60 protein-coding genes, 1 tRNA gene and 2 pseudogenes (1 of these 63 running past the window's edge) are annotated in these 57,671 nt (G+C 42.1%); 14 read left to right on the forward strand and 49 right to left on the reverse strand.

The genetic code is table 11. The features are described from left to right. Positions 1 to 149: 149 nt before the first annotated feature. From G9G57_RS25975 to G9G57_RS19125, 5 genes and pseudogenes are all read right to left on the reverse strand, one after another. The gene (locus G9G57_RS25975) at positions 150 to 308 is read right to left on the reverse strand and encodes a hypothetical protein (protein WP_238799320.1); all 159 of its coding nucleotides are present in this window, start codon (positions 306 to 308) and stop codon (positions 150 to 152) included. 219 nt (positions 309 to 527) lie between these two features. Beyond that, a complete protein-coding gene (locus G9G57_RS19110) occupies positions 528 to 797 on the reverse strand; it encodes a transposase (RefSeq protein WP_164965411.1) in 270 nt (89 codons plus the stop codon). Between the two features lie 88 nt (positions 798 to 885). After that, a pseudogene (locus G9G57_RS26445) lies at positions 886 to 960 on the reverse strand (hypothetical protein); the annotation flags it as partial. A gap of 467 nt (positions 961 to 1,427) precedes the next feature. Continuing rightward, positions 1,428 to 5,837: an RHS repeat-associated core domain-containing protein gene (locus G9G57_RS19120; protein WP_238799321.1), complete on the reverse strand. Its 4,410-nt coding sequence runs from the start codon at positions 5,835 to 5,837 to the stop codon at positions 1,428 to 1,430. A gap of 173 nt (positions 5,838 to 6,010) precedes the next feature. After that, the gene (locus G9G57_RS19125) at positions 6,011 to 8,950 is read right to left on the reverse strand and encodes a hypothetical protein (RefSeq protein WP_164965412.1); all 2,940 of its coding nucleotides are present in this window, start codon (positions 8,948 to 8,950) and stop codon (positions 6,011 to 6,013) included. Positions 8,951 to 9,247: 297 nt separating this feature from the next. On the opposite strand from G9G57_RS19125, the gene G9G57_RS19130 reads away from it, so the two are divergent. Further along, complete coding sequence (locus tag G9G57_RS19130; protein WP_013370447.1) at positions 9,248 to 9,832, forward strand: helix-turn-helix domain-containing protein; 585 nt, start codon at positions 9,248 to 9,250, stop codon at positions 9,830 to 9,832. Positions 9,833 to 10,031: 199 nt separating this feature from the next. Here the strand turns inward: G9G57_RS19130 and G9G57_RS19135 are convergent, their stop codons facing one another. From G9G57_RS19135 to G9G57_RS19145, 3 genes are all read right to left on the reverse strand, one after another. Continuing rightward, complete coding sequence (locus G9G57_RS19135) at positions 10,032 to 10,280, reverse strand: hypothetical protein (RefSeq protein WP_238799322.1); 249 nt, start codon at positions 10,278 to 10,280, stop codon at positions 10,032 to 10,034. Between the two features lie 260 nt (positions 10,281 to 10,540). Further along, entirely contained in the window at positions 10,541 to 11,626 is a 1,086-nt protein-coding gene (locus G9G57_RS19140) for a GntR family transcriptional regulator (protein WP_123797069.1), read from the reverse strand. Between the two features lie 190 nt (positions 11,627 to 11,816). Then, positions 11,817 to 12,968: a sn-glycerol-1-phosphate dehydrogenase gene (locus tag G9G57_RS19145; protein ID WP_164965413.1), complete on the reverse strand. Its 1,152-nt coding sequence runs from the start codon at positions 12,966 to 12,968 to the stop codon at positions 11,817 to 11,819. A gap of 168 nt (positions 12,969 to 13,136) precedes the next feature. On the opposite strand from G9G57_RS19145, the gene G9G57_RS19150 reads away from it, so the two are divergent. Next, positions 13,137 to 13,340 carry a hypothetical protein gene (locus tag G9G57_RS19150; RefSeq protein WP_016819686.1) on the forward strand — a complete coding sequence of 68 codons (204 nt, stop codon included), beginning with the start codon at positions 13,137 to 13,139 and terminating at the stop codon, positions 13,338 to 13,340. Between the two features lie 108 nt (positions 13,341 to 13,448). Here the strand turns inward: G9G57_RS19150 and fabV are convergent, their stop codons facing one another. Together fabV and G9G57_RS19160 are read right to left on the reverse strand one after the other, a co-directional pair. Then, on the reverse strand, positions 13,449 to 14,627 hold the full coding sequence (gene fabV, locus G9G57_RS19155; RefSeq protein ID WP_164965414.1) for an enoyl-ACP reductase FabV: 1,179 nt from the start codon (positions 14,625 to 14,627) through the stop codon (positions 13,449 to 13,451). Positions 14,628 to 14,842: 215 nt separating this feature from the next. Further along, positions 14,843 to 15,199, reverse strand: coding sequence for a winged helix-turn-helix transcriptional regulator (locus tag G9G57_RS19160; protein ID WP_017425873.1), 357 nt, complete (start codon positions 15,197 to 15,199; stop codon positions 14,843 to 14,845). Between the two features lie 197 nt (positions 15,200 to 15,396). On the opposite strand from G9G57_RS19160, the gene G9G57_RS19165 reads away from it, so the two are divergent. Then, positions 15,397 to 15,927, forward strand: a complete 531-nt coding sequence (locus G9G57_RS19165; RefSeq protein WP_164965462.1) for an NAD(P)H-dependent oxidoreductase — start codon at positions 15,397 to 15,399, stop codon at positions 15,925 to 15,927. Positions 15,928 to 16,019: 92 nt separating this feature from the next. On the opposite strand, the gene G9G57_RS19170 is transcribed toward G9G57_RS19165, so the two are convergent. Beyond that, a tRNA-Leu gene (locus G9G57_RS19170) sits at positions 16,020 to 16,104 on the reverse strand. 379 nt (positions 16,105 to 16,483) lie between these two features. Between G9G57_RS19170 and G9G57_RS19175 the strand changes: the two genes are divergently transcribed. Continuing rightward, complete coding sequence (locus G9G57_RS19175) at positions 16,484 to 16,918, forward strand: N-acetyltransferase (protein ID WP_123797062.1); 435 nt, start codon at positions 16,484 to 16,486, stop codon at positions 16,916 to 16,918. A 101-nt stretch (positions 16,919 to 17,019) separates the two neighbouring features. Here G9G57_RS19175 and G9G57_RS19180 read toward each other — a convergent pair whose 3' ends face one another. Then, positions 17,020 to 17,529: a GNAT family N-acetyltransferase gene (locus G9G57_RS19180; protein ID WP_164965415.1), complete on the reverse strand. Its 510-nt coding sequence runs from the start codon at positions 17,527 to 17,529 to the stop codon at positions 17,020 to 17,022. A gap of 72 nt (positions 17,530 to 17,601) precedes the next feature. Next, positions 17,602 to 18,117 (reverse strand): hypothetical protein, encoded by a 516-nt coding sequence (locus tag G9G57_RS19185; RefSeq protein WP_164965416.1) that lies wholly within the window; start codon positions 18,115 to 18,117, stop codon positions 17,602 to 17,604. 300 nt (positions 18,118 to 18,417) lie between these two features. On the opposite strand from G9G57_RS19185, the gene G9G57_RS19190 reads away from it, so the two are divergent. Next, a complete protein-coding gene (locus tag G9G57_RS19190) occupies positions 18,418 to 18,921 on the forward strand; it encodes a hypothetical protein (RefSeq protein ID WP_107734342.1) in 504 nt (167 codons plus the stop codon). Between the two features lie 161 nt (positions 18,922 to 19,082). Then, on the forward strand, positions 19,083 to 19,580 hold the full coding sequence (locus tag G9G57_RS19195) for a hypothetical protein (protein WP_044785472.1): 498 nt from the start codon (positions 19,083 to 19,085) through the stop codon (positions 19,578 to 19,580). Between the two features lie 153 nt (positions 19,581 to 19,733). Here the strand turns inward: G9G57_RS19195 and nspC are convergent, their stop codons facing one another. The 7 genes from nspC to G9G57_RS19230 form a co-directional block, all read right to left on the reverse strand. Then, complete coding sequence (gene nspC / locus G9G57_RS19200) at positions 19,734 to 20,873, reverse strand: carboxynorspermidine decarboxylase (protein WP_016819677.1); 1,140 nt, start codon at positions 20,871 to 20,873, stop codon at positions 19,734 to 19,736. 8 nt (positions 20,874 to 20,881) lie between these two features. Further along, positions 20,882 to 22,081: a saccharopine dehydrogenase family protein gene (locus G9G57_RS19205; RefSeq protein ID WP_013370430.1), complete on the reverse strand. Its 1,200-nt coding sequence runs from the start codon at positions 22,079 to 22,081 to the stop codon at positions 20,882 to 20,884. Between the two features lie 316 nt (positions 22,082 to 22,397). Continuing rightward, positions 22,398 to 22,658: a bacteriocin immunity protein gene (locus tag G9G57_RS19210; protein ID WP_164965417.1), complete on the reverse strand. Its 261-nt coding sequence runs from the start codon at positions 22,656 to 22,658 to the stop codon at positions 22,398 to 22,400. Positions 22,659 to 22,813: 155 nt separating this feature from the next. After that, positions 22,814 to 24,694: a molecular chaperone HtpG gene (htpG, locus tag G9G57_RS19215; RefSeq protein ID WP_164965418.1), complete on the reverse strand. Its 1,881-nt coding sequence runs from the start codon at positions 24,692 to 24,694 to the stop codon at positions 22,814 to 22,816. A gap of 181 nt (positions 24,695 to 24,875) precedes the next feature. Beyond that, positions 24,876 to 25,499 carry an SMI1/KNR4 family protein gene (locus G9G57_RS19220; RefSeq protein WP_164965419.1) on the reverse strand — a complete coding sequence of 208 codons (624 nt, stop codon included), beginning with the start codon at positions 25,497 to 25,499 and terminating at the stop codon, positions 24,876 to 24,878. 155 nt (positions 25,500 to 25,654) lie between these two features. Then, a complete protein-coding gene (locus tag G9G57_RS19225; protein ID WP_164965420.1) occupies positions 25,655 to 26,968 on the reverse strand; it encodes a PQQ-binding-like beta-propeller repeat protein in 1,314 nt (437 codons plus the stop codon). A 55-nt stretch (positions 26,969 to 27,023) separates the two neighbouring features. After that, entirely contained in the window at positions 27,024 to 27,497 is a 474-nt protein-coding gene (locus G9G57_RS19230; protein ID WP_044785467.1) for a DUF7716 domain-containing protein, read from the reverse strand. A gap of 132 nt (positions 27,498 to 27,629) precedes the next feature. Between G9G57_RS19230 and G9G57_RS19235 the strand changes: the two genes are divergently transcribed. Then, positions 27,630 to 28,763, forward strand: a complete 1,134-nt coding sequence (locus G9G57_RS19235; RefSeq protein ID WP_164965421.1) for a phosphodiester glycosidase family protein — start codon at positions 27,630 to 27,632, stop codon at positions 28,761 to 28,763. 127 nt (positions 28,764 to 28,890) lie between these two features. Here G9G57_RS19235 and G9G57_RS19240 read toward each other — a convergent pair whose 3' ends face one another. The 9 genes from G9G57_RS19240 to G9G57_RS19280 form a co-directional block, all read right to left on the reverse strand. After that, on the reverse strand, positions 28,891 to 29,340 hold the full coding sequence (locus tag G9G57_RS19240) for a DUF6386 family protein (RefSeq protein ID WP_164965422.1): 450 nt from the start codon (positions 29,338 to 29,340) through the stop codon (positions 28,891 to 28,893). Between the two features lie 223 nt (positions 29,341 to 29,563). Next, entirely contained in the window at positions 29,564 to 29,662 is a 99-nt protein-coding gene (locus tag G9G57_RS25980; RefSeq protein WP_014599622.1) for a hypothetical protein, read from the reverse strand. A gap of 99 nt (positions 29,663 to 29,761) precedes the next feature. Continuing rightward, positions 29,762 to 30,127 (reverse strand): hypothetical protein, encoded by a 366-nt coding sequence (locus tag G9G57_RS25985; protein ID WP_164965423.1) that lies wholly within the window; start codon positions 30,125 to 30,127, stop codon positions 29,762 to 29,764. A gap of 79 nt (positions 30,128 to 30,206) precedes the next feature. Beyond that, the gene (locus G9G57_RS19250) at positions 30,207 to 30,440 is read right to left on the reverse strand and encodes a hypothetical protein (protein WP_164965424.1); all 234 of its coding nucleotides are present in this window, start codon (positions 30,438 to 30,440) and stop codon (positions 30,207 to 30,209) included. A 316-nt stretch (positions 30,441 to 30,756) separates the two neighbouring features. After that, positions 30,757 to 31,035: a hypothetical protein gene (locus tag G9G57_RS19255; RefSeq protein WP_013370420.1), complete on the reverse strand. Its 279-nt coding sequence runs from the start codon at positions 31,033 to 31,035 to the stop codon at positions 30,757 to 30,759. A gap of 424 nt (positions 31,036 to 31,459) precedes the next feature. Beyond that, positions 31,460 to 31,738: a hypothetical protein gene (locus G9G57_RS19260; RefSeq protein ID WP_238799323.1), complete on the reverse strand. Its 279-nt coding sequence runs from the start codon at positions 31,736 to 31,738 to the stop codon at positions 31,460 to 31,462. Between the two features lie 354 nt (positions 31,739 to 32,092). After that, entirely contained in the window at positions 32,093 to 32,821 is a 729-nt protein-coding gene (locus G9G57_RS19265) for an ATP-grasp domain-containing protein (RefSeq protein ID WP_013370415.1), read from the reverse strand. 177 nt (positions 32,822 to 32,998) lie between these two features. After that, positions 32,999 to 33,154, reverse strand: a complete 156-nt coding sequence (locus G9G57_RS25990; RefSeq protein ID WP_013370414.1) for a hypothetical protein — start codon at positions 33,152 to 33,154, stop codon at positions 32,999 to 33,001. Positions 33,155 to 33,628: 474 nt separating this feature from the next. Then, entirely contained in the window at positions 33,629 to 34,501 is an 873-nt protein-coding gene (locus G9G57_RS19280; protein WP_164965425.1) for an AraC family transcriptional regulator, read from the reverse strand. A 570-nt stretch (positions 34,502 to 35,071) separates the two neighbouring features. On the opposite strand from G9G57_RS19280, the gene G9G57_RS26450 reads away from it, so the two are divergent. Beyond that, positions 35,072 to 35,242 carry a DUF3953 domain-containing protein gene (locus G9G57_RS26450; protein WP_414056454.1) on the forward strand — a complete coding sequence of 57 codons (171 nt, stop codon included), beginning with the start codon at positions 35,072 to 35,074 and terminating at the stop codon, positions 35,240 to 35,242. Here G9G57_RS26450 and G9G57_RS25995 read toward each other — a convergent pair. From G9G57_RS25995 to G9G57_RS19310, 4 genes are all read right to left on the reverse strand, one after another. Beyond that, positions 35,228 to 35,383 carry a hypothetical protein gene (locus G9G57_RS25995; RefSeq protein WP_164965409.1) on the reverse strand — a complete coding sequence of 52 codons (156 nt, stop codon included), beginning with the start codon at positions 35,381 to 35,383 and terminating at the stop codon, positions 35,228 to 35,230. The two genes, G9G57_RS26450 and G9G57_RS25995, sit on opposite strands and share 15 nt — an antisense overlap. Beyond that, on the reverse strand, positions 35,350 to 35,604 hold the full coding sequence (locus tag G9G57_RS26305; RefSeq protein WP_164965426.1) for a DNA methyltransferase: 255 nt from the start codon (positions 35,602 to 35,604) through the stop codon (positions 35,350 to 35,352). Before G9G57_RS26305 ends, G9G57_RS25995 begins: the two co-directional genes overlap by 34 nt. A 762-nt stretch (positions 35,605 to 36,366) precedes the next feature. Next, positions 36,367 to 36,639, reverse strand: coding sequence for a hypothetical protein (locus G9G57_RS19305; protein WP_014599614.1), 273 nt, complete (start codon positions 36,637 to 36,639; stop codon positions 36,367 to 36,369). 314 nt (positions 36,640 to 36,953) lie between these two features. Continuing rightward, entirely contained in the window at positions 36,954 to 37,997 is a 1,044-nt protein-coding gene (locus G9G57_RS19310; protein ID WP_164965427.1) for an ankyrin repeat domain-containing protein, read from the reverse strand. Positions 37,998 to 38,549: 552 nt separating this feature from the next. Here G9G57_RS19310 and G9G57_RS19315 point away from each other — a divergent pair. From G9G57_RS19315 to G9G57_RS19325, 3 genes and pseudogenes are all read left to right on the forward strand, one after another. After that, positions 38,550 to 38,956: pseudogene (locus G9G57_RS19315) on the forward strand (contractile injection system protein, VgrG/Pvc8 family); the annotation flags it as partial. Between the two features lie 62 nt (positions 38,957 to 39,018). Continuing rightward, entirely contained in the window at positions 39,019 to 39,567 is a 549-nt protein-coding gene (locus G9G57_RS19320; RefSeq protein WP_164965428.1) for a T6SS immunity protein Tdi1 domain-containing protein, read from the forward strand. Between the two features lie 317 nt (positions 39,568 to 39,884). Continuing rightward, positions 39,885 to 40,046: a hypothetical protein gene (locus G9G57_RS19325; protein WP_228392894.1), complete on the forward strand. Its 162-nt coding sequence runs from the start codon at positions 39,885 to 39,887 to the stop codon at positions 40,044 to 40,046. 136 nt (positions 40,047 to 40,182) lie between these two features. On the opposite strand, the gene G9G57_RS19330 is transcribed toward G9G57_RS19325, so the two are convergent. From G9G57_RS19330 to G9G57_RS19360, 7 genes are all read right to left on the reverse strand, one after another. Continuing rightward, positions 40,183 to 40,449 (reverse strand): phage portal protein, encoded by a 267-nt coding sequence (locus G9G57_RS19330; RefSeq protein ID WP_013370400.1) that lies wholly within the window; start codon positions 40,447 to 40,449, stop codon positions 40,183 to 40,185. Positions 40,450 to 40,777: 328 nt separating this feature from the next. Continuing rightward, positions 40,778 to 41,572 (reverse strand): hypothetical protein, encoded by a 795-nt coding sequence (locus G9G57_RS19335; protein WP_164965429.1) that lies wholly within the window; start codon positions 41,570 to 41,572, stop codon positions 40,778 to 40,780. Positions 41,573 to 41,655: 83 nt separating this feature from the next. Further along, on the reverse strand, positions 41,656 to 41,931 hold the full coding sequence (locus tag G9G57_RS19340; RefSeq protein WP_164965430.1) for a hypothetical protein: 276 nt from the start codon (positions 41,929 to 41,931) through the stop codon (positions 41,656 to 41,658). A gap of 203 nt (positions 41,932 to 42,134) precedes the next feature. After that, entirely contained in the window at positions 42,135 to 42,443 is a 309-nt protein-coding gene (locus tag G9G57_RS19345; protein ID WP_164965463.1) for a hypothetical protein, read from the reverse strand. Further along, on the reverse strand, positions 42,434 to 42,640 hold the full coding sequence (locus G9G57_RS19350; RefSeq protein WP_164965410.1) for a hypothetical protein: 207 nt from the start codon (positions 42,638 to 42,640) through the stop codon (positions 42,434 to 42,436). The genes G9G57_RS19345 and G9G57_RS19350 overlap by 10 nt, the downstream gene beginning before the upstream one ends. Positions 42,641 to 42,933: 293 nt before the next feature. Beyond that, complete coding sequence (locus G9G57_RS19355; RefSeq protein ID WP_164965431.1) at positions 42,934 to 43,197, reverse strand: hypothetical protein; 264 nt, start codon at positions 43,195 to 43,197, stop codon at positions 42,934 to 42,936. Between the two features lie 128 nt (positions 43,198 to 43,325). Further along, positions 43,326 to 44,432 carry an SDR family NAD(P)-dependent oxidoreductase gene (locus tag G9G57_RS19360; RefSeq protein WP_025677047.1) on the reverse strand — a complete coding sequence of 369 codons (1,107 nt, stop codon included), beginning with the start codon at positions 44,430 to 44,432 and terminating at the stop codon, positions 43,326 to 43,328. A 567-nt stretch (positions 44,433 to 44,999) separates the two neighbouring features. Between G9G57_RS19360 and G9G57_RS26455 the strand changes: the two genes are divergently transcribed. Then, positions 45,000 to 45,086, forward strand: coding sequence for an HNH endonuclease (locus G9G57_RS26455; RefSeq protein ID WP_164965464.1), 87 nt, complete (start codon positions 45,000 to 45,002; stop codon positions 45,084 to 45,086). A gap of 18 nt (positions 45,087 to 45,104) precedes the next feature. Continuing rightward, entirely contained in the window at positions 45,105 to 45,578 is a 474-nt protein-coding gene (locus tag G9G57_RS19370) for an SMI1/KNR4 family protein (protein WP_164965432.1), read from the forward strand. Between the two features lie 569 nt (positions 45,579 to 46,147). Here the strand turns inward: G9G57_RS19370 and G9G57_RS19375 are convergent. The 8 genes from G9G57_RS19375 to G9G57_RS19410 all read right to left on the reverse strand — a co-directional run bounded on the left by G9G57_RS19375 (position 46,148) and on the right by G9G57_RS19410 (position 55,117). After that, positions 46,148 to 47,310 (reverse strand): IS3 family transposase gene (locus tag G9G57_RS19375; protein ID WP_446724834.1). Its coding sequence is split into 2 segments (ribosomal slippage): positions 46,148 to 47,046 and positions 47,046 to 47,310, totalling 1,164 coding nucleotides; the frame shifts between segments, so codons are not numbered across the junction. Positions 47,311 to 47,447: 137 nt separating this feature from the next. Further along, entirely contained in the window at positions 47,448 to 48,587 is a 1,140-nt protein-coding gene (locus G9G57_RS19380; RefSeq protein ID WP_019686866.1) for a 5-methyltetrahydropteroyltriglutamate--homocysteine S-methyltransferase, read from the reverse strand. Between the two features lie 124 nt (positions 48,588 to 48,711). Beyond that, on the reverse strand, positions 48,712 to 49,614 hold the full coding sequence (locus G9G57_RS19385) for a LysR family transcriptional regulator (RefSeq protein WP_016819664.1): 903 nt from the start codon (positions 49,612 to 49,614) through the stop codon (positions 48,712 to 48,714). A 136-nt stretch (positions 49,615 to 49,750) separates the two neighbouring features. Continuing rightward, positions 49,751 to 51,160, reverse strand: a complete 1,410-nt coding sequence (locus G9G57_RS19390; RefSeq protein ID WP_019686865.1) for a glycoside hydrolase family 1 protein — start codon at positions 51,158 to 51,160, stop codon at positions 49,751 to 49,753. Positions 51,161 to 51,234: 74 nt separating this feature from the next. Beyond that, positions 51,235 to 53,115 (reverse strand): beta-glucoside-specific PTS transporter subunit IIABC, encoded by a 1,881-nt coding sequence (locus G9G57_RS19395; protein WP_164965433.1) that lies wholly within the window; start codon positions 53,113 to 53,115, stop codon positions 51,235 to 51,237. Positions 53,116 to 53,298: 183 nt separating this feature from the next. After that, entirely contained in the window at positions 53,299 to 54,156 is an 858-nt protein-coding gene (gene licT, locus G9G57_RS19400) for a BglG family transcription antiterminator LicT (protein ID WP_019686863.1), read from the reverse strand. Positions 54,157 to 54,398: 242 nt separating this feature from the next. After that, positions 54,399 to 54,734, reverse strand: coding sequence for a carboxymuconolactone decarboxylase family protein (locus G9G57_RS19405; RefSeq protein WP_016819660.1), 336 nt, complete (start codon positions 54,732 to 54,734; stop codon positions 54,399 to 54,401). Then, the gene (locus tag G9G57_RS19410) at positions 54,731 to 55,117 is read right to left on the reverse strand and encodes a tautomerase family protein (RefSeq protein ID WP_164965434.1); all 387 of its coding nucleotides are present in this window, start codon (positions 55,115 to 55,117) and stop codon (positions 54,731 to 54,733) included. The genes G9G57_RS19405 and G9G57_RS19410 overlap by 4 nt, the downstream gene beginning before the upstream one ends. Before the next feature lie 112 nt (positions 55,118 to 55,229). On the opposite strand from G9G57_RS19410, the gene G9G57_RS19415 reads away from it, so the two are divergent. After that, positions 55,230 to 56,120 carry a LysR family transcriptional regulator gene (locus tag G9G57_RS19415; RefSeq protein ID WP_164965435.1) on the forward strand — a complete coding sequence of 297 codons (891 nt, stop codon included), beginning with the start codon at positions 55,230 to 55,232 and terminating at the stop codon, positions 56,118 to 56,120. Between the two features lie 124 nt (positions 56,121 to 56,244). Here the strand turns inward: G9G57_RS19415 and G9G57_RS19420 are convergent, their stop codons facing one another. Beyond that, positions 56,245 to 57,671, reverse strand: partial view of a PTS fructose transporter subunit IIABC gene (locus tag G9G57_RS19420; protein ID WP_164965436.1) — the 3' portion only. Its footprint extends 502 nt past the window's final position; 1,427 of the gene's 1,929 nt are visible here — the last part of the coding sequence; the start codon falls outside the window, past its right edge; it ends in the stop codon at positions 56,245 to 56,247.

Genomic DNA, 57,671 nt, shown 5'->3' on the forward strand with positions numbered 1-57,671 from the left:
TTTCCTCGTCACTCCTTGTGTAGATTTGGATACTGCTTTTTTAAATATTCAATCTCCGCCCGTAGATACGCCATCTCTTCTTCCATACTGGAAAATTTCGTTTTGGGTCGTCCCTGCCTTGTGGTCGTTGGCTGGAAGTTCTCCCCCGCTCAATATTTCATCCCCCAGCTTTGCACTTGGGATTTATTACGAATGTCTATGTGTTTCGTCACTTCACGAATACTCATATGTTCTTCGTTCACCAACCGGACTGCCTCCTTCTTCACATCTAAGGAGTATTGCCGGAATGATTGTCCCTTTTTAGCCACGAAAAATCCCCTCCGTTCAACAAGATTAAATCCATCTTACCAGATGCCTTTTCTCTCTTGTCTACTAGAAGGGGATAATACCAACTAAGTGTCTTTCTTTATACGCCTCCGAATCTAGCGGACGCTTCACCCGCCGATTGCGTTTGCATGGGATCACAGGAGTAATGGCTCGGCTTTGCAAAAGCTCCAAAATGGCATTAGTATCGTAGGCGCGATCTGCTAACACTTCTCTCGGGCAAACGTCCAGTTGTCCAGTTCATGAAGAAGGCGATAGCCCGTGACCGAATCGTGGTCTTGTCCCGGCGTCAATTCGAAACGCAGCGGATAACCAAGCGCATCCACCATCGCATGAGTTTTGGTGGTTAATCCTCCACGCGAACGTCCGATGGCTTGCCGATCCTGCCCCCTTTTGCGCCCGCTCCATGCTGATGGACGCGGACGATGGTGGCATCGATCAGCACTTGCTCCCAATCGGTTCGATGGCGACATGCTTCATAATGATTTCATTCCAAATATTCGCCTTTTGCAACCACCAGAAAAAACTATAGGCGGAAGACCAAGGACCATACGTACTGGGTCAATCTCGCCATGGCGCTCCGCTTCGAGCAACCCATAGCACGGCATTCAGCATCTGACGTCGATCTTTGGGCGGACGTTCTCCTTGTTTTTTTCAGGCCGGGGGCAGCAGGGTTCAAGGATATTCCATTCTTCATCTGTTAACTCATATCTTCGTCTCATATTCCTTATTTCACTAGATTTTTACGAGTTGTGCAGTTTGCGTACAGGCCCTAGCTAACGTAATCGTATAACTCTAGTTCTAGTGATGAAGACCATATAAGTCCATTTGGTAGATAAACACCTTTCTCATAGATTTATAGCGGCTTCAACCACCACGTTGTCATAAGGCAACCCTTCAAGCCGATCGAATCGTCGATGATTTTAGAGGTCTTAAGAAATTCATCCTTCTTTTTCAATTTTAAATTCCCTACCTCGGTTTGTATGGAATCACTGAATCTGACTTAGAAGCACGGAAAACCAAAGCTCATCCTTATTTGTGACCTACGATATCTTGATTAAATGAGTCAATCAGCACGCAAATGTAATTCCGAAGGTGATCTTTCATGCCGATTTATTGCTGATTCCTACGTCTTTAAGTTCACCTCGTAAAAAACAGATCAGCGGATTATTGGCTACATACGTATATCCATTCAAACTCAACGGCTCGTTTATCTCTCCCTGATACGTATCCTCGCCCATAAAACGGGCTGTACCCGGATCATACCAGCGAGCCCGTAGGTACAGTAGCCCGGTCGTATCATCCCAATACTCACCAGCATAACGCAGCACATTCGGAACGGTCTCTTTGACCTTCTCCGGGCCGCCCCAGATATCGTAGCTGTAGCTATTCAGTTCCTTCCCCGAACTATCACTTAAGCCTACCACATCACCGTGACCGTTCAGCTGATAATATTGCAACTGTCCGCTTGCCTTGTCCTGTCTAGCCCACAGTTGACCGGACAAGTCATATACGTAAGCGTAGGTGATCTTGGCTGTTCCACCTTGGACTTCGGCCTCCGCAATCAGCTTCGCTTCTTCGTCATAGTAATACCGAGTCGTTTTGCCGCCCTCTGTACGCTCGTACAGTAGACCGTCTCCGTTATAGCTGTAACCTACCTCTTTGCCTTCACCGCTCACCTTTGTCAGACGGCTGGCAGAATCATACGTATATTCAGCATTTTTCATGCCGAACACTTTGCCACTGCCTTCAGCACTTCGGTTTCCATTCGGATCGTAGCCATAGGTCTTATTCTTTTCACCAGCGGCTTCGCTGGCAATACGGTTTGACGGGTCATATCCAAACTGGTCTGTTGTTCCGTTTTGTGTACGTCCGATGATGTTTTTATTCCCATCCCGCTCATAACCAAATTGGTGCAGCGCCGTACCGCCTTGTTCTACCGTAACCCCGGATAAATCCAGTCCGTTGTAGCTGAATCGCGTATTCAATCCTCTGCTTGAAGACTGACTTTTCAGCAACCCATTCGGAGCATACTCAAATGTCATATGATCCAATGATCCGCCCGCAGCAGCACTCGCTTCTCCCAAGCTTTGCACATTTGCTATACCAGCCCCGGCGCTAATGTCCATTTGAGTAACTTGGCCCACACTGTCCAGCTTGGATTGAACATGCATAGACGTGCCAGCAGCATCTGTTAGCACATAGCCTGTACGAGACTGCTTGTTGTATTCATAGCTGATGTGCGTACCATCAGGATACTTCAGCCCAGTCAACGACCCATCTGCTGGATCATAGGTATAGGTGGTCGTTCCCTGACCATCTGTCATGCTTTTTCTTCGTCCTGCGCTATCATAGGTGTAATTGGTTTTAAAATCAGGACCTGCCGCTTCGGTAACTAATCCGTCAGCGTTATATTGAAAGGTAATGGCCTCCGATTTTCCTGTCAACATACGGGAGACGGTTCCATCCGTATCGTAAATATTTAACGTAGTTCCTCCGCTTGATTTCTCAAGTAACGTACGTCTGCCCAACTCATCATACGAATACACATTCTTCTGCCCATCAGGATACTGAACGGTCTTCAAATTTCCGGCCAGATCATACATATAGCTGACCTGCTGTCCGGATGGCTCGGTAACCGAGGTCATTTGTCCCAGAGCATCGTAATCATAGAGCGTGCGTTGACCATTACCGTCTGTCCGGCTAGTAACCATACCCGCATAATTATAAGCTAACGATTCCAGCGGCTGAAATGATCCATTTTTATCTTCTTGTGTGGAAGTCACACGACCTAAAGCATCTGATACTTCACGCACACGATAACCGGACGCATCCGTCTGAGTGACAGAACGATCCGCCGCGTTATACGTCACAGTATCTGTTGTTCCATCCGCATAGGTCGTCTTCACAGGTCGTCCAAAGGCATCATAGGCATAGCGAGTGGTTGCTTGTTCGGCATCCGTGCTTTCTATCAAATCTCCATGCTCATCATAACCATAACCATAGATTGCATCACCCACTTGCTGCTGAAGCATCTGCCCGAACGGATTATACAATCTTTCGACGCTGACACCATCGGGTCCTGTGACAGTGACATCATTCGCATCATCCTTGTACACCACGACGGTTTGAGTTCCATCTGGATAAGTAACCTTCGTTACACGTCCCAAAGCGTCATATACATAGGACTCTGTTTTGCGCTTGGCATCTGTTTGGGACTTGATTTCTCCAGTCGGATAGTAGTCATACGTATACTCAACACCTTTAGGCAAAAGCTGCCTTGTTGGAAGCTGTGATCCATATGGCGACTTATAATCAATAGAAACATCTGTATAGTTTCTGTCATCTATGAGAACTTTCTGACCGCTTACATTCCCTTTTGCATTGTAAAAAGTATAGGTATGTGATAAAAGTTTCCCTTGCTCTGTACCTTCATAGTTTTTCAGTTCATACAATGCGCCCTCTGCTTTATAGGTTCGAACTGTCGTTCCAGTTTTTCCTTCACTTATTTTAGTAACCGTCTGGGTAGGTTGAACCCAGAAAAAAGGCTCACTAGAGGTTTTATACGTATGAACAGTCTCCAATCCGGTACTTTGGGATACTTTTAGTGGAAGACCATATTCATTGTAGTCATAGGAGGTGGTTACAGGTTCTGACGAAGAACCTCCCTCCGTATACGACTCTTGCATTTGCACAGGCAAATTCCAGTCCATGGCATCATTATATGTGTAATTTATATGATAGCCGGTAGAATCACCCTCTTGATCATAGCGGTTAAGAACAAGCTTGTCTGGTGTGTTATCTCCTCTAAAGACTTTACCAAAATGGAAGGTTTCTGTTGTACGCGTCCCTTTGGCAACCACCGTCCACTCAGCATTTTTGCCATAACTGGCTAGATCTTCTCCGGAATACGCGAAATCAATTTTATTTAAAAAACGATCGCCGGCAGTTGTACTGTACATATCAGCGCGTGAAGCCACCTTGAACACGCCTTGTGTACCGTACACGCCTATCTGCTTGTTATAGGCTTCATAGCGAATGTCTGTGATCGATGAAGTAGGTCGTACAATTCGTGTAAGCAACGCGGTTTCATTGGGCTTTAGGGCTCCAGTCTTTCCTTCACCATCTATGACCACATTAAAAGGAGCATCCATGAATGTATACGCATAGCTTGTGCTTCGGGAAAGAGAATCCAATACTTCTGACAGCACCTTGCTGCTTCCCTCACTACTTTGTCGATAGGTATACTGATGGTCCGTGCCCTGCTCTTTAACAACAAGCTGTCCAGCATTGTAAGTGAAATCAAGCTCTTTGCCATCATTGTTTCGAATCGAACGAATAAGCTTTGCTCCACCAGAACTTGTATAATCAAATTCTACTCGATTCTTATACGCATCCTGGATCAAAATCAAATAACCGTCCTGATCGAGATAATAGTCGTTTCCATTCAGTACTGCTATTTTGTATGCACTGCTTACTCCCTGCACACTTGCGCTTTGATCTGTACTGATCTTCAGATCTTTGTATGCATATCCTTCTAGCTGCAAATCATCTCGCAGTTCATAGGAGCCTGTTCCCGGAATATATAAATACCGTTTACCATCCTGTTTCTGTATATGAGGAAGATCCCATTTCCAGCCTCTCCCCAGACCAGAAGCTGCTTCTTCCTCGCGGATCGCACTTGTGTTTGTATACAACCCTTCATTTTGCTGCACACCAAGCTGGTTACTTGCCAATGAACTGTTATACACACGAGTCAGTGCAAAGGGCAATGACCCCGGCAGTACCAAATCCGTATTTTGAACAACGAGCTGTCCTGAAGCGGTGGACACACTGTTGTCACCATAATCCATTCCATAACGCGACGTATCATCACTCAACCTGCTTTGTGCAATCGCCACCTGATCAAAAGGAGCATACACATCTGTTGTAGCAGATACCTGAAACAAACTCTGTTTAAGTAAATCCTGCCCGATTAGTCCGTTTTCTCCTGGAGTCGGAGCATATACGGAATCATTTACTCGGGGTATAGATGGGATATCCATCTCAGTCGTGTCTGGAGCCGGCGCTTTACCCTCTTCCTTATCTAGTGGATGTTGAGTTAGCTTTTCATCCTGGGTGACCTGAGCGGGCTTTTCACCCTCCTTCAGCGCAGCCGACTCATCGGACGGCTCCACCTTTGCATTTGTACTCAATGTCAGTCCATTCTGCTGTACCCACAAGCTTGGACTTTGTTCTGGCAATGAGTTTTCTCCACCATCTTTTTGCCATGCTTTATAAATATCATATAAAGTATAGCCTTTGGATAACTGTGCATTGACCCACGCCTGACCCTTACCTGTTTGCTGTGCAAGCCATGCTCTGGTAATAATCTGTGGAGTAGAAGACGTAGAAGACGTAGAAGACTGAGAAGCTGCTGCCTCCCTCTGCCCTTCTTCTCCATATCCCCATGTGCTCCATGGACCCAGCAACATCAGCACACATAGTAGACTACAAATATAACGTTTAAACACTCGCTCCCCCCTATTAATAATGCCTATACATCTAATGATCTGTTATATTTTTTCGAAGCCAAGAGCATCCTTTTAATCTGTAAAAGGAAATACCTTTTTTGTCCGTTTAATGACGTTTCCGTTTAAATCATAATCCAATTGAATTTGGTCACCGGTGAATAAAATAACTTTATTCAGTCGGTTTCCTTTGCCGTATTCATATGAAGTGTCCTTGCCAAGCGCCATATGGGCTGCTGCGCAGCAAAGTTGGATTCCTCCTTCACCGCGAAACGGTAAATCCCGTCTTCTTTGGGTGTAAAACGATATTTCCCTTGCTGACCTGCTGTAAAGTCAGCTTCCTTTTCTATGAGTTCAATGAGCTCATCCAGCTTGCTGTCATCGTTATTTTTTACAGCAAATACACGATAAGGTGCTCCAAAGTTAACAGCAGGAGTAGTTGCTGCTACGGTAAGATGAATATTTGCGTTAGCTGGTACTTGTTGCTGATTGTCTGTCGCCTCTTTATGTTCTCTAATCACTTTTCCAGCACGATCTGCAACAAAGAACTGATATATTCCACCCGTTGCTTTCGCATTCGTCAAAACAGGTACTTCCTGGCCCCCGTGATTGATCCATACTTCTTGCTTGCCGCCAGACAAAGACGTTTTTAATAATGCTGGTTCTGTGCTTGGATCTGCTTTAATGTCATTGTTGAAATGAATGGTTACAGTTTGCGGCGAAGTGACGGTTACAACAAGCGTACCTCCTGCTCCAAGTGAGATTTCAGGTAAAGAAACACTCATACCTGTTCTATCCACCTTGGAATTCACACCGCTACCTTCTCCATACATGGCATAGTCATAGAGACGGCTTGTGTCTAAAGCATCTGTGGTTAATGAGGAAGCCTGTGAGCCAGTATTATGGAATACATAGCTTTCTCCCTGCTTGATGGTAACCTGATTGACTGTTGGCACATCGGCAGCCTCAACATCGAATATTCCTAATACAGCTCCATAAGTAACTGGCACATCAGAAACAGTCGTTACAATGGCGTAACCACCAGCCTGAACTAATGGTAATTGAGTCGTATCATTAGCTTGGCTGTATACAGTCCCATCTGCCTTATAAATAATGTAATTCCATTTCATACCGCTGACTGAAATGACGTCCAGGGCTTTGTCCAAAGTGCTAACGTTTATAAATTTTCGGCTTTCACCGCGTTTCAATGTAATTCGATGGAAGGCTGCCTGCCCGCTGAGCAAAGCCTCCACCTTATTGCTATAGGTAAAGGTTATTGGCCGATCGGATACATTGGTGACAATGGCTTTACCGCCAGCGACAATCTCTGGATCCACTGTATTGTTGAAATGATCTGATGTCAGTAATCGAAGTACTTTATAACTTGCAGCATCAAAGCGTGCATTGCCACTGCTTTTGTCATGCCGCAATGAATTCGATTGACTGTCATGATTACGGAACTCATATGAATCTCCCGGCTCCAATGTCGTTTTCCCGATACCATCATCATCTCCGCTGGCCTTAAAGCTCCGATAGATACCACCAAACGTGATTGGCGTATCACTGGTTACCGTCACGCTGGCCTTTTTACCTGCTCCAACCAAAAAGGTTGAGTTCCCAGTACTACGCCTGGATTGATCTGTACCATCTGCTTTATACAGGACCACATCAAATTTTCCTTTAACGGTTTTGGCTGTGCTGTGCAGATTCCTCAAATGATCACTAACATTGGTAAAAGCATAACTTTCACCTTTCGAAAGTGTTACCCGCAAGAAACTCGTTTCCCAGGAAAAATCATCTGTATAGTCAAAGATAATAGGACTCGGACCGATCACAGTCACAATGGCATATCCCGAAGGCGGGATCATGGACTGGCTGTTAAAACCAGAGGAATTTACCGTTCCATCCGGCTTGTAAATAACATAGTCGAACAAGCTTCCTACCTTTCTGGAGTTATTGTAGATCGGATTCATTAGCGTACCATTATTGTGGAAAATGTAGCTCTTGCCTACCTCAAGCTCCACACGGCTGATTGCATCACCACCCACAGGGCGGGCAATAAAATTGCGATAAGGGGCCCCGTATGTAACTGGATTTGCAGTGACCTGGGTAATTACCGCATATCTGTCCACAGCAATCTGCGGCTTTGCCGTAGTGCTGCTGCCGCGTGAAGCCTCTGTTCCGTTTGCCAGATAAACAACATAGTCAAGTTTATCTTTAGATGTACCGTCACTTTCCACCGTATCCAATCGGGTTCCCACATTGATAAACTGGTAGCTTTCCCCCTGATTTAGGATAACCCGCGCATAAGCCGGCTCGCCGGTGCTTTCTATACTGTATTTGCCGTAAGGAAATCCGAAGGTCACCGCATTGGCAGTGGAACCTGTAATAATCAGTTCCTCGCCATCACCCAAAGAGGGATGAGCAATGCTATTAAGATCAGATGCGGATAAAGTTCCGTCTGCCTTGTATTTTGCGTAATCAAAACGGCGATTGTCTGTATTTGACCCATCATGCTGAATGGAACGGGCTGTCCATCCTTCATTCACAACTCGGTAGCTTTCATTCTTAGAGAGCGTAACTCGCTCTAATGCTGGGTCCTCCGATGTACTGTAGGTGAAGACGTCTGTTACTTTTACGGTTAATGCTGCTGTTCCTGTATTCGCAATAAACGCTGTGCCTCCCCCAGGAACACCAATGGGGCTTATTCCATAGTCCATATGGACAGTGCTAATATCTCCGTCCTCTTTGTAACTTACACTATCGTACAGAATGCCTTTAGATTGAGAAGCGTTGCTGTATATAGATTTACTAACTGTATCTGTATTCTGAAATTCATAACTTTCTCCAGGGTCGATAACGATTGACGTATACTCCACCGCTGCCAAACTCATCATGAGTGCGTTATACACGCTGTTTGTCGCAGAAGTTGGCGGCTCAAAAGAAACTGTTTCATTCGTGAGCCCCTGTTCCTTCTGTACCAAATCTGCTTGATTCACTTCCATTCTGTCCTTTAAATCTTGTTTTTCTGCTCCTGCCACACTAGGCAAGCACAGCAAAGTATTCGTTGCCAAAAGTGCCGTCAGAAACCATACCATTACCTTTTTACAAATCATCTAGCTGTATAACCTCCCTTTTTCTCGTCAAAAAAATTGCATGTTGGGCTGTAAAAACCCACTTTTCTCTCTGTACAACCTTACAATCATAAGAGAAGAACATATTACCTCCATTTCCATAAAAAATGTCACATTTTAATATATCAACACCTTAAACTTCCATTTTTATAGGCCAAATGGACCTTATTTTCCATAAACCGGTTAAGCCCATGGGATTAAAAGAAAATCAGGAGAAGAGTCACTTGCAAAGCCCCCTTCGGGTATAGTAGTATGTGTTTAAAAAAAATCGGAGGGTATATGCCTAAACAACAAGACAAACATTCCATTCAGGCGTGGTCTCTGATCAATCGCAAATATTTGGGAAAAGGCGTGCGTGTCAAACGTTTTCGCAAACCAACACGCTGTCAAGTACGCAATCGCGTTTTGCTTGCCGTTTTGATGGCTAATGACATTAAACTGTCCCAACTTGCCGAGGAGCTTTCCATCTCCTCTCGCAGCGTCAGCGCGTGGGTATATGAAGGTCGCATTCCCGGCAACACTAATCTGGAAAAGACGTGTAATACACTTGGTTATCCGCACCATATTCTATTTAATGAAGAGGTTGTCCGGCGTTCACCGCTCATTTGTCAACCATCACCGTCCCGTTTCATGAAACGGACTGTAACTCGTTCTCCAGTTAAAAACCGGATTTTGGCGGGTTTGTGCATGGTACATGATATTTCGGTGACTGATGTCAGTCATTGGATTGGCGTTCACCCGGGTACATTTCGGAAATGGTTGCATCAGGGTACCGTTCCTTCACAAACCTTCCAGGATCAGGCGGAACAGTTTTTCCGTATTCCAAAATCCATTTTGTTTGCTGATGCCATGCTGAAAAAGTAACAATGTCCTTTAAAACGAAACGATTGAAATTTTCATGAAAGTCTTTGAAAGGAACGCATTACCATCTTTCATGCATAAGGCTTTCACATCATGTGATTTACAGAATATAAAAGCAAAAAAGCACAGTCTGCCGATTCTGGCGTACTGTGCTTTTTAGATAGCAAAATTTAAATGCTTCTTGCTTATAATTTGTAACTTCTTAGGAATGAGTGCTTGCCGCTTCAGTTGAACGTCCAGCTTCTGCCTTGGTGGCCTTCAGCCTTTTCATAATCGGGTTGCCCCCACATCCAAAGTAGTCGTGAAGACGGCTGTATTCCTCATAGAGCTTATTATAGATGTCCACATTCTCAGGGATTGGCTTGAAGCTCTCATCACGCATACGTGCCATATGACGTGCTGTTTCGGCGATTGTCATATCCTCCGCCCCAATTTCAGCTCCCATAGCCATGGCTGCCAGTTGACCTCCCAAACGTCCTTATTTAATGTTTCTAACATACATAGGTCACTCTTCTTACCTGCATTTCTGGCACCACTCTCACCGCACACTTGTACGTACAACTCAATCAACCTTTTTATATATCTTTTTGACAGATTTATGTACACATTTTCAAAATGTATAGAAAAACAGCCCCTTTTCTGCAATCCAGAAAACAGGCTGCTCCGTGTATCCAGTAACATACCATCAACTTAAAATTCACTAAATATTTCCTAAGCTGGCCCCGTGGATTCGCGTACAATTAACTCTGGAGGTATAATCCACTGACGCTCTTCTTCACGATACCCCTTTTCTTCAATCATCGATAGCATGGTATCGGCGGCACGTAACCCCAATTCTTCCTTGGGGTGCCGAATGGTTGTAAGTTTGACTTCCGTGGCTGTCGCCAAAAATGAATCATCAAACCCAACCAGTGACAGATCCTGGGGAATACTGAGGCCCGCCGAACGTACAATATCCAGCAGCCGCACCGCCAATTCATCATTATAGGTCACCCATCCGGTCGGACGTTCCCTTGTCTCCATCGCCAACAGCTGTGATGCGCGTTGTAACGGAAGCTCATTTTTTTCTTCAGTCCGGTACGTCGTTACTGCGTTTGGATGTAACGTCACTCCATATTTACGGTGAGCGGCTACAAATCCCTTCATCCGCAGAATTCCTTGCATATCATCGGTTTTGAAAAATCCGGCCAATCGCCGGTGCCCCAGCTTGATCAAATGCTCTGCCGCCAAAAAACCACCCTTTTCATCATCCAAACGCAAACAAGGTGCATCCATCTCCTCATAACGCGCATTGATCATTAAATAAGGGATTTGGCGATTCTCCACGGTTAAATAATAGTTCAAATTGGGATTACGTTCCCCGCTTTTGGTCGGCTCAATAATAATTCCGCTCAGTGGTTGACTCAGCAGCATTTCCAAGCACTGACGTTCTTGTTCAGGGTCATTGCCTGTGCTTGATAACAGCAGCTTGTAGCCCTGCCGGCTTAGCTTGGATTCAATTCCCTGTACAATGGATGGAAAAATATAATCCGATATATAAGTTGTCACAACTCCAATCGTCCTTGGATTTTCAGGCTGCTTATGATCCCGTACCGCGACAAAGGTTCCTTTGCCCTGTATGCGAAGCAGCCAACCTTCCTGTACCAGCTCACCCAGCGCCTGACGCACCGTTTGCCGACTAACTGCAAATTGTTCAGACATTTCATGTTCAGAAGGAAGCTGGCTTTGCGGCTCCAGTCTAGATGAATGAATCCATGATAAAATCTCCTGTTTAACTTGTATATATTTGGGCGCCATAATGTCCTCCGTACTTGCCATATCATGTACCTATTCGTATTCCACAATTATAGCATAGCATTCATTTGTACATACAAGTGTTACAGGAGCATAATATCGTTGTATAGGTGCCGGAGGCGTAAACCCATTCACCAATCCCTTTCTCATGCTTAGACTGAATGTATAAAGAACTCTGGTGTGGTGCAGCACATTATGAACGAAGCAACAGATGTTCATTCATATACTTGAGTCCGGTATAGCGATCACGCAAAGTATGTGCCGTGCGCAAAGCACGAGCAAGTTGTTCCTGTGTAACCCCCAGCTCGGCAATGGTAGACGGACCTCCCACCTGAGCTAGCCATGCACGCATCTGTTCCGATGTAGGCAAAGTCCGATATACTTCAAATGCCTCCACATCCTGATCGGCAGCCAATTCCCTATACATGTCAGACAGCAAAGCGGAGGCAACGCCCACCTTGGCACCATGCAAAACTTGCTTGCGCCCCTCTGCAATAAAATCCATTTCAATTCGGTGAGAAATATGATGCTCTCCCCCTGAGGCAGGACGGGAATGATCAATCATCAACATCGAAATACCGGATGCAATCAGCGCATTCATCAACACCTCGACCCCTGCCTTACTGCCGGCCGCGATCTCATCGACATGCTCTACACAAGCACGTAAAGCCTCCTCGGTAATTCGATTAGCTACAGGTGAATACGGCTCGTTTCTTAAATCTCTGGACACATGCCAGTCCGCTAATGAGGTAAACTTACCGAGCATATCGCCAAAACCCGCGGCAGTCATCACTTGAGGGGCATTTGCCAGTACGGACAAGTCAGCGAAGATCGCCTCCGGCGGAACGGCTTGGAACGTCTGCTTGCTGCCATCCACGATTAATGGGGCCCCAGCTGAGGTAAAACCATCTACAGATGCAGCCGTTGGGACTGACAAGAACGGACGATTCATTTTATAGCACACAAAGCGAACCAGATCATGAATCGTACCTGACCCTACAGCAAGCACAGCCTGACTTTGATCCGCCACACCCAGCAAAACCTTCATGATATAAGTTTCATCAGCAATAACATCCCCTACCGCATTCGGAGGCAGCCGAACTACATCAACTGTCAAACCTGCTTCACGGATTAAATCAGCTACTTTCTTCCCTGCTGCCGCTGAAGTATGCTCATCCTCTACTAGAGTAACATGCTTATAATTCTGTTGATTCAAATAAGAAGCAATGGATTCAAGTGCTCCATCCCGTACCTCGATAAACAATTCAACCTTTCGGTGAGGATGATCAGTGTTACTAGCCTGCGCCTCTTCGTTCCACAGCTTAATCTGCTCATTCATATTCATTTCATCAGCCTCCTGAAAAAGGAATAATTTGTACAAGAATGATCCATACTAATAATAGATTCCGTTTGAAAAACGATTACTATTTAATTGTACGCACAAGTGTGGGTACAAGTCCAGAAAAAACGTACAAGTTACGATTCAATTCAACCATTCGAAAGGAACAAGATTATGAAATTTGGAACAGATATTGCCTGTGCGCTCGGTTTACTGGCAGGTACAACGTTTGGCAGTGGGGTTGCTTTTTTGTTCGGCTGGCAAGCTTATCGTGCACTGACTTCTGTCACGGTTTTTGGCATTGCAGGGATTATCATTACCATTGCCGTTTTTCGCTTGCTGCACCGAAAGTCGCTTTCTACGTCCAATTCTCAATGAATTCTGTTGAAAGCCAGACCATTTTAATTTGACTGCATACATAAAAAACGGGCCTCACAAGCCATTTGCAGCTTGAGAGTACCCGTTTTTGGTTTAGCACATTTTCACCTAAGTTGTGTGAACTTCTGGATCAACGTCCAATTCATAATCAATTTCATCAAAACCGAATCCAAACAATTGAAGGAAATCCAGACGATATTGCTCAAGATCACCCAGTTCGGATACGTTTTCGGTAGTGATCTCAGACCAAGCCGCTTTAACAGCTTGCTGCACATCCTCTCTCATTTCCCAGTTGTCCAGACGAATGCGTCCTTCATCGTCTGTTTCCACAGTGGACCCACTGTATAATGCCTCGAACAGACGTTGCGCCTGCTCAATACAACCCTCGTGCAGTCCCTTTTCTTTCATGACCTTAAACAGTAAGGAAATATACAGAGGCACAACAGGTATAGCCGAACTGGATTGTGTAACCAAAGCTTTATTCACTGAAACGTAGGCCTTCCCACGATAACGCTCCAGTTGCTTTGTTAACGTATGTGCTGTGGCTTCCAAATCATTTTTAGCTTGGCCAATGGTTCCTTTACGATAAATAGCCTCCGTAATCTCAGGACCAATATACGAGTAAGCCAGTGTGGTTACCCCTTCAGCCAGCAGGTCGGCTTCTTCCAACGCTTTTAACCACAGGGACCAATCCTCGCCACCCATGACCGTGATGGTGTTATCAATCTCCTCCTGCGTTGCTGGTTCAAGCGTAATTTCCGACACAACACCTGTGTTCGTATTCACCGTTTTATTCGTAAACGGCTGTCCAATGGGCTTGAGAACGGAATTGAAGGTCTCTCCTGTATCTGGGTGGGTCCGCCGTGGTGAAGCGACACTATACACGATCAGGCCTACCTTACCGAGCTTTTCCTTAACCAACTTCAATGTCTCCTGCTTAATTTCATGGGAAAAAGCATCTCCATTAATGCTCTCCGCTATGTAGCCATCCGCTCTGGCTGCTCTTTCAAAGGCCACTGTATTGTACCAGCCTGCCGAAGCCGTGCGTCCCTCTGAAGCAGGACGTTCAAAGGATACTCCTACGGTGTCAGCTCCCATACCGAAGCTCGCAGCAATGCGGGAAGCCAGTCCATAACCTGTGGATGCTCCGATCACAAGTACCTTTTTAGCTCCTTGTAATGCCGTGCTGTCTTTGATGTAGTCGATTTGACGATTAACGTGAGCCGCACATCCTGCAGGATGCGCAGTCGTACATATGAAACCACGAATTTTCGGTTTAATAATCATTGCAAGGGTCCCCCTACTTTGGCATTCATTTAATATTGATGGAATGGTTGTCCAGTCATAACTATATTACAAATCAGCTTATGGCTCAACATATAACATAGTCTTGAAGGTAAGTGATCAAATACTATGACACAGATATCCCCGAACTGCGACTCTACGCCAAAAAGAAAATCGCCGTAAACATCATAGTCTACAGCGCTCTTTAACTCCAATATTCATTTGGACTTATTTTCTAGCAATATCACATCTTCTCCTTTCTCTTGTCTTATTTTGATATTAGTCCTTCCCCAGGTACACATTAAATCAATAATTTCATTTGCTGTAATTCCATATTCCGTTATATAGTACTCCACTTTTGGAGGCATTTGATTATACACATGTCTGCCTATGATCCCATCCTTCTCAAGTTCACGAAGTTGCTGTATAAGAACCTTTTGAGAAATGCCTGCAATACTACGCTGTAATTCACTGGTCCTCTTTCTACCAGACATTAATAAGCATATGATTAAGGATTTCCACTTACCTCCGATGATCTCCAGTGTTGCTTCTATGCCTAAATTATATTGTTTCATACGACCACCTCTTCAAGACTAAAATAACTAAGTTTATCGAATTCATTTTATAATCACATATCTTCACTCTAAGTACCACGCACACTTTCAAGTAACTATATTACTTTATTGTGTGTATTTACATTTTTTATAGCCTACAGAATAATAATACGTATCCACAAAAAGCAAATGATGCGATGTAAGAAAGGTGATTGATGATGAAGACTCTCGTAATTTTAGCACACCCGAATATTGAAAATTCCAGAGTAAATCAAAGATGGAAACAAGAATTACTTCGATATTCCAATGAAATTACAATTCATGAAATTTATAAAGAGTATCCCAACTGGAAAATTGATGTTTTGAAAGAACAAAAGTTACTTGAAGCACACAGCAATATCATATTTCAGTTCCCTTTATACTGGTATAGTTACCCTCCTCTATTAAAAAAGTGGTTTGATGATGTTTTTGCCCATGGATGGGCTTATGGTTCAAAAGGTGATAAGTTAAAAGGAAAGAAGCTAGGGATCGCCATGTCGATTGGCGATAAAAAAGAAAACTACTTATCTACGGGTTCCGTTACATTTACGGTAGATGAAGTTATAGCCCCTTTTAAAGCAAGCGCAGTACATGTGGGCGCCGTAACATTACCCTATTTCGCTGTCTTCGGAGCCTCGTTTCAAGCAAGTGATGAAGACGTTAACCAGAGTGCAAAAGATTATATTAAATATATATTCCAGCATAAATAAAATGGCTGTTTAATAGCACGCATCTTAACCATATAAAAACAGGCTCTTGGAGGCATTCAGCCAATCCAAGAACCTGTAATTGTTAGGTATAATGCGGTCGAGAGGACTCGAACCTCCACGGGGGGTTAGCCCACACGGACCTGAACCGTGCGCGTCTGCCAATTCCGCCACGACCGCATACTATGTATTGATGGCGATACTTTAATCGCCGTAATTAAAATTATATCTTGAATAGAGCTTAAAAGCAAGCCGATTTATATTATATTTTCTATGAATAATGCTAGTAAATATAAGAAAATCACTGGATATCACCAACCAGATATGGTAAGATGAACGCATCAGGAAAGGAGGTGCGTCAACATCAATAATCATATGTTGAGCGTATCCCTTACCCGGTCCGTTATTCTCTAATTTGCAGAGTTGACGGAGGCGCGGGATACGGATCAAGGCTTTAATTAAGCGCCACGGGTAAAAAGACCGTCTACGGACGGTCTTTTTTATTTCAGTATCATACTTAATATAGATAAGATTACATAATGTGAAAAGAGGCGTTACAATGTCAATTAGACCTGCGAAAGTAGAAGAGTTGAAAGAACTGGTAGCCATTTGGCTGGACGCTTCCGTAGAAGCCCACCATTTTATTGCTCGGGAGTATTGGACATCTAAAGCTGCCGAGATGGAGAACAAGTACCTTCCCCTCGCTCAGAACTACGTTATCATACAAGATGACCATACGATCGGCGGCTTCATTTCCATGATGGACGGATACTTGGCTGCTCTGTTTATACGGGTTGATTCTCAAAGAAAAGGCTATGGCAAATTACTATTAGATTGGGTTAAGAAGCAGCATGATGAGATTCAGCTAAAAGTGTACCAGTCCAACACGAAAGCATTTAACTTTTATACTAAAAATGGATTTGCGATACAAGAGGAATCTGTGGATGCTGAAACTGATGAGAAGGAATTTGTGATGATATGGACAAAACATTAATGATAATGAAGCACCTCTAGCTTTTTAGAGCAAAGGCTCCGCTCCCGTATCTATACGGAACAAGCAGAGCCTTTTACTTTTATCTACTACTGTCTAGTCTCTTATTTAAGCCCATAAACCTCGGTATATAAAATCTCTTTAAACGGAGTAAATTCCTGTTCAGACAGCGCACCTGGATAGCTCATAATTTGAAGCCGCAGATCCGTCTGTCCTTCTCTTAGAGGGGGCTGTACATATTCAAAATGGTTCAGATGGAATCCCATTCGTTCGTAAAAACCAATTCTTCTCCGTGACCATCCATCCACTGGAGGCTCAACCTCCAGCACTACCGGTTGGTCAGACTGTGATATAAATCTACCCATAAGCTTTTTGCCTAATCCGCCACCTCGTATACGGGAATCTACCGCGATATGCTCTACAAACCGAAAATGTTCAAATTCCCAGCCCGCCAAAAAAGCGACTATATTTCCCTGCTCATTTTTTTCAGTGATAATACGATAGCTAGGATGCTTCAATAAAGCCTTTTGAGCCTCAAATGTCCTGCATTCTGATGCTGGAAAAGAAGATTCCATAATCGCATATATTTCAGAAAAATCGTGTTCATTTATCATATATCCCTAGCTCCTTTACCTCTACATCCCCCCAACGACAACAGCCTGTCTTTCATTAAGAGAAAGAGGGGGTTAGACCTTGTTTAATTCCATAAGCGTCAGCAACACGTGTTCCAACAACTCTGAAATATCCTCCATCTGATCTTCGTTAATTTGCCTGGAAAATCGGAGTTCAATCCTGTTTTGGTATGTAGACGTCTTCTCTCCGTAAATCTGACTTAACGTTTGTACTGGTCGAAGTTCGGGCTTCCAAATGTCGGTCAGTATATTTTCAATCCGGCTGCATTGTGTCACAATCTCTCGAATCTTCATATCAAAATACAGCAACAAGCTACATCCCGGAGTTTGATCTTCCATTTCCAATATTTCTGCAGCCAGGTTGTTTAAATCCATCTTTAGTTGAAGCTCTGCCGTCACACCCGGCTGTTCTCTCAGGCTGAACTGTACGCCAAATTCACGGGACATTACCGACATCTCCAATCTATCGATTCGCTGTGTAATGTTAATACGTGAATCCAGATTATCCAGATCGTAAACCGCATTTTCCATAGCCACTTTTAAATTATCAAAAACGGTCGGGTCAAACATTTTTTCACCTCCAATTATTGAGTATAACATAGCTTCTGTACACTTCTTAGATAGGATACCCCTTTTCATCAAAGCATATTAAGACGGAATTTTATAGTATACAGCAAGTCGGTCAATTCCTATGTCGAAGATTAGTGAATAAATTTGTAAAAACTCATAATTGTGACAAAAATATATATATTCTTGTTTATTATTACATTTTTATTCCAATTTATTGGAATACACTATATAATAATGGATGGGATTAGCAATATATATCATATAAATCTCACAAAACAAAAGAAGGGAAGAGATTATAAAATGAAAAAGGCAATAATATCCACACTAGGTCTAGCACTTCTATTAAGTACATCCACCGCTGTTGCATCTGCTCAAGAAGCAGCACCCGCATTACAAAAGGAATCTATTCAGCTTTCATCTTCATGGTATACCGACGTTGAGCCTAATAACTGGTTTGATCAAGCCACTGGAATAACAGTAGGAAGTGGCGTCGATATCTATGGGAACTTCGGAAAATTCATTTCTGAAGGCAATATAGGCTATGACTTTGCAGATTATTATAAGTTTACAGCCCCTCGGTCTGGATTTTATGAATTTAACATTCAAGGGGAAATATATCCTAATTCATGGATGATGCTTAGTGTGGCTGACAGCAATGGAAGTATCAAAAGAAGTGCAGCAGATCGTCAATACCGTTTAGGTATAAATCTTGAAGCCGGACAAGATTATTACTTGTTAGTAGAGGTAGCCAATCCTGAGGTTGGTCAATTGTTCGACTATAGAGTTTTTTCTACGATTAAATAAACTAAACAGCCAATGGAGCATATCAACAACGTAATCTTTTTTACAGGGTCTACGTTTTTACATCTTTGAACAGCTATTGTCTTACGACAAATGTAGCTATGGAAAACCATCACTTTGTAAAAAATATTATATAAACCCTAAAAAGAGAGGTGTTTTATTTTATGAAAAAAACGTTATTAGCTTCATTAGGTCTTACACTTATGCTAAGCACCTCTGCGGGTGCTACTTTTGCCGCCGAAGCAGACTCTTCACCCGTAGCAAAGGATGCAAAAATCAGCTCCCTACTTGAGTACCATGAACAGGAACCAAATGATAGTTTTGAGCAAGCTAACTATTATTTTATAACTGATGCTGTCATTGGAACTCTCGGAGAAAAAGTACAAGGAGCTTTTGAAAACTACGATGTATATAAAATTATGGTCTCCAGATCAAACGAAGTTCTGTTTACCATTCAAGGCGACATATTTTCTGATTCCTGGATGGAGCTAACCCTCTACGATAGCAATGGTAATAGGATTAAGCGGTCTAAAAACGGTCAATATTCTCTAGATGCGGATCTTGAAAAAGGTAAGGATTACTACCTAACTGTCACTGCGTTAGGGCTTGAAGCCGGAAAACATGTTTTTGACTATAGACTCTCTTCTGAGGTTATAAGGTAAATCCACTATTTTCTGATATTGTATTGGATTGTACTAAAGGCACATGTACAAATCAAAAAATCTCTAGCACGCCAAAAGCCGCGTCCTTATCATCAAGGAGCGCGGCTTTTTATTGCTTAAACATTATACTTAGTTATTTACACTCTTTATTTCCTATGACAAACGCGAGCTAAAGTCCTCGTAGGAGAACTGACGGATTACCTTGATGCCTTCTTCGTCATTGTAGCTGGCGATGGCTGGCAGGTTGACTCCGTTGAACATGTGGTTTTTGACCATCGTGTAATGGGCCATGTCGCAGAATACAAGCTTGTCTCCCGGCTTCAATGGCTCTTTAAAGGAATAGTCACCAATCACATCTCCAGCCAAGCACGTAAGCCCTCCAAGTCTGTAAGTATGTGCATACTCACCAGGCTTGCCAGCACCAATGATATTCGGGCGGTAAGGCATAGCCAGCACATCAGGCATATGACATTCAGCCGAAGTATCCAGAATGGCAATGTCCATTCCGTTTTTCATCGTATCCAATACGGTTGCAACCAGATATCCGGTGTTCAGAGCGATAGCTTCGCCTGGCTCAAGATAAACTTGCACACCGTATTTATCCTGAAAATATTGGATACAGCGTACCAGTGTGTCCAGATCATAGTCTTCTCTGGTAATATGGTGACCGCCGCCAAAATTGAGCCATTTCATTTGCTTAATGTATGGCCCGAATTTCTCATCCACGACTTTAATAGTGCGCTCCAGCGTATCTGAATTCTGTTCACACATCGTATGAAAATGAATACCGTCCACGCCATCCAGATCCTCAGGTCTAAAGTTAGCTAGAGTCACACCCATTCTGGAGTTGTTGTAGCAAGGATCATACAGCGGCGTTTCGATTTCCGAATATTCCGGATTCACTCGAATGCCGATATCGATTTTTTTGGAAGTTACGCCTTGCACTCTGCTTTTGAAGCGTTTCAGTTGATCAAAGGAGTTGAAAACAATATGGTCAACATACTCCAATAGCTCATCAAATTCACTGTCAACATAAGCTGGTGCGTATACGTGAACCTCCTTGTCCATTTTTTCGCGACCGAGTCTTGCCTCGAACAACGAACTGGAGGTTACGCCTTTTAAGTATTTGCCAACCAGAGGAAAGGTCGAAAACATCGAAAATCCCTTAAGAGCAAGCAGAATACTGCAACCTGTACGCTCTTGTACGGAATTCAAAACCTCAAGGTTTTTGACAAGAAGTCTTTCGTCAACAAGATAACAAGGTGATGGGAGTCCGGTAATATCAATATTCATCGCAGACCTCAATCAAGCAACGTTGGCGAAAAGTTCTCTTGCCATGGCAATCCGTGTTTATTTAGTGCTTCCATGAATGGATCTGGATCGAATTCCTCAACGTTGTAAACGCCTGGCTTTTTCCAGAGACCTTTGATGATAAGCATTGCACCGATCATGGCAGGAACACCTGTTGTATAAGAAATGGCTTGGGAGCCAACCTCTGCATAACATTCTTCATGATCACAAACGTTGTAAACATAATAGGTTTTTGGCTTTCCATCTTTCACGCCTTGGATGATGCAGCCAATGTTTGTTTTGCCTTTTGTTCTTGGTCCCAGAGAAGCCGGGTCCGGCAAAATAGCTTTCAGGAATTGCAGTGGAATGATTTGTTGCCCTTCATAATCAATAGGCTCGATCGAAGTCATGCCCACGTTTTGAAGTACGTTCAAATGATTCAGATAATTGTCCGAGAACGTCATCCAGAAGCGGATTTTTTTCACGCCTTTAATATTCACTGCAAGAGATTCCAGTTCTTCATGGTACAAAAGATATATATTTTTCGGTCCAATTTCAGGAAGATCGTATACTTTTTTCTCAGAAAGTGGCTCAGTTTCAATCCATTCTCCGTTTTCAAAGTAACGGCCTTTCGCTGTAATTTCACGAATATTGATTTCCGGATTAAAATTAGTTGCAAAAGGATATCCGTGGTCCCCTGCATTCGCATCCACAATATCAATCGTATGAATTTCATCAAAATAGTGCTTTTGAGCATAAGCCGTAAATACTCCAGTCACGCCTGGATCAAAACCGCTGCCCAGCAGAGCGGTAATTCCTGCTTTTTCGAATCTTTCTTTGTAGGCCCATTGCCAGCTGTATTCAAACTTCGGCGTATCCGGCGGTTCATAGTTCGCCGTATCAACGTAATGAACACCTGTCTCAAGGCAAGCATCCATTATCGTCAAATCCTGATAAGGGAGAGCCACATTGATAACTACATCCGGTTGAAAGCTTCGAATCAAGTCAATGACCATGTCGGTGTTGTCAGCATCAAGCTGAGCCGTTTGGATCTTCGTACGACCTCCACCCAGCTTCTCTTTAAGCGCATCGCATTTCTCAACAGTTCTGCTTGCGATACAAATTTCTTCAAATACATCTGGGTTTTGGCAACATTTATGCACCACAACGCTGGCCACGCCACCGGCGCCAATAATCAATGCTTTTCCCAAAATAAATAACCTCCTTATTCCATACGCTAATCGCTATTCATTCTTGCAAACAAAATGATTATAAAGACATCCAACCAAATAATCAAGAAAAACGACAATTTGCTGTGTCAAAATTCACAGAAGCATGTCACAAAAATTTTACAAACCCCAAAATTAGGCATAAATTCTCCGTAAAGCGAGCAAAAAGCAAACATTTCTCCATACATTACAGGGAAGCCAGCACACCTTTAACGGAAGTTTTCTTGAATATAATGCTCATAACCTTTAAAAAAATTATATTATCTTATTTTTTAACAAAAGACTACCCCTCCGCATGCTATGAAGAAGATTCATGAGGGGGTAGAATAATGGGCTGATAGCGTAATGCTTCATCTACAATCTCTGCCGCACTCAAATCACGGTCATCCCAGTAGATCAAATTACTAATCCCCGGATGAGGTGTATTTTGCATGACTACGGTAAGCATGCTGTCGATTTCCTCCTCTGTTCCCTCGCCTCTGATGATTTTTTCCACCAACTGTATAAGCTCACTTCGGCTTAAACTTTGGGGGTTCAATGGATCTCGATCCAGACTCATACAATCGCCCTCCTAGGTTTTGAATAGTCGGCACAGTGCAAGGCCTTATGCTTCTACTGTAAGCGTTATATGGCCTATTATGGAGCTTTAAGAAGTGTCATAATAAATAAAGCCGCCCCCGGTGTGGGAACGGCTTTATATCGTAATAAAGCATATTAAACCATGATTTTGCAAATATCGTTCGTGAATTCAACCGGATCTTGCAGTGGCAAGCCCTCGATCAGCAAAGCTTGATTGTACAGTAATGCCGTATAGAGGTTTACCTTCTCCTTATCCTCGGCAAAGGCTTCTTTCAAAGAGTTGAACACCGCATGGTTCACGTTGATTTCCAGCACTTTATTTGCTTTGACATCAGCGTTATTCGGCATGGAGTTCAAAATTTTCTCCATCTCAATAGTCACTTCGCCATCAGCGGACAGACATACCGGATGTGTCTTCAAGCGCTTGGAGGCTTTAACACTGGATACTTTGCCTTCCAGCAAACCCTTCATGTACTCGAACAACTCCTTGTTGTCGTTTTGTTCCGCTTCAGTTTCTTTCTCATTTTCGTCAGACTCAATGCCCAGATCGCCACTCGATACGGATTTGAATTCTTTCTCTTTATAGCTTAAGAGCATTTTAATAGCGAACTCATCAATATCATCAGTGAAGTACAAAATTTCGTAGCCTTTATCGGCCACCAATTCGGTCTGCGGTAGCTTTTCAATACGCTCATTGGACTCCCCGGAAGCATAATAAATATACTTTTGATCCTCTGGCATACGAGATACATATTCGTCCAAAGTAACCTGCTTTTTCTCTGTAGAAGAGTAGAACATAAGCAGATCCTGAAGGGTTTCTTTATGTCTGCCGTAATCGTTGTACACACCAAATTTCAATTGTCTTCCAAATGATTTGTAGAATTGATCATATTTCTCCCGATCAATTTTGAGCAGAGTCAACAGCTGGCCTTTAATTTTGCTTTCAATATTTTTGGCAATCAGCTTCAACTGACGATCATGCTGCAGCATTTCTCTCGAAATGTTGAGTGACAGGCTTTCGGAGTCAACCATACCTTTTACAAAGCTAAAATAATCCGGCAGCAGGTCAGGAGATTTTTCCATGATTAGCACACCGTTAGCATACAACTCGAGCCCTTTTTCATATTCCTTAGAGTAAAAATCAAACGGAATATTCTCAGGAATAAACAAAATCGCTTGGTACACTACCGCGCCGTCCGCGCTGACATGGATATGCTGGAGCGGCTTGTCGTAGCCATAGCGTTTTTCCGCGTAGAAATTTTGATAATCCTCGTCGGTTAGCTCGCTTTTATTTTTTCTCCAGATGGGCACCATGCTGTTAATACGCTGTTCTTCTTTGTAATCCTCAAACTCGTTATCGCTTCCTTCTTTCAGACGCTTGCCTGTAACATCCATTTTAATCGGGTAGCGGATAAAGTCGGAGTATTTTTTAATAAGTGCTTTTAAACGGTACTCGTCCAAATATTCGTCGTAGGACTCATCCTCGGTGTTTTCCTTGATTTTCAGAACAATCTCGGTTCCGACCTCGTCCTTCTCAGCCACCTCAATGGTATAACCGTCAGCACCTGTAGATTCCCATTTATAAGCAGTATCGCTTCCCAAAGCCTTGGTCGTTACTGTAACTACATCTGCTACCATGAAAGCTGAATAGAAGCCGACGCCGAATTGACCGATAATGTCATGACCATCCTTGGACTCATTTTCATTTTTGAATGCCAGTGAGCCACTTTTAGCAATGACGCCCAGGTTATTTTCCAGTTCTTCCTTGGTCATCCCAATCCCGGTATCACGCAGAGTTAGCGTTCTATGATCCTTATCGGCAATTACTTTAATATAATAATTCTCTTTGTCAAAGACTAATTGATCGTCTGTCAGTGCTTTGTAATAGATTTTGTCAATCGCATCACTTGCGTTGGAGATCAGCTCTCTTAGGAAAATTTCCTTTTGAGTGTAAATCGAGTTAATCATCATTTCGAGCAGACGCTTGGACTCAGCCTGAAACTGTTTTTTCTCCATTCGAATATCTCCTTTCAAATATAAACCTATGTAAGGCCAGCGGATAAGAGCTATGCAAACGATTCAGCTTTGTTAGCACTCCCATCATTCGAGTGCTAGCCTACCTTTTTTATAACATTCCTCATTTTTTATGTCAATATCTTGGTTAATCTGCATAGTAAAATTCCATTTCAGGGAATCGTTAGTGCCCGATTTGCTTAAACATAACGTTAAACATTTCGACAGTGGATGGAAACAGCCCCTGCACATGAGGAAGCAGGTTACTCCTAATCTGTAGCTCATCCTCATTCAAATGCCGGAGATCCTCGTGAAAGAACCAGACAATAGGATAATCGCCGTCCTTATGTCTGCTGCCTACATTTAAACATACAGGGCCTTGATCGTCTTCTGCAATGGCAAATGGAATATAGCCTGCTGACAGCAAAGGTGACCATTGATCGATCAAATCATAAAATGCCTTTAAGCCATGACCTGCTGGCAGACGTGGAAACTCTACAAACGTACAATCGCTCCAGTATACTCCTGGGATAGATTCATTATCGAATTGTAAAGATACATAATGGTAGGACATGATAAAATTCCTCAGCAGAGGCGGCAGTTCAAAATGGTATTTTTCTTCCATCTCCCGAACTTCCTGTTCTGTAATCTGTGAAGGAAGGGGCTTCCACTTGATCCATCCCTCCTCATCGACGTTCCCATCACGCATTTCGAACGGTACATTTTCTTCCACATCCATAAAAAAGGCTTCATCCATCTGTGCAAATAACTCCTTCATGGATGTGCGAATATCCGCTTTCTTGTCCATGTCCTCACACCTCTTTCCTTTTTATTCGCATTTTGCATCATAGGTGTATGCCCATGCGTCTCTATATGGAAATAGCATTGCAATCATATGCCACTATACTTTTTATGTTCAGCTTATCAGAACTTGCTTTTTTCACCATTTGCGGAATATTAGTATTACCAGCGCAATGGCTCATAGTTACGCCAGAGCAACCAACGCTCTATCTCGTGAATTGGAGCAGTGCCAATGGTATATTCATCCTTTGAGCCACTCTGCAAATCAATCAAATGAAGCATACCGCCATACGTCCCAACCGCCAGCATGCCTTCATCAGGTGTAACTGCCAGCCCGGATATCGTACTGCCGACAAAATAGCGCCAAAGTTCACGTCCCTCTCGATCCATAAGACGGAGATATCCGTAGGCATCACCTAGAATAGCTCCTTGCGTCAGCGCTACTGCAGCGTATACTCGCATTTCTTCATTTATTATCGGCCATTCTTCCGTATTCTGAGCAAGTCCCTGCTCCACTTCGGCAATCGGCACCTGAATGGTGGCACCGTTGTAGAAATGACAGGCATTGTACCAGACATCCAGATCATCTTTGGAAAATAGAGCATAATGCGGATAGCTGGAGCTCGGCTCCCATGTATGCACCGTCTTATCCGTTAAGTCCATGAGCAAATGCTCACTCATCTGGCTTCCATAAGCGATCCAGCGTCCATCCTTCGACACAGCTCCATGCGCCATATCCACAATCGTGTCTTCCAGCCCCAACTCCCTTCGTTCAGACGCCATGGGATGAATCAAATCCACCTGATCACCAGCCAGCAAATAAACACCGTAACCGCAAACCAGCAACAAGCGCTGTCCATCGCCAAACGGAATCACTTCATCTAATATATCCTCAGGGTGCTCCTCATCCGCCAAGCATTCCAAGCCAGGAATAGCTGCCTTTAAGCGGGCCTGTATATCCTTCCACTGAAAAAACGCTGTCTCTTCCCCTTGTAAATTTCGATCCGGTTGTCGAACAATCCGAATCCCATTCCCATCCACCAACGCAAAATAACTCCCGTCCGGCGAACAACCTACACGATGCAGTCCAGGGATTTGCCTGATTCCATCTTTCCCCGTCACATAGATCTTTCCGCGTTCCCGAGGACTGCCTGCATGTAGAATGACTTCATTGCCTCCATTTATAAAAGCCATCGGCCTAACGGCTTGCAAAGCCTCCTCAAACGCTGGTGTAAGCGGCCAGGATGCAGCCGGAATCTCCTGACGTAACTGCTCTATTTCCCCGGCCTGATTTGCCTCCTGAATCATACGAAAAATATCTTCGGCTAGTTTGGAGCGTTCGTCTTGCTTTGGCTCTGGCTGCTCCTGCTGCCACTGCCTTTCCATACCGATTCTGACAAATTCGTTCACATCTGCGGCATACCTTTTTCCTTCCTGTCGCCACTGTGCTGCCAATTCATGATTCAACCAGCTCATTCTGCTCCCCCATTCCAGTCGTCTATGTATGCCCAGTTTGTTCTACAAGCTTTATTCATTCTGTTAGGTGGTTTCTCACCTTCGTCAACACAGACCACAGGTCTGTCACTGCTTTTACCTCCTCATAATCCAGGTAGGCATCGTGCTGTTCGTAATATTTGACCGCCACAATCACCATCTGAATCGTCACTGGCTGTCTAGCAGCCTTAAGAACTTCTACAATACTTTCAAAGGTGGCCAGCTCAAACCAAGTTTGAACCTGACGATCTGATATCCATAGGGGAATATACTCGTCCTGTTCGTTGGTTGCGGCTGTACCGTCCTCTGCACATTCCTCCAGCCAATGCTCATCCAAATAATAAATCGGTGTTTGAACAGGGTCCTGATCCCATTGATCCACATTCACATATAACCAGTTATTATGAAGTTGCCCCACGCTGCGCACCAATTCCTGCAATCCTTCAAATACACAATAAGAAGGGCGCTCCCTGCGACGGTAATCCTCAAGTCTTGTCTCATACCTGCTCATCTCCAGCCACCCCGTTTCTGTATCATCCAAACACTCAAAATTCGCGTAACATACATTTATAACTCATAAAACCCGATATAAGTACAAGCACCTCGTCAATAGTTAAGACTACATAAGGAGATTGATCTATTCATGAAAAGAATCACCGCACTTATTATTCTGTCTATGCTCTTACTTGTAACCCCGATCTACGCTGCTGCACCAGCACCTATGCTGGTTTATGTGGATCAGAGTAACCACTCCTTCATCCCGCTTCGCCTCCTAAACAGCTATGAAGGGATCACACTCAACCTGAACCCAGCAGACAAAAAAATAGAAATTGCGCAAGGCAATACCCGGCTTACATTATTTACGGGACAAGCTGCTGCTAAAGTAAATGACCAAACAGTTCGTTTGCAAAATGCACCTTTTACCGATAACAGCACTACCTATGTACCCTTACAGTTCATCAGCCAACATCTAAACCTGCAAGTCTTATGGCTAAAAGAAAACTCAGCTGTGCGTATTACGCAAGGTACAACGTCTGTTACGCTTCCGGTACTTATCGGCAAGCTACCCGGAAGCACTACCCCCATCACGACAGCTCATAAAAGCTTCAAGGTTGGATCTCGTACCTTTTCCGCTAAGGTAGTCACCATCTCCATGCTCCATCCCAAGGTGAGTTTAGACGTAGCACTGGCAGGTGATACCCTTGGTAAAGTGGAGGACTTAAGCAGTCTCGCCAAACGCAATCAAGCGGTTGTAGCCATTAATGGCACATTCTTTGACGCCTACACCAAAAGCTCCTACAAGACACCTTACGGCTATCTGGTCAGCCATGGCAAGATGTTGAAAAAAAGCTCCGGCGATCAACGCACTGTCTTCACCTACGATGCTAACCATTTAGCCGAGCTCGTGTCGGGCTCTGCCTTTGAACAACGGTTAACAACCCAAGGTAGCGTCGAAGGTGCTCTTCAAGCTGGACCTCGTCTGGTCACGAACGGCCAGGTTTCCCTGAATGTCAAAGCCGAAGGCTTCAAGGACCCTAAAATATTAACAGGCGGCGGCGCCCGTAGCGCACTTGGAATTACTAGGGATCATAAGCTGATCCTCCTGACCACAAGCGGAGCGACTATTCCGCAGCTCGCCCAAATGATGAAGCAGGCTGGCGCTTATCAGGCTATGAATCTGGATGGCGGTGCTTCCAGCGGACTGTACTACAACGGCTCTTACCTCACCACACCCGGCCGTCAAATCAGCAACGCCATTATTGTAAAGTATCAATAGACGAATAAAGGGCTGTCTTCACGGATATGCAAGCCGTGGGGATAGCTTTTTCCTTTTCCCAGTCTCGGTTAATCGGCTTTCACCTGTTCGAGCGGCTTATCTGATCCGCTACGGGCTTATTCTACCCCTACAATCGAATCAGACTGGTAAAGCTGTTGCTGCCTTCGCTTCCTTTTTTAAAAGAAAGGTATATACGGTTATTTTCTCTGCTGGCCAAGCATTCATAAAGTCCGGGTTGCACAGCCAGGAATGACCCTCCCCATACACAATCAGGTTCCAACTCACCACCTGTGGCTTCCTCTCCTGCACCAATAAATATGTTTCCTGAGGGTACCTTCAAAAACAGCCGCACCGTCGGCTGCTCGATATGATCTGCTATCACAACCTCATACGTCCCGTCCGCTCCCAGATTCAAAAAAGCAGCGTTTCCCGCATTCAACTCCCCCAGCTCGTCCTCTTCGATGGACCACCAATCAGGCTCATCGTTCAAGCGATGCTTCAGAGCTTGCGTATCAAATAGGCAAAGAGTCGCCGTGTCTGTCGTAAATTGAAATGGACTACCTGCCATGTTCATCATGCGATCCTCCTGATAATAGCCAGCGAATTTCCGTTTTCTCACGTCTTCCGCTATCCAAATTGCTATACACTTGAGGGAAATTATCCCTGTATGTAAAGTATAACAATGCTTGCAGGGCCAGACAACATACTAGGGCTACCATCCACTCTGCATTAAAAAAGCCCTACCTCACGCTGTCGTGAAAAAGGGTCGCTTTGTAAGTTTGAGCGATGCTAACCTAACGTTAGATCAGAAAAGATTTGGTGATAATCACCAACAAAATGAACAATACCAAAATCGCGCCTGTGGATGTCCATGCTCCACCGTAACCTACTTCACCCATGTCTAAATCCCTCCTTGCGTTAAAGCTTACTCTTATCGTATGTAGAAAAGCGGATAACGACCGGGCGAATCGGCAAATTTATTTGTGTGAAGGAGCCTCTTAGAAAATGGACTGGTATGTTTCGGATGGGTCGGTAATGACTCGGGATGACAACTGGCAAAGAATGTCGTCTGTTCTGCGCAGCAGCCTGCTCACATCCTTCTGCTTCATCTTCTGAAGGAGCGGGGTTTCTAGCTGGGATGAAAGAAATTGAGTGGTGCCTTCATCTTTAACCGGCTCAGTAGCCTTACCGCTTTCTGTCTCCGTTGCAGCTTCGTCCACAGGAGTTGATTCAACCGTGCTTATTATCTCTCCGGCATTATCACTTTCTTTGTTTTCTTTGGTTGATTCTCCGCAACTAGTTAACGTTATAGATAGAGCAATACATCCTGCCATAATAAGCAGTCTCTTCTTGTAAATCTCCATACTCAGCCCCCTTATTTATACAATTATTTAATTCTAGCTACATTTAATAATATAAAAAAGTAAACTCGCAGTCTGGACGCTATCTGGTGTATCGCTCAATGTCTTCTTTATTCGAACTTCTTCTCATCTGGTCCTTATATTCATGTACGCCATTATTTAATTTGGCCACAGCTCCCCAACCTGAGAACACAAGCAGGAGTACTCCCATCAAGGCATAGGCGAATGTGAAATAATTCAAATAAAAGTTTAAAACAATACCACCTAAAATCAACAGCAATACAATCCACAGCGTCCACTTTAAGCCGTTCTTCAATAAAATCTCTCCCTTATAAATATTACCATAATTTCCCTTTATATACTATGATACATACGACTTACATATCTAAAAGGTTCAAGAAATTTAGGCATCATGAGTGCTGTAACTGCTGTTATCTTGAATCTCCCATTGACTTCTTTATGAAACGTTAGGTGACTAACTTTTGTGAATCCCAAAACAGAGGCTAAGAGTTGTTCAACAACCTCCGATATAATTTTGGACATGTACTTATCCGAGTGGATACTTTTATAGTCGTACATAGTTTCACCTTGCTCATGGCTGCCATAGTTGCCTTTTGCTACTTCGAGGGAGCTTAGATAGGTAACGAATCAATATGAGCTTCGACTTCAAAAATAAATTCTTCAACGCTTTCACAATCAAACCATTCACTTCCTTCATTTATCTCAAACAATACTGGATAGCTATGATGATTTATTAAAAATTGCCAACCTTGTCTTGAAATCATAGCCTCTAATATTTGACAGTAATCAAATAACTTTTCAACGTCAGCTCTATTCATTAAGTCATAATCCTGGTAAGTAGTTCCTAATGGTTCAGGAAAGATTCGATATGCTAACCATTTTGTTTCCATTTAATACACCTCTTAGAGTTACAAAAGCATATGCAGTCATAATTATAATTAGCGATTCAACATTTTCATGCAGTATCCTGCTCATTGACTTAACGAGATTGGATGAAGTAAAATCTGAGTTTTAGCACAAGTTTCAAAATATTAAGCTTCGATCATAAAATTTCAGACTCTAGACCGACTGAATCAATTGAACAGTCCCATATAAACTATCTGGCGCATCATCATATTGGCAGTTTCAGTTTTAATCCTTTATCTGGTTATTATATCGAATATTTGCTGCATTGAACAGAATATGACCCTTCTTAACTTCTGGTTCCAGACTAATAATGCGCTTATGTTTCTGTCCCTTGGAATGTACACTTGCCGTATTGATCCTGTCCTCGTCTTGCAAGTTATTATACTTCGTTACCACTCTGACCACAGATCAGAGTATTGATATCCCCGTGCCAATAAGCAAAATGACATCCGTAAACGTATTTTTAATTTGTTCTCGTTTGGCTTCAGATCGTGTCGTATCCTCCTTGAGCAAATTATCCATTAGAACCAATGTAGGACGATGATGCTTATAGTGAATACCTCTCAAGTTACCGTCTATGCCACTAATCATGATACAGGAATTCAGTCCCCCTTTACGAATCCCAAAATCCTCAATCAACATCTGATTGGTTTCTAGCTCATCTTTGATCATATCAAGGAACGGCAATGCAATCTGCTCTGTTGCTGATATGATGAGCGTGAACTGTGATTTATCATAAAGCGTGGCTTACAGCGGAAATAAAAAGAAACTGATCGTGGACTTTCCATGCTCCCTTGGGAGTCTGAAAGCTGTGATCAGTCCTCTATTTGCAAGCATATGTATTCAATGTCCATCTCACCTATAAGCTTTCTTAGTTCAGAAAAAGAGAACGTTTCGATCAGTTGTTTCATTTTGAGCGGCTTGAAATGCTTCTCCATGTATTGTTTCAGTAATTCGGTTTGTCGCTATTGTTCTAGTTTATCGTTTCAATTGTTGCGGCTCCTTTTTATTGATTTGATGTATTCATTTCGTTGTAAAACTTTAAAAATCACACTCATCTATCGTACTGGTCAACTCAGCCCATCTGGCCGATAACAACTTCGCATAGTCCAAAGAAAACAATCCATAATGTCCTAAGGAATAACCGTCATTAACTTCTACTAATAATGTTTCTCCTTTATCTGTTAATCCAAAATCCACCGCATACCCTTTAGGAGCAGCTTGGAATTGTGAGACCACATTTTCAACTACCTTATAATCAAAGTGTGCTCTCCAGTTTCCTTTATATCTTCGAATGTCTAATATCTTCCCATACCGAACAAAACATCTCCACTCTGCCACGAAATTCACAATGTCTGCACATAATATTTCCGGGTCTTCACCATATGTACTGCAGCCGATTAAATCCTTCATGCTTCTAACGACAACGCCAGTAAATTTCTTATCCTCGACAGGCTTAATAAAAATATTCCAGTTCTCAGGATTATTTGCTATGACACTTAGTTTAGACTTCCAAATCTTTCTGCCCAAGTAAGCTGTTAACTCTTTCGGATAATCAATTTCAGATGCAACAATGTCATATATATGGAGTGCTGTTCGTACATCATCCACATAGCTAACTACGATATCTTCTTTATTATGATCAGTTAGCTTATTTATATTTTCAAAATAACGTATTTCAAATCCCATCTGCTTAAATCCATCAAAAGCTGCATAAAAATTGTGATTTGCAATTTCATGATCAAAACCCTTTCTAATATATACCTTCATAAAGACCTCCTACGCATACGTCTCCGATGTGAATCTCTTACTTTTATTCAAACAATACAGTCAGTCCTAAAATAATTTCACCAAAAATTCATCTTAAAAAAATCTTCACTCTTTGCTGGCGGCTCCGTTTCCACCGTTGGAAGTCCCCTGCTATGCAACGATATAAAGAGTGGCTCATTACCACTCAATATTCGACAAAGCCATTTCCATATCCTGCTGTGTTGTTAGGGTATAGATATTGGTGGTTGCTACGTGATCATGTCTAAGGATTTGCTGAATGGTCGTCAATGGAGTCGTTTTTACCAGCTTATAGCCAAGCGCGTTTCTTAGCATATGGGGTGTGACTCTTAACGTTGATTCGATCTCCATATTTGTTCAGAATCAGGTTTACCGCATTTCGTTCCAATGGCCCACGCTGCCCCATACACAGATATTCTGATTCTACTTTTGACTTGATTTAAGATACCGATTAACGGCTTTTTGCACATCCTTATTCAAGGGTATGGTACGGAAGGAGTCCCTTGCCGAATACCTTCGCTAATCCTTTGCGTTCACTGATTTCACAGATCTGCTCCATTTGACTAGTTCAGCCAGCATCGAATGCTATCAATATACTTGTACCAAGCCTTTTTACCTATATCGAGTTTCTTGATGATATCCTCCGCGTTCACGTCTTCTTCGAACCACTGTTCAATCTCCGTTGACCGAGGATATACATGGGTTTCCCACTTTATTTGTTGAGAAAAGATAAATAAAAAAGAGCTGCCGAAACAGCTCAACAGATACTTAATAAACACACACTTTATGTTACTTTTTTAAAATGGGGATCCATATTTCACTTTTGAAAGTCGGTGAGGTTATATCTTTACTCTCATTCCATAGGATTTCAGGGCCTTCTATTTGTTCATAGTTTGAGGATGGGAACCATTCGGAATAAATACGTCCCCACACATCTTGTAGCGCATCAGGAAATGATCCGATTGCTTCGAATACTGCCCACGTTGAGGCAGCAACTTCAAGTTGTGTTAGGTTATCCGGACACTCCTTTGTTGTTGCAACGCCAATATAGTGATCAAGCTCCCCTTTTTCCTCCATTCTACCTTCAGAAAAGTTCGTGGACGCACTAAGCAACCCCATAGGCTCGACATTAGAAATTCTTTTAAGATTATTGATCTTTTCACCATCTAAACTTTCCCACATCGCAGCAATCTCTGGATTGACTCCGTTGAACATAATGGGAACTCTTTTTTGGATACCAACGATGCGAAATTCCCCTTTTTCTTCAATTCGATAGTTCATTTCACTTCCCCCTTTAATTGATAACTGGAAGGTCATTCGTGGATATGCTTTAAGTGAACGGCCATTAATTCTGGCTTCAGACGGCGTTAATCCATGTAAATTTTGAAAAGCTCTTGTAAAAGAATCTGGTGAATTGTACCCGTATTTAATCGCGATATCAATAACCTTTACATTGCTATCTTTAAGCTCAAATGCTGCAAGAGTGAAGCGTCTGCGGCGGATGTATTCTGATAACGTAACACCTGTAAGAAAAGAAAACATCCTTTTAAAATGAAATTCAGAGCAGTAAGCCAACCTTGCTACCTCTTTAAAGTCAATATCATTAGTCAGGTTTTCTTCAATATACCTTATCGCTTCATTCATGCTCTTAAGCAAATCCACTATATGACCTCCTTCATCAATAGAATAACAGTAGTCAAATGCATCCATCCGACAATTCCTGCACAATTATGTAGGGTATGTAGGGTCTATTCTTATTCATAAATTTAGTGGGAAACATATGTAACAAAGGTCATTCCCCATATGTATTAACTCAGCCTCGTAAAACAATTCGATATCCTCAATTACCTTTTGAATCAACTCATTGTCCTCCCGAGCTTCCTCAGCTCCCAGCACTTACCTTTTCGGTTTACATGCCCTTTAAAAATCGAATCACTATATTCACTTTTGCCTTACCCAATCAAATCACTCTTTCGGTTTAGTCAGCACATGATACCTCTGACCTTGCCGAGTCAGCAACAACTCATGATAGTCATACTGATTATTATCCCGAATCAAATAGTTGTATAATATTATATAATGGGGTTCATTGAATACTAATCATTGTAGAGAGGAGAACTGACCTATCCTCAAAAAAATGAATATATTTCTAATTCTTAAATTTGCGTGTGCTGCTGCCGTTGTTATCACGTCCCTTTTTTCACTTGCTTATACTGGTAGTGACCGACTCCTATCCTTTTTACACAGCTTTTTCTCAGTCTCATGTTTTTATTTTTTGGCATCTCCGAGTTTAAGACAAATCGAAAAACGTATGCCATAATTAGCTTCAGTGTATCCTTGTTCGCTGCAATTGCATTTATATCTACACTTTTATTGAGAAAAGGTTATCTACGCATTCTCTAATTCTGGCTCAGCAACTACTTCTTGATAGCTATATTGCTTACCATCCCGAACCAAATATACATCGCTATCGCTACCAACGTGGGCAATATACCGCCTTACAATCACATCTACATATTTGGGATCAGGCTCACTGTATAGCAAATTCGATTAGTTTCCTCACAAGCAATCAACATTGAACCTGAACCACCAAATAGATCAAACACAATATCACCAAGCTTACTGGAATTTTTAATTGGATAGCTAATCAAGGGAATCGGCTTCATCGTGGGATGATACTCATTGCGGAAGGGACGATCAAATTGCCATAATGTCGTTTGCTTCCGTTCATAAATACTTACTCCGTCATCTGCTACTTCAAACATTTGAGTATAGGCAGCCAATAGGAAATTATAAACTGGTGATTGTCCATCCTATCGTTCTCAATTTTCAGAGCATGCTTCGTTTTACCTGTTACCTGTATAGTCCACATTGTAGTGGCGATCAGTTCCAATGAGTTTTGCCTTCTTACATCCATCAAGGTTGCGATATCCTGTTGATTAGTCGAGTCTCCGCATATGAGCCTATGTTTACCAAGTAGCCAAATGTCACCTTTTCGGGTTATTGGATGTTCAGGCAATGCTTCTTCTAAATCGAAAGTATCCTAATCATCCATAGATTCTTCATATAATGTATCCAGCAACTTCTCACACTCACTCAAGTCCAGTTAAAGAAAAATTATATCAGCCAACTTTAATACTTCCAGTTCCTGCGCCAACAATTCGAAATTCCAATCTGCATACTCAGCCGTTTTGTTATCAGCTATTCTGAAAGCTTTGACCTATTACCAGTATTGTTGGGACTTCCTTTAGTCCAAGCTTATTGGCTGCCAACAATCGTGTATGTCCTGCTGTGTGTTTCATGTCAATGTCTTAACATTAACGATATGGCAGAGATAGCGCATCAATATGCACTTTACCCTAAGATGGTTCTTAAGCAAGTCACCCAGCATTGAACTTCCCCTGTACTGCTTCTGCAAATGCTTATTACCTGTAGTCGTTTTTATCCCAATTTGCATATTCCCCATAACTAGAAACTCACGTACTTCAAGAACTTTCTTTACTTTGATAATAACTTCTATGCCATCTTCAAAATTCCATACCAACCAAAATGCTTGCTCCAAATACGGCTCCATTGTTATAATAGGGATTTCTGTTGATAAAAATATCGTTTACTGAAATAAAGCGTAAAATATCCCTACCTTGAGCATCCGACAAACCATCCGGGCATTTCATATCTGGATAACAACCTGTCATTATACCATCCTTCCATACACATTTTTTGCTTAATTCATCAATAGTTTCATCAGGCAGATTATTTAAACAATCTTCGATATATGACTCTCTTTCGTTTAAACTCATGGCTTCCTCTCTAAAATGATATTCTATAGGTTCATTAGATAAAACGAACAAACCAAATCCAGAAGTAGCTTTCCGTTTGATACGTAAATGTCTCCCTCTATTCCAACATTCTCCAAATGAAATTTAGTATCCAATTAGATATCGCCTCCAAAAATATAAGTACTCTGCACATTGCAACGGCTTTTTCAATCACTTTCTTGTTGCAATACACGATAAGCGCTTCGATCGGATCTTTAATCTCATTGCTAATCAGTGCGAAATCCCCGTAGTTCTTAGCAACGGCATCAATTGCCTCCTACTAATTTACAGTTACATCATTCCATCATATTAAATATTGTTTTGTTTTCACGTGCCCGAGCCAATTCCAAAGGTGTTTTTCCATTATCATCTTTAGCCTGAATGTCAGCCCCATATTTTATTAGGATTTCAGCTGCTGCTGCATTTCCATTGCTGACAGCTCTATGCAAGGCTGATTGTTTATACTGGTTCCTACATTCAATATTAGCCCCATGATCCAACAGGAATTGAATACCCAAAACGTTATTACAATCCGCAAAATTATGTAAGGGAGGAAACGGTTTCTTTTCGCAATTCACATCACAGCCCAGCTCTAAAATATCATTTAACAGAGCTTCATCTTTACAATGAAGAGCGATCCCGAACCCCTTCTTTTCTACCTCTTTTTGATAGATATCCGCATATTCCGTATGTATATAATTCACAATATCACTTGAATATCTAAATGCAATTTCAAGCGGTGTCTCAGCCAACGCACGTTTTCCTACATTTGCCCCTTTTTCTGCTAAAAGTCTAAATGCCTCTAAATTATTGTGTTTACAGCAAAACTGCAAAGCTGTGCCGTGATATTTCAAAACCTTATCTAAATTGGATTTACTTGCGTTCGCAACGAGTTTCTTGATTCCTTCCATATCATTCATATAGCATGCAAACACTAGAGTTTCTTTAATTTTCTCGGCCTTTAATGATTTCCGTAAGGTTACTTTACTTTCCTCTCCCTCCGGTTCCAAATCATATCTCTGGTACATAATCAATTCGAAGACATCACTATCAAAAAGCTCTGGATTCATATCGTTCACAATATTATATTCCATTAATTTCCCAGCTTCCACTTTGATACAAAGAATCCCCTTTCCCTTCATTATCCTCTCAATCTCATTTGTATATTTTTCAAAAAGAAAAACAGTTACATCACTAACATATGAGACTTCATTTTCAATAATCTTATAATACCCGCTGGTAAATGAATTCTCTGTGCCTGATATTAAATAAATATAAGTTTTCCCTTTAATCACAGATTCATCGACAATGCTGTTAACCAAATTCTCCACATTTTTCATAAATTCATGCCCCTATTGATTTTACCTTCTCTGTTCCTGTTATATTAGCTTGAAATTCCTGCACCAGTAAAAAATCAAACTGAGTTTGAGCCCATTCAATTAAATTGTGTGAATCTAGAGTTTTAGCCTTCTTGGAGCCATTTAACGCCGTGCCTCCATCCTGTAAAGGTTGATTCTGCATTTTATTTAGTCAACAAAGATAAATGTGATACTTCTTAGGTACTATCTCGCAACAATGACCTGTCCTTTTCGGAAATTCCAGTTGCAAGTAGACTCCTCCCACACCTGTCCCTTCCAAAAATACACATTGTAAATACCGCTTTAAATGGGCCATTATGTAAAAAAAGCATCTCTATTTTAACCAATCAATACATATGATGGGTTGTTTATTAAATACCACCTCGCATCCTTTGGCACCCAACAAACTCAATGATACATATTGATCTTGAGCCAAAGCACCGATCCGTATTCAATAACCAGAAACGGATTAAAAAATGACGTGCTTATATTGAGAAAACAGCCATCACATTAGGATAGGAGACATGAACTCACTTGAGCTTACTATCAGCCGGAATTGGCTATGAAAGCCTCAGCTTTTATGGTTCCTTTCAGCCACAACACATCGAAAAGCTTCAAATAACACGTGCCATCAACGACCATGCCTATTTGCATATTAGTGGTGTGCTCTCAGAAGAACAAGAAGCCGCATGTATAGGACAGGATATGGAGCAAGAGCCGTACACAGTGTACGAGGCGTATATACATTTGAACTGGAGGCTGCTTCCCATTCGTATCAGATGGATATCAAGGTGAATAGACGCTCCTATCAAGATATTCACCGTACTTATGATGATCTGGTCACTACGATGATTCGAAAGTATCAGTATGGAGATGCCATTGATACCGTTAGCAACTATGCCAAACTGGAGACATTTGTTTTACAATATGAGGAGACCGATAGACAGAAAGAAAGTCAACTCATTTAAATATCAAACTAACAAATTAACAGAGGGAGATCAGGATGGATATTGGAATTTTTAATGATTTTGAGCTACATGAAAAGGCTTCTGAAAAACTGATTAATAAATTTGAAGGTAAAGTACCTGAGCAATTAATAGAAGTTTGGAAGCAGTATGGCTTTGGTAGTATTCTAAATGGATATCTAAAAATAGTAAACCCAGATGAATTTCATTCTTTGCTAGAAGAGGTGTATGTAAGAAGCAAAGAGGCTCTGGTTTTATTTACTACTTCCATGGGAGATCTACTTATTTGGGAAGATAATAAATATTTACTTTTACTTAATTTTAGAAGAGGAAAGATGCAAGGCATATCATCTGGGTTTGAATTTTTTTTCTCTGACCTAGAGGATGATTCATCCCTACAAAACGATCTAGATTGGCTACCATATCCTGATGCCATTGAAAAATACGGAAAACCAGCATTTGATGAATGCTTTGGTTATGTTCCACTTCTAGGATTAGGCGGTTCCGAAAAGGTAGAAAATCTAGAAAAAGTCAAACTAATTGAGCACATATATTTGAATACCCAATTCACGAGTCTTGTTGAGTAAGAAAAATTGCTTTCAAAATTATTATACTCCTAAAGGCTCATTCCAACTTGATTTATAAGGTGGATAAGTCTTTTATCTGTTCAAGATCAGTAACAAAATAATATAGCCAGCCAATTCCCCATAAATAAACAATAACTTGCCATCCCTCCCCATCTGAGTTAACATACAACACTTCAACAACGAAAGAGAAATATGTTCATGGAGGTTGGCAAGATTGGTTCTTAGAAGCATTACGCCATAGATTTTATCAATATGAACTTGCTAGTGAACAACAACAGGCGAAAAAAATTTGTTCACTCAAATGGATCAAGTTTAAAATGAATCAAAACAAGGATATTCAACAACTGCTATCCGAATGGGAAGAAGCCATAGGCTATAAGCTAAGTCAAGACAAACATTCCATTTATATGGAAGGAGTAAAAGACGAGATTCGATTGATTCTTCCCGTCATGCACTCTCACAAATATTCATTAGCTTAATGATTGCATTAGCCCCTAATTACATTAGTCCAATATTTCATCTATGCTCATTCCACTTTTCAAGGTAAAAACAAAATGCGTCGGTGAGAGAATCGTGATCTTCTCCACCAACGCATTAATAGGTTATCAATTTGTTTTAGTATACTGTGGCTGAAAACTGGCCATCCGAGTCGATATAGTTCAATTCAAAACTCTCACTAAAGATTTCAGATTGTTTTCGAAGCTGTAGATTGTGCTCTTTATCCCAATGAATCATATGTACATCTATATTATGTATGGCTTCATCCTGATCTGACTTGGACACATAGTTTACTGGTTTACCGAGCAGATAGCCAACTTCATTATCTACGAACTTACATGGGAAATTGAAAATGAGCTTTTGATTGCTTCGACTTTCTTGCATCGCATAGTTCTTTAGATAGCATGCTGACCACTGTAGTAATCTGAATATTTCCGTTTGGCTAAATCAGCCAATTGGAGTTCATTTAAACATTCTATAATGATTTGTTCCGTAATTTGCAAATACATCCTTCCTTTCAAAATAGGTTAAGTAATTGTTGCCTAAATAAAGAACCACCTTTAATAAGATAGTTCCTTGTTGAACTAAAGTTTTCCGTTAGCTCAATTATGCTAAATTAAGAATAATATTAAGCTATCTCAAAAAGTCTGGATTTGTAATCAACGTAAGGATCGTGTTCCGTTAATATTCAAATGCTTCATCTCAGATTTCTTTATGCCCAAATGATCGGATTACCTGTCTGTAAGGAAGCCTCAAACAGGCTTCTTAGTACTCGCGCGGGTTGAGAATCAGATCCCTTTAGGTTTCTCTTTACGACCTGAAAAGATATTGGATAATACAACTCATCGATTCCCCATATCTTTCGGCTTAGCGGATAAGAAGATTCAAAAATTCGTCCCATCTCCAAATCATGAAATCTTGCATGCTTATGCTCCCGTCCTTCTTTTTCAACACTCATTACTTCCTGGGCGAACGCTACTGAGTGAAAAAGCTTGCGATGATCTCTGTCTAGAATACAGAATCCTCGGTCGTTTAACTGATAAGTGTGCTCGCCTCCAGATGATAAGAACCACTTATCCTCTCCAGGAAGAGATCTCCCATATTCTTCATTAGATACAGTATCTACGAGAAAAATCCCTTGCAGCTTGCTTGCTCCTGATTCAAAAATATCCAGTTCCTTTAAAGCTTTTTCGGCCTGATCAGCAGAGAGTAACTTCTCCCCAATTGAAATTAATAATGGGAATTTGTCCTGCCCCAACCGATCAATGATTCCATAAAAGAAATTTCCTCCTGCGACATTAAAAACCCGGTCTTGATAATAGTAAAAGTCTTCATGACCGCATGAGTTCTCCCGCCACTGCTGATAAAGCTGATAGGTTTCGTCATTTACAGATTCCAGTATGTCGATTCCTTCGTCCGTAATTTCCAGCAAGCTTATATCAAAAGGGGGAGGCTTAACATTTCCTTCCTTCACACAATTGCATACTACATAAGCATCCAGGCCCATATTCCCGCTCCTTTTCAAGTCCACTAAGTAATTTTTATATCTTCCATTGATCGTTATAAGATTAAAAGAATAACTCCAATTAACTAAGCATAATATCCACCCTTTGTAGGATATTCGTGATGTTCAAGAAAATGTTTATATATTTTTCCAAATACTTTGATGGCCTTAGCTTGAGATTGGTTGTCATTCTTTAGTTTCACTACTTCACCAATTGGTGCTTGCATCGATATTTCCCCACTTATCAACTTGGGTAGGTCAACCTCAAAAATTCCATCTAATACCTTCAAACAGTTTCCAAATTTATACACAGCAACGGTTCCTCTTATCTCAACTAACTCGTAGTCCAAACAAATGGCCATTTGTATCCCCTTCCTTGCAACAATACAAACAACTAATTGGGTAACTGGTTAAGTTATCCTGCCCATAAGCTTAACAAAATTGGATCAAAATAATGAATGAGTATCTAGCGAAAGTCTCAAAATAATAAGCCTCGATTCTTGACCGACTGAATCAATTGAACGGCTCCATATAAACTATCTGGCGCGTCATCATATGTACAATTTCAATTGTAGTCCTTTACCTGATGATTATACCTGAGGTTATCTGCATTGAACAGAATACGACCCTTCCTAACTTCTGGCTCCAGACTAATAATGCGCTTATGTTTCTGCTCGTTGGAATGTACACTTTCTACGGGCGTATGTATTTTCACTTTCCATAACTCTTCTTCAAATTTCTGCTTCATATAGCTTTGCGCTTGATTCACCTCAAAACCAAGCTTATCTACAGGATAAAGCTTCAATTTTTCAATACTCACTTGAAATAAATCATCCGGCAGCAGTTTATAAATATTTCCATCCATCACATACATTTGCTTCGTCCTTCGTTGCTGACCAAAATCGAAATTGCCGAATAATCTCTTTTCTTCCCCGCTTTAATAACTGGATCAATGTACATGGCTAGTTCCACCTCCTCAATCAGGCAACCTGTCCCATTGGGCGGCTTGAAATGCTTCTCCATATACTGCTTAAGCAGCTCAGCCTGTCGCTGCTCTTCTTGCTTTATCATGTCAATGGGTATAACTCCTTTCTCAAATTCACTATAAAATCATCACAAAAATTTCTACTTCCTTTGCTGACGGCTCTGTTTCTACAAATAGAAGCTCCCCCTCCACGACAAAAAGAGTGGCTTCTCACTACTCGATATTTGTATTTGCCATAGCTTCCGCCATATCCTGCTGTGTTGTTAGGGTATAGATATTGGTCATTGCTACATGACCATGTCCAAGGAATTGCTGGATGGTCGTCAATGGAGTCGTTTTACCAGCTTATAGCCAAGTGTATGTCTAAGCATATGTGGCATCACCACTTGGTCGGACGTTCTAATACTTCCGCAAATTTGGGATATTTTCTACGGTAGTCGCCTAATGTCCAAATATGAATACTAAGTCGTCTCGCTATCTCCACATCTGTTGTCCCTTCACGTACCCAAACGGGAATAGCCTTCAGTCTTGACACAATAAATTGATCATACTTGGTCAGTATCTTCGGCTTGTTCCTTTTTGGTTTTTCATTATTTTTGCTGATCTTCTGTTCACCTCCAGCACGAAAAAAAGGAACAGCCAACTATCGACCATCCCCCATATGTATCAACTTACCCTGACAACAATCCACACTCCTCTATACGAGCTTATAATATATAGATGTACAAGGACAGCCTCTGGCTACTCTCGTTATAATAATATGAATATCTTTTACCAATCCACTTGTTTATAATCCTTTAAAAACACACCCGTGAGTGGTCTCTCTGCGTCTTTTCCTTCATAGATTGGATCGCAAATTCTAGCAGCAGCATCATTAAAATCCAATGGTAGATTTATCTCTCGACTAGCCTTTACCTGTTCTGGAAACTGATTTGATACCCAGCCAGGATCTACGCTAGTTACAAATATTCGATGCTTTTTATACTCTTTAGACAAGGTTAGGGTCATCATATTAAGCGAGGCTTTTGCCATGTTGGTGTGGACATGATATCCACCTTTTCTTTTCATCTGAAATCGGCCTTCTGCTGCAGATACGTTTACAATAAATCGATTTTGATTAGGACTCCTCATCATAGTATCCTTCAACTTTGTGTTGAGCAAAAATGGAGCGGTCACGTTGATTAGTTGAACTTCGAGCATTTCAACCATGGAAATTTGATGGGACTGAGCTGTCCATGAATTTTGAAACGAATGATTGTGACTTACTACTCCCATTTCTTGATTAAAAAGCTGTAAATTTTGAATATCTTTTGTTTCATTCGTAGATTTATCAAAGTAAGAGATAGTCGTGCTGTTAGCAAGTAGACGTTGGTTGTCCATTATTTGTTTTTGGAGTTCCACTTCATTTAATGTTAATTCCTTATATTCCTCTTGCGACATTCTTACCGTCTGAGCAGCATTATTTATAATGATGTCCATGTAGGGAAACTCTTTATCTATGAAACAGGCAAACATTTCTACCCTTTCAATTTGGCGAAAATCTAATTCGTAGATATGGATGCGATCTTTCCAATTTTCAAAATCAGGCTCTTGAATATAACGCTGTAGTGCATCATACGGAAAACGGGTTGTCAAAATGACTCGTGAACCGTCTCGTAATAGGCGTAATGCTGTATGATATCCTATTTTTGTTCGTCCACCTGTAATCAATGCGATGTAAGATTCTAAATGATGCTTGGCTAGACGTTTTTTTTCATTGTATTCGCCACATGATTGGCACAGCTTTACATAGTGTTCATGAGCTACAATATTTGATTCTTTACAAACATAGCATCTATACTGTCTGCCATTATCGTTTATTTTTTCATATTTTCTCATTTTATCACCTTAATTATTATTTACACATATAATAACATATGGTACAATTTTCTTACACAGTAGCTTAATTAAAGTGCCCGCCTTTCACGCGGGAGAATGAAGGTCTCAATCCTTTCTGTGTATGGTGATAGTTTAATGAAAATACCTTCCCGTCAAGAAGGAGATGGAGGTCTAACTCCTCCTCACCTTTAAAATTACAATAGGATGGTCCTTAATTCTTGCTTTCTTGAGAGTTAGGGACTTTTTTTGTTCTCATTGTATATAAGCTTAATTCTAACTTATCGTAGCAAATTGACATGAAACGTATAGCTGACCTAATAAAGTCGGCTTATATAAATTAAAACTGCCATGTTCTTTCAAACTATAAAATCTATACTTGATAATTTCAGTATTTCTTGTCAGGTAATAAAAAGTTTGATGAACTATTAGATGACTTTGTTACGGTTTATGCAGAAAGACTATTTGAAGAAATTTGATCCTAAACAGTTCTAATGGCTTGATTCACAACTTCCAGGTGGAACATGTATGCCTGGAACAATATGAAATAATTCCGAAATTGACGATAGAATGGAATTAGTACCTTTTGGAATACATAATTTCATAAATCATAAGGGCGGAAGAGCTCCCGGTGGTTGGGCGCATGCTAAAAGATAAGAATAGGGAGTGAAAAAAGTGAGATTGGATGTCAATACAATTGTTTTTCCATTGCCAACCGACGAATTATTAAATGTGGTTGAGCGAAGCTTGAGAGTCTCATTTCCTAAAACTTATAGGTTTTTTATTAAGGAAAATAATGGAGTTGTACCTGTCACAAATGTGTTTAGTTTTAATCATCATGAATATATAATTGAAAAATTTCTTTGTATATTGAATGATAGTGAATCTGATCCTATTAATGGATGGTATGATATTGAAGTTATTATTACTCAAATAGGTGATAGATTAACTGATAATGAAGATTTAGTGGGGATGAATGTAGTTCCTATTGCAGCGCTTTTTTCAGGGGATTTAATTTGTTTGGATTTTAGAGAAACGGAAGAGCCTACTATAGTTATTTGGTTTCATGAAGAGTCGGAGGAGTTTTCTCCTATGACACAAAAAGTCGCCTCAAATATATCTGAATTTTTTGAAACGCTAAAAGAGTAGTGTTTTTCTAGTTCATGTTAGCACGTGATGAATAGACTCCACCCAGTGCCGAATAAGTCGGGCGTCTAAGTCCAAGTGGCCTAACTCGAGTAATGCCTTTATAAAGATTTCGCCATTTTGATTATACACACATCAATGCTTAAATTTCATTCCCTAAATCACTCTATTCCGTTACGTTTGAATAGGTCGATTATGGTTAGATATCACCATGATTGACCTATTTCTTGTTATTCATATTAATTAAATAGAATTTTTTACAACATTTAAATTTCATGTTCAGAAATTTCTTAATGAAAAATGAGTTGGTGAGAGAATCGTGATCTTCTCCACCGACGAATTAAATAGGTTATCATCATTTTGTTCCAGCATATCGTCGTGTGCTTAAAACTTGTATGATTTCTATCGACACGTCGTTAATTTCCGTTTGCTGCTCATTCTCCTGCTCCAGTGTTAGCTTCTGCTATGCGTTGCTCGTTAGTTTATAGAAGTCTATAAGGTTTTTGTCTTTCTAATGTGGTGGTGATTAATGGTCATACCCCTGTCAAGTAGACAGAACTAAAAAGACATCTTTAAGCAGCAACCGTTTCTCGGTATTCAATCGGGGAACGGTTGTTTAATTTTTTCTGAAATCTATTTTCATTATAAAAAGAAATGTACTCCCGTACGTGTTGTTCTACCTCCGCTAGGGTTCCGGGTTTCGTTAAATAAATCTTCTCTGTTTTAAGATGGGAGAAGAAGGATTCTATACAGGCATTGTCTAGGCAATTTCCACGCCTTGAATGGCTCCTAAGTATTCCAAGCCGCTTAAGTTTGCGGTTAAACGGCTTGGAGGTATACTGAAAACCCTGGTCTGAATGGAGAATGACACCCTCCATGTTCACGTTCTTACTTAGAACGTCTAGGGTCTCGCTAACTAGAGCAAGGTCATTTCGTTCCGAAAGACGCCAAGCCACGATTTCATTGTTAAACAGATCTTGAATGACAGAGAGATATACAAACCGCTCTCCAGCTCGTATGTATGTAATATCGGTAACCAGCTTGGATAAAGGAGAATCTGCCTGAAATTGTCGATCTAATCGGTTGGCATTTACCACAGATGCCTGTTTGCCAAAGAAGCGCCGCTTCTTTCGAATGACGGAACGGATCCCTAATTTCTTCATTAGGCGGTACACCTTTTTGTGATTGACCAAGATACCTTCTCTACGTAAAGCGACGGTCATCCGCAGATAACCAAAATAGGGATGGATCCGGTGGATCGACAACATATGCGATTCCAGAAGCTCTTCTTCTTGCTTACGCTGCTGGGTTGTTTGCTGAGTCTTTCTCCATTTATAATATCCTGCCCGAGAAACATGGGCTAATTCAAGTAACCATTTCAACGAATATCGTGTTCGCATTCCCTCAATAATTTCAAACCTCGCTTCTTTCCTCGTCACTCCTTGTGTAGATTTGGATACTGCTTTTTTAAATATTCAATCTCCGCCCGTAGATACGCCATCTCCTCTTCCATACTGGAAAATTTCGTTTTGGGTCGTCCCTGCCTTGTGGTCGTTGGCTGGAGGTTCTCCCCCGCTCGATGTTTCATCACCCAGCTTTGCACTTGGGATTTATTACGAATGTCCAATTGTTTCGTCACTTCACGAATACTCATATGTTCTTCGTTCACCAACCAGACTGCCTCCATCTTTACATCTAAGGAGTATTGCCGGAATGATTGTCCCTTTTTAGCCATGAAAAATCCCCTCCGTTCAACAAGATTAAGTCCATCTTAACAGATGTCTTTTCTCTCTTGTCTACTAGAAGGGGATAATACCACAAGTGGCGTGTTTTAGTAATCACGAATCTCTCCAGTTCAATTCCCCTAAACTCTTACTTCCAGATCTCGTCCGCAATCTCTTTTATGAAAGCAAGCTTTTTCCACTGCTGCTCTTCTGTCAGAATATTGCCCTCTTCTGTGGAAGCAAAGCCGCATTGTGGGCTAAGGCAGATGTGGTTGATGTCCACGAATTGAGTTGCTTCCTTAATACGGTTGATGACCGTTTGCTTGTCTTCCAGCTCACCCGTTTTGGAGGAAACGAGGCCCAGAACGACTTGTTTTTCATCTTTCAGATGCTTAAGCGGTGTAAAATCACCTGCACGATCGGTATCGAATTCGAGGTAGTAGCCGTCGATGTTATCGATGCCGAACAGGGTTTCGGCTACAGGCTCATAGCCGCCTGAAGATGCCCAGGTGGAATGGTAGTTACCACGGCATACGTGGGTTGTAACGACCAAATCGGCTGGAAGCCCCTTCACGGTTTCCTGATTCACGCGAGCGAATAGCTTTTTGGTATCTTCCACATTTTCACCCGCATGCTGTCTAGCTTGCCAATAGTTTTTATCACAGAGCATGCCCCATGTGCAATCATCCAGTTGCAGGCTGCGGCAGCCTTCATTATACAGCGCTTGGATCACAGATTTGTAGGCTTTGGCAATGTCTGTCACCAGTTCATCTAGATTGCTGTAATACGTATCGGTTGTTTCTTTATTTTCTCCGCGCAGCAGCTCAGCCAGGAACTGCGCAGGTGCCGGAATCGTTTGACGAGCAATGGCATCCTCTCCTGCCACTTGTTTCAGGAATTTGAAATCTTCAATGAAAGGATGATGAGAATGTCCGATTTTACCGGACAAGCGTGCGGTTTCCGCTCTTGTTTCCACACCTTGGAATTGGTAGCCGTTTGCAAGCTGTACCTTTTCCACGCCGTTCAGTCCCCACATAAAATCAAGATGCCACCAGGACCGTCTGAATTCACCATCCGTCACAGCTTGAAGTCCTACGGATTTTTGCTTTTCGACCAGCTTGATAATTTCTTCATCTTCAATCTTTCTCAGCTCGTCCGCAGAGATTTCATTATTTTGAAATTGAGTTCTGGCGTCTTTGATCGCTTGCGGGCGCAAAAAGCTTCCGACCATGTCATGTCTGAAAGGGGTCACTTTACGTTGGGATGCATTGTCAAGGATGCTGCTCATTAGGGTTATCTCCTTTTTCGCTTCAGTAGTGAAGTTGTTGTAAGAAAGATAACATACATTTTCAGCTATAAGGTAACTCCAATAAACTATAGCTAGTTATAGCCTAAGGCTATATCAAACTTTTTTATTCCCCTATCGCCTCATGCAACGCTTCTACATAGACAGTAGCCAGCTTGGAGAGCGCGACGTTTTTATGGCAAATCCATCCTACATTAATAGACTCATCACACTCCAGAGGGACGGAAATTATCTCGTTACCGTTCAGATCCGCACTAATTACCCCAGTAGAAATGGTATAGCCGTTCAAGCCAATAAGCAGATTAAAAAGGGTCGCCCGGTCATTAACATGAATGCTTTTGGGATGCGACAACGTACTCAGAATTTCCTCGGAGAAGTGAAAGGAATTGTACTCCCCTTGCTCAAAGGACAGGTATGGATAAGGATGAAGCTGGTCAATGGTCACGCTAGACTGCCGGGATAGCGGATTATTGGCACTGATAAAGATGTGCGGCTTGGCCGTAAACAGGCTGTTGAATTGCAGATTTGCATCTTTTAGCAGCTTGTTGATGACCTTGGCGTTAAATTCGTTCAGATACAGGATTCCGATCTCACTGCGCAGGCTTTTGACATCCTGTATGATTTCATGGGTTTTGGTCTCCCGCAAAGCCAGTTCATATTCATCCTGTCCATATTGATTCACCAGATTTACGAATGCATTTACTGCAAAAGCATAATGCTGCGTGGACACAGCAAAATGCTGTGGTGAAGGCTTGGCATCCAGATAGCGATTTTCCAGCAACTCCGCCTGCTCAACAACCTGACGTGCATAACCGAGGAATTCCACGCCTTCTTTGGACAAAGAAATGCCTTTATTGGTACGTTCAAAAATGGTGATATGAATTTCTTCCTCCAGATCGCGAATCGCGTTCGACAGACTGGGCTGGGAAATGAACAACCGCTTCGCCGCCTCATTCATGGAGCCACGATTGGTAACCTCGATGACATATTTTAATTGTTGTAAGGTCAATGCATGATGTCCTTTCCGTTTGTGTTTCTTCTATTATATAATACATAATCACGCTTCTGGGCAAAGGGATAATAGAAACACCTCCTCAAAATGGTAACATCCATTTCAAGGAGGTGCTTTTGCACGGTTGTATTAATTAACGGACTTCACCGTTTGTAGCGATCAGCTTTTGATACCAATAGAAGCTTTGTTTACGAATGCGGCGCAGATCTTTGAGATCAAATTCCTCACGATCCACATAGATGAATCCGTAACGCTTACTGGAGCCCTGGTGGGTACTCACAAGATCAATCGCAGACCACGGACAGAAGCCGAATACGTCTACGCCGTCTGTAATAGCCAATTGAATCTGCTCGATATGCTTGTTGAAGAAGTCAATACGATAAGGATCGTTTACTACATCCCCTTCTTCCAGCTTGTCAAAAGCGCCCAAGCCGTTCTCTGTCACGATTAAGGGCAAGTGGTAGCGAGAATATATTTGACGTAATGTACTTCTAAAACCGACCGGATCAATCTCCCAGCCAAACTCTGTCTTTTGCAGGTTGGGGTTCACAGAGCCCCGGTATGCTCCGGGTTCACCCACAATTTCATGCTGATCGCCTGTATGTGAAAAATCATTTCCATCATCCAAACTTTCCCCTACGGTTTGAGAGGTATAGTAGTTAAAGGCGATAAAATCTGGATTTCCTTTCGCTAATATATCCATATCCCCTTCTTCAATAACAGGCTCATAGCCCTTCTCGACCAAATAACTCCAGGCAATGTGGTTGTAGCGGCCAAATACAGCCATATCCAGGTAGAGCCAGTTGCGAATAGCTGCATAGTTGTCAGCTGCCAGCGTATCTTCCGGTTTGGAACTAGCTGGATAAATGACCCCAATATTCGGTGCTGGTCCAATTTTCGCATTAGGTAGCATGTCATGGCACAATACCATTGCCTTCGCCTGCGCAACTAACATATGATGATTTTGTTGATACAGTACCTTTTGTGGATTTTCCAGACTTGTATCCAATGTACCAATAGAACCAGGATGGAGAATCAGCATGTTCTGTTCGTTAATGGTTAGCCAGTATTTGACTCTGTCCCCAAAGTTCTCAAACAACGTTTTGGCATACTGCTCGAAGGCATCAATCGTTTCTCTCTTGGACCATCCGCCTTGTTGTTCAAGCGCATAGGGCAGATCAAAGTGATACATAGTAACAATGGGCTCAATACCATATTTAATTAATTCGTCAATCAATGAGCTGTAAAATGCAATTCCCTTCGGATTGACTTCACCCGCGCCTTGTGGATAGATGCGTGTCCAAGCGATCGAGAAGCGGTACGCCTTAAAGCCCATTTCAGCCATCAGAGCTACGTCCTCTTTGAACATATGGTAATGATCACTGGTTACCTTAAAATCAGTGACTCCTTCGACGTGGTTAGCCATGTCAATGACAGAGGGTCCTTTTCCATCTTCGTCCCATGCACCCTCTACTTGATAGGCGGAAGTTGAACCTCCCCAGAAGAAGTTTTCAGGAAATGCCTTCAATTGATTATGTTTCATGCTATAGTCCCTCCAGTTATCGTTATATCCTTCTGATTTCGCAATTCATGTACGTGAGGATGAGCTTTCCTGTATTACACCACCAAAGTTAGCAATACTTCATTTTTTTGAATCTGCTCCTGACTTGTCTCAAATACGTCCACTTTGTTTTTCGTCAGTGTGACAATGACAGGGGTTACGATTTCGTACCCTGCTTCTATAATCTGCTCTCTGTCAAATTGGATTAACAAGTCCCCTTGTTTTACGATATCTCCCTCTTGAACGACCGGATTAAAATGCTTTCCTTTCAGCGCGACGGTGTTAATTCCGATATGAATTAATATCTCCGTACCCGCCTTGGAAGTCAAGCCGATGGCATGTCCTGTAGGGAACAGCGAGGTTACAACTCCATCAATAGGCGCTACGACCTCACCGACAGATGGTTCAATGGCTAAGCCTTTTCCCATTGCCCCTGTAGAAAATGCCGAATCATTCACTTGGCTCAGTGGTGTAGTCTTGCCTGTGATCGGGCTATATATCGTTTCTTTCTTGATGTCAACAGCCTTAGTTGCTGTAACAGCTGGTAGAGGTTCTTCCGTCTTAACGGCCTCAACAGTTGCTGCCGTCTCCCCCTTCACTTTGCTTTCATACCCAAAAATAAGAGTCAGCACCGTGGCTACCGCGAACGAGCATGCAATGGCAATCACGTAAACCAAGGTCGGCGTATAGACTGGAATCGCAAAAATGTTGTGAAACACATAAGCCGTCATTTTCACTCCAAAATGTCCATTGATGGCACCGCCTATAGCCCCTGCGATAATGACAATTGGAATGACTCGTTTAAAGCGAAGCACCAGACCATACACAATCGGCTCTGTTACACCCGCCAGCAAGCCTGTAATACTCGTGGAACCCGCAAGGGTTCTAATTGTTTTATCTTTTTTCGCCTTCAGGAAGATACCGAATGCGACACCAATTTGAGCAAATACAGCCGCAGCCGCCATAGCCTCAATCGGATCACCGCCAACACCAATATTTTGAATCGTGATCGGGGTAAAGCCCCAGTGAAGTCCGAAGACGACCATAAAGGTCATAAAACCGCCAAGCACAATCCCTGACAAAATGCCGCTTACACCGATTAACCATGTCACACCCGAAGAAATCCAATCTCCTACTGTTGTACCAAACGGTCCGAATGCTATTGCAGATAAAGGAACCATAATCATTAAAGCCAACATCGGAACTAAAAACAGCTGCAAATCCTTAAGAATGATCTTCTTCAAAAACTTGTCTACCAACGCATAGATGCTGATAGATATGAATATCGGAAAAACACTCGCTGAGTAGTTCATCATGACCACCGGTATTCCCAAAAACGATACATCAGAACCTTTGTCCATCAGTCCCGTAAAGTTGGGTTCCAGGAGAGCTGCACCGATCACACCAGCTACATAAGGATTCGCCTTTAGCTTTATACCGAGCGTAATCCCTAGTAAGATCGGCAAGAAGTAAAATACAGCATTCCCGGCAGCAGACAGAATCAGATAGGTATCACTTGTTGCGGACATCCAGCCCAGCAAGGTCAAAACCGTCAAGAGTGCTTTCAGCATCCCCGAGCCTGCCATCGCCGGAATCAACGGGGAGAAGCTGCCGGAAATAACCTCAAAGATTGTGGATATGACGGATGTCTTTTTTCCGCTGGATTCGTTAGCCGTAGAGGCGTCTGACCCAAAATCCATGTTTTTCATGATTTCCGTATATACATAGGCAACATGGCTGCCAATTACAACTTGAAATTGTCCTCCGCTTTCAACAACAGTAATGACTCCCTCGTGTTTCTCAAGCGCTTCTCTTTCGGCTTTTCGTGAATCCTTCAGGTCAAATCGGAGCCGTGTAGCACAATGGACAAGCCCATTAATATTTTCTTCTCCTCCAACGAGACGTACGATATCCTCGCCCATTTTCTTATGGTCCATGTTCATTCTCCTCTTGGGCAGATTGCCTGAAAACAAAAAAATACCTAAACGAAAGGCCTGCATGATCATAGAAAATGATCACTGCCATTCATTTAGGTATCGCCTGCTTATCAGTAACAATCCTTAAATTTAAGTTGTGAGCCTACTATAAAACACTCCGAAATCGTTTGCAAGCTTTTTTTTCTAAGCATCAGCCAAATCATTTCTGGAGGTTACACGCTGTATATGAATCGTCAAATACACTTTCTCGTCAATCGACATCGCACTTTCATGCTTCAATTCCAAGTATTGATTAATTAATTGGGTGCATTGAAAAGCCCTCTCGTATTTCTCTTTGACTTGGTCATACAAGAAGTTATCCCCTGATGCTAATTGCTCTTGTTCATTGCTCAGCAAGCGTTGGGCAAAGTACTGCAAATGTGTAATAAATCGCGAATAATTAAATGAGGTTTCATCTAGGGTAATCTGATAGTAATCGGTTACAATATTGAAAATATCATCAATGACCTCTGTAATCTCAACTGTTTGTTTCATTCCCTGTCCGTCTTGTCTTGCATTAACAAAATGCATGGCAATAAAGCTTGCTTCATGCTCATCCATTTGAATGCCAAATTGAGCATGAATGATGTCCAATGCATTCATACCGATCATAAATTCTTTTTTGTAAAATTTTTTGATTTGCCATAACAGTGAATTTTTAAGCCCCACGGATTTTCTATATCGAGAGATGGCAAATTGGATATGGTCAATCAACGAAATATAGATATTATCACTAAAAATATCTCCCATTTCTTTTTTGGCGCTGCCTACAATTTCATCCGCCACCTTTAAATACTCTACAGATGTCTCCCCAATGAGATCAATTAATTTTTGTGGAATTTTATCGGACTTTAATACAAAGGTTTTTTCTATTTTTTCTTCATCGACCCTTTGTCCATTTTTCTTTTTAAAACCCAGACCGTTCCCTATGACAACAAACTCATGACCTACCTGATTTTCGGCCCGAATGACATTGTTGTTAAATATTTGCCGGATGATCATCTATCTGCTCACCTCATTGATGTAATAACAAAGTTGGAATAACAAAAAAAACCAAATAACGACTAAGTCCATTAGTCATTATTTGGGTATCGCCTGCTTATCAGTAACAATCCCGAAGGACACTATGCCCCTCATTCAATTACTCTTACTATACCGCTTTCAAAGCAGAATAACAATACAATCATGCCAAAAAACCGCCAAACACTCGAAATCCCTGTGCTCAGCAGTTTTTAAGTTGATGCTTAACGTTCTTTTTCTTTGCAAAATATGTCTTTGGCAACCTGAACTGCTGAGGCTGCCCGCGGCCATCCTACGTAAAAGGCTAGCTGTGTAATGACCTCAATCAATTCTTCCTCCGAAATCCCGTTCTCCTTGGCCAGGTTCAGATGATAAGGAAGTTGATTCACATGCTCCCCCGCTACCAGAGCGGCAACTGTAATGAGACTCCGTTCCCTAAGAGATAGCTCACTTCTTCTCCATACATCTCCAAAAAGAACCTCCTCCGTATAGGTTACAAAAGCGGGTGCAAAATCACCTATCGTTTCCCGAACACTCGATCTTATTAATTTATGCTTCATAATATCATCTGGGCAAGTCCGTTGCCAAAGGACCAATCCTCTAATTCGGTCTCTACCAGTGTCACAAATACATCCTCCGGTCTAATCTTGCATTTAATAGATATGAGTTCGGCTAATCTTTGGTAAAAACTCTTTTTTTGTTCCGTAGTTCTACCCGATCCCATCGTAATTTGGATATAAAGCAGCTTGTCTGTTCTGGATATATTCAAATAATCGGAACTATAATAAAACTCGTTCTGCTTATGAGCATGAAAAGCCTGAAAATAATCTTTGGGCGGGACCTGAAAATGTTCAATCAAAGCATTCATGATACAGCGGCTAATGCCAGGCAGCTCCTGCTCTGTGTATTGCTGCTCCATATAGCCTACTCGTACAAAGGGCATATGCATTCTCTCCTATCCGTTGGGATAAGATGATTGTACTCTCCTTATCTTCATCTGTATAATTGAAAATAATCATAAATATATTCAATTTTATTGATGGAGATGAGTTCGTATGGATCTGAAAGAGTTAACTACGTTTCGTACTATTATTGAAGAAGGAACCTTCTCGAAAGCTGCCGCCAAATTAAACTACGCACAATCTACAGTCACGAACCAAATCCAAAGGCTAGAAAAAGAGCTGGGATTTCAGCTTTTTAAAAGAGGCTGGGATGCGGAATTAACCTCCTCAGGAAAAATGTATGCCCAAGAGGTTGACGGCCTTATTCGGCATTGGAATTTTGTAACGGACCAGGCGAAATCGCTGAAAAAAGAAGAGATTGGTACGCTCCATATCGGTGTAATTGAAACGGTAGCTACTATCGCACTGCCTTTGATTCTACGACAGTTTCGTGAGCATAAACCGAAAATCACATGCCATTTTACAGTGGGAAACACAGATGCACTCTCCAAAGCTTTGTTGGACGGTACATTGGATTTTGCAATCTCCGGCGAACCTCACTCCATTCCTTCCCTACATTTCGAACCTTTGTATCAAGAACAAATTGCTTTTATCGTGTCCCGCAGTCATCCCTTCGCGGCAAGAAATGAGCTTCAGCTCGAAGATCTGTATGAGTATCCGCTTATCGTCGGAGGTAAGAACTGCTTGTACCATATACGACTGGAGAAGGAGCTTTCCCGCTTCCCGTCGATGCCGTTTTTTTATACCGTCAGTCAAATTTCGTCTATACCCTCATTTGTACATACGTTTCCTTCGGTTGGAGTGGTTCTGTCGTCAATGCCTTTGCAGAAGGACCTGGTCACCATTCCTCTCCAGCTAACAGATCCGAATATCCCCATCGGACTATTACAAAACAATCAGCACCCACAATACCTGACTTCGGCCCAAAGGCTGTTTATGCAGTTGGTTAAAAAAACAGTGGGGAATGACTTCCATGGGAGCTGAAAATATTACGAGCCCATAAAAAAACCGCTAAACACCTCGATATACGAGTGTTTAGCGGTTTTCCTATGATACGACCAAGAGGAGTTCGGCTCCTCTTTTAATTTCTATACTCTTGTGATACTGGTTATTTCGTTTCAATTGGTTTTTTCCACAGTCCCAGAATGAGCGCAGAAATCACGGAGCCAATCGCCACTGCAAGCAAGAACAGCAAAGCATGATTGGCAAGCGCTGCTACAAAAATCCCGCCATGCGGTGCTGGAAGATTGATTTGCCAGAATTGCGTCAGACCGCCAGCAATCGCTGAACCTACAATACAAGAGGTCAGGACACGCAGAGGGTCAGCAGCTGCGAAAGGGATGGCCCCTTCTGTAATGAAGGACAATCCGAGTACATAGTTTGTCAAGCCAGACTTGCGTTCTTGCTCGGTAAATTTATTTTTGAAGAACGTCGAAGCTAGTGCGATTGCCAGTGGAGGCACCATACCGCCTGCCATAACAGCTGCCATCATAGCCCCGTTTGTGTTACCGCTGGAAGTAAAGACACCGATCGAAAATGCGTATGCTGCTTTGTTGAAAGGTCCGCCCATGTCGATCGACATCATTCCGCCCAGAATCAGACCCAAAATAACCGCATTACCAGTTCCCAAATTGTTCAGAACATTGACAAGCCAAGTATTAATACCACCAAAAATTGGATCGAACAGGTAGAACATAATCGCGCCTGAAATTAGGAGTCCAAATACAGGGTATAACAAGATTGGTTTTAAACCATCCAGAGCTTTCGGCAGACCTGCAAAAGCTTTACGCAGGAAGATAACTACATAACCGGCCATGAAACCAGCTGCCAGACCGCCAAGGAACCCTGCATTGGAGTTTACAGCCATCAGACCACCGACCATACCTGGCATCAGTGCTGGGCGGTCTCCAATGCTCATTGCGATAAATCCGGCCAGTATCGGAATCAGGAAGTGAAACGCACCTGTTCCTCCGCCAATCGTTTGCAGCAGTTGGAATAGTACATTATCTTCTCCAGCCACTTGTTCGATCAAGAAGGAAATCGCTAACAAGATCCCCCCGCCGACAACGAATGGCAACATATGAGAAATCCCGTTCATTAAATCCTTGTAAATTTTACTGCCTACGCTGGTCTTCTCGGCTTTTGACTCTTCAGCGTTGCCTTTACCTTCACTACGGTAAATTGGTGCTTCGCCGTTCAGCGCTTTGCGAATCAGTTCTTCAGATTTACGGATACCGTCACTTACCGGTCTTTGCAATACAGGTTTACCGTCAAATCTGGCCATTTCAACCTTCTTGTCAGCTGCAACAATGACGCCTTTGGCACGACGGATTTCATCTGCTGTCAGTACGTTTTGTGCGCCTTCCGAGCCGTTCGTTTCTACCCGGATATTGACTCCCATTTCTTTCGCTTTCTTAATGAGAGCGTCTTCAGCCATAAACGTGTGCGCAATGCCTGTAGGACAAGCGGTCACCGCAACTACAAACTCATCAGAATCCGGGTTGCCAACGATAACGTCCGGCGTTTGCTGTGCTT

Source organism: Paenibacillus sp. EKM211P (assembly GCF_011066175.1).
GTDB lineage: Bacteria > Bacillota > Bacilli > Paenibacillales > Paenibacillaceae > Paenibacillus > Paenibacillus polymyxa.

Coding starts and splice junctions, on each gene's coding strand:
- G9G57_RS19110 (WP_164965411.1), bottom strand. CDS start 797: ATGTCGCCATCGAACCGATTGGGAGCAAGTGCTGATCGATGCCACCAT.
- G9G57_RS19125 (WP_164965412.1), bottom strand. CDS start 8,950: ATGATTTGTAAAAAGGTAATGGTATGGTTTCTGACGGCACTTTTGGCA.
- G9G57_RS19130 (WP_013370447.1), top strand. CDS start 9,248: ATGCCTAAACAACAAGACAAACATTCCATTCAGGCGTGGTCTCTGATC.
- G9G57_RS19135 (WP_238799322.1), bottom strand. CDS start 10,280: ATGGCTATGGGAGCTGAAATTGGGGCGGAGGATATGACAATCGCCGAA.
- G9G57_RS19140 (WP_123797069.1), bottom strand. CDS start 11,626: ATGGCGCCCAAATATATACAAGTTAAACAGGAGATTTTATCATGGATT.
- G9G57_RS19145 (WP_164965413.1), bottom strand. CDS start 12,968: ATGAATATGAATGAGCAGATTAAGCTGTGGAACGAAGAGGCGCAGGCT.
- G9G57_RS19150 (WP_016819686.1), top strand. CDS start 13,137: ATGAAATTTGGAACAGATATTGCCTGTGCGCTCGGTTTACTGGCAGGT.
- fabV (WP_164965414.1), bottom strand. CDS start 14,627: ATGATTATTAAACCGAAAATTCGTGGTTTCATATGTACGACTGCGCAT.
- G9G57_RS19160 (WP_017425873.1), bottom strand. CDS start 15,199: ATGAAACAATATAATTTAGGCATAGAAGCAACACTGGAGATCATCGGA.
- G9G57_RS19165 (WP_164965462.1), top strand. CDS start 15,397: ATGAAGACTCTCGTAATTTTAGCACACCCGAATATTGAAAATTCCAGA.
- G9G57_RS19175 (WP_123797062.1), top strand. CDS start 16,484: ATGTCAATTAGACCTGCGAAAGTAGAAGAGTTGAAAGAACTGGTAGCC.
- G9G57_RS19180 (WP_164965415.1), bottom strand. CDS start 17,529: ATGATAAATGAACACGATTTTTCTGAAATATATGCGATTATGGAATCT.
- G9G57_RS19185 (WP_164965416.1), bottom strand. CDS start 18,117: ATGTTTGACCCGACCGTTTTTGATAATTTAAAAGTGGCTATGGAAAAT.
- G9G57_RS19190 (WP_107734342.1), top strand. CDS start 18,418: ATGAAAAAGGCAATAATATCCACACTAGGTCTAGCACTTCTATTAAGT.
- G9G57_RS19195 (WP_044785472.1), top strand. CDS start 19,083: ATGAAAAAAACGTTATTAGCTTCATTAGGTCTTACACTTATGCTAAGC.
- nspC (WP_016819677.1), bottom strand. CDS start 20,873: ATGAATATTGATATTACCGGACTCCCATCACCTTGTTATCTTGTTGAC.
- G9G57_RS19210 (WP_164965417.1), bottom strand. CDS start 22,658: ATGAGTCTGGATCGAGATCCATTGAACCCCCAAAGTTTAAGCCGAAGT.
- htpG (WP_164965418.1), bottom strand. CDS start 24,694: ATGGAGAAAAAACAGTTTCAGGCTGAGTCCAAGCGTCTGCTCGAAATG.
- G9G57_RS19220 (WP_164965419.1), bottom strand. CDS start 25,499: ATGGACAAGAAAGCGGATATTCGCACATCCATGAAGGAGTTATTTGCA.
- G9G57_RS19225 (WP_164965420.1), bottom strand. CDS start 26,968: ATGAGCTGGTTGAATCATGAATTGGCAGCACAGTGGCGACAGGAAGGA.
- G9G57_RS19230 (WP_044785467.1), bottom strand. CDS start 27,497: ATGAGCAGGTATGAGACAAGACTTGAGGATTACCGTCGCAGGGAGCGC.
- G9G57_RS19235 (WP_164965421.1), top strand. CDS start 27,630: ATGAAAAGAATCACCGCACTTATTATTCTGTCTATGCTCTTACTTGTA.
- G9G57_RS19240 (WP_164965422.1), bottom strand. CDS start 29,340: ATGATGAACATGGCAGGTAGTCCATTTCAATTTACGACAGACACGGCG.
- G9G57_RS25980 (WP_014599622.1), bottom strand. CDS start 29,662: ATGGGTGAAGTAGGTTACGGTGGAGCATGGACATCCACAGGCGCGATT.
- G9G57_RS25985 (WP_164965423.1), bottom strand. CDS start 30,127: ATGGAGATTTACAAGAAGAGACTGCTTATTATGGCAGGATGTATTGCT.
- G9G57_RS19255 (WP_013370420.1), bottom strand. CDS start 31,035: ATGGAAACAAAATGGTTAGCATATCGAATCTTTCCTGAACCATTAGGA.
- G9G57_RS19265 (WP_013370415.1), bottom strand. CDS start 32,821: ATGAAGGTATATATTAGAAAGGGTTTTGATCATGAAATTGCAAATCAC.
- G9G57_RS25990 (WP_013370414.1), bottom strand. CDS start 33,154: ATGCTAAGAAACGCGCTTGGCTATAAGCTGGTAAAAACGACTCCATTG.
- G9G57_RS26305 (WP_164965426.1), bottom strand. CDS start 35,604: ATGTTTGAAGTAGCAGATGACGGAGTAAGTATTTATGAACGGAAGCAA.
- G9G57_RS19305 (WP_014599614.1), bottom strand. CDS start 36,639: ATGAGTTTAAACGAAAGAGAGTCATATATCGAAGATTGTTTAAATAAT.
- G9G57_RS19310 (WP_164965427.1), bottom strand. CDS start 37,997: ATGAAAAATGTGGAGAATTTGGTTAACAGCATTGTCGATGAATCTGTG.
- G9G57_RS19320 (WP_164965428.1), top strand. CDS start 39,019: ATGGATATTGGAATTTTTAATGATTTTGAGCTACATGAAAAGGCTTCT.
- G9G57_RS19325 (WP_228392894.1), top strand. CDS start 39,885: ATGAATCAAAACAAGGATATTCAACAACTGCTATCCGAATGGGAAGAA.
- G9G57_RS19330 (WP_013370400.1), bottom strand. CDS start 40,449: ATGCAAGAAAGTCGAAGCAATCAAAAGCTCATTTTCAATTTCCCATGT.
- G9G57_RS19335 (WP_164965429.1), bottom strand. CDS start 41,572: ATGGGCCTGGATGCTTATGTAGTATGCAATTGTGTGAAGGAAGGAAAT.
- G9G57_RS19340 (WP_164965430.1), bottom strand. CDS start 41,931: ATGGCCATTTGTTTGGACTACGAGTTAGTTGAGATAAGAGGAACCGTT.
- G9G57_RS19345 (WP_164965463.1), bottom strand. CDS start 42,443: ATGTATGTGATGGATGGAAATATTTATAAACTGCTGCCGGATGATTTA.
- G9G57_RS19350 (WP_164965410.1), bottom strand. CDS start 42,640: ATGATAAAGCAAGAAGAGCAGCGACAGGCTGAGCTGCTTAAGCAGTAT.
- G9G57_RS19360 (WP_025677047.1), bottom strand. CDS start 44,432: ATGAGAAAATATGAAAAAATAAACGATAATGGCAGACAGTATAGATGC.
- G9G57_RS26455 (WP_164965464.1), top strand. CDS start 45,000: ATGGAATTAGTACCTTTTGGAATACATAATTTCATAAATCATAAGGGC.
- G9G57_RS19380 (WP_019686866.1), bottom strand. CDS start 48,587: ATGAGCAGCATCCTTGACAATGCATCCCAACGTAAAGTGACCCCTTTC.
- G9G57_RS19390 (WP_019686865.1), bottom strand. CDS start 51,160: ATGAAACATAATCAATTGAAGGCATTTCCTGAAAACTTCTTCTGGGGA.
- G9G57_RS19395 (WP_164965433.1), bottom strand. CDS start 53,115: ATGGACCATAAGAAAATGGGCGAGGATATCGTACGTCTCGTTGGAGGA.
- licT (WP_019686863.1), bottom strand. CDS start 54,156: ATGATCATCCGGCAAATATTTAACAACAATGTCATTCGGGCCGAAAAT.
- G9G57_RS19405 (WP_016819660.1), bottom strand. CDS start 54,734: ATGAAGCATAAATTAATAAGATCGAGTGTTCGGGAAACGATAGGTGAT.
- G9G57_RS19410 (WP_164965434.1), bottom strand. CDS start 55,117: ATGCCCTTTGTACGAGTAGGCTATATGGAGCAGCAATACACAGAGCAG.
- G9G57_RS19415 (WP_164965435.1), top strand. CDS start 55,230: ATGGATCTGAAAGAGTTAACTACGTTTCGTACTATTATTGAAGAAGGA.